Consider the following 56,394-nt stretch of genomic DNA (forward strand, 5'->3'; position numbering starts at 1 on the left):
TCAGCAGGAGCGGCGCTTCTAAGGAAACACAAACCCCATGTCAACCGAGCTTTTTCTCTTTTTCACAAGGCCGTTTAAATCCTGCAAATCAGAGACAAAACATTCCCAGACGGACAATTCCGAAGAACAATCCCCGCCAGATACTTAAGACTCAGAAGAAGCGCCGTTGTAGTCCCATTTCAGATTGGCATCAAGCGTTAATTGAATTTTTACAAACTCAAAATGAATCAACCAAGCCGGCCAACTCCGCCTTCGTCGCAACCCTTGAAAAGGACCGTAACAGCGAGGGGCGCTCTCTATTGAGGTCATCGCCGCAGCGCAACCCCAAAAAAGAAGAAACTGAGTCTTTTCCACACCTTGCGCCTATCCGGCCGTTATATAGGCCTTCAGGGTCTGGGCTTCGTGTTCCGTGGCCGCGATCTTGGCCTTGACCAGGTCACCGATCGACACAATGCCGATCAGGCGCTCGCCCTCCATGACCGGCAGGTGGCGAATGCGGCGATCCGTCATATGCCCCAGCAGGGCATCGATCGTCTCGCCCGGCTTGGCCGAGAACACTTCCCGCGTCATTATCTGACTGACCGGCTGGCCGAGCGCCTGCCCGCCCGTTGTCGCGATGGCGCGAATAATGTCGCGCTCCGACACGATCCCCACCACCCGCTCTCCACGCTCGGTGACGACAAAGGCGCCGACCTTACGCGTATATAGAAGTGCGGCGACGGAAGAGAGACTATCATCGGGCGTGACTGTATAGACTTCACGGCCTTTGGCATTGAGCAACTGATTTATCAGCATTGATCACCCTCCCCGGATGACTGGCGCCTTTTGGCGCTCACATAAAAGGGAGATTGAGGGTGCGCCCACCTTGCGGAAAATCAATTGAAATACACGGTAAACGCGTCAAATTCTCGTGAAGAATCGGGGATGGAATGCCTTGAGCCAGTGGCCGATGACCAGGACTCCGAACAGGTAGCCGGCAATATGGGCCTGCCAGGCAATCACAATGCCCCTCCCTCCTGGCAGGAACGGCAACAGCGCCGTCGCCAGATTGATGCCGATCCACACTGCACCGGAGCTGAGCACGCGCGAATTGGTCAGCGGCACGATATCGCCGTCAACACCTCTCACGCCAGCAATGCGGCTGGAGGCACCGATCAGGCCATATATAGCGCCGGAAGCACCGACCACTGGCACATTAGAAGAGAGATTGAGGAGGCAAAAGCCCAGCCCGGCAGCAATCCCGCAGAGAAAGAAGAAGGCGAAGAACGATAATGTCGCGCCCAGCCCCTTACCAAACGCGCGAATGACCGGCGTAGCGAAGATTAGACAGGCCGCGGCATTAAAGAGAACATGAGTCCAGCTGCCGTGCAGGAAGAGGTGCGTAAACAACAGCTCGAAATTACCCTGTCTCAACAACAGGGGCGACAAGGCAAAACTGTCGAGCAGTGCATTTTCCAGAACCGGACCGCCTGAAATCTGCAGAGCGTAACAGCCTATAATCAGCAATGGCAGAACCACTGCCATAAGGGGCGCATTGAAGGCCGGCTCCTTGCGTCGCTCCAAATTCGGGCGCTCGGTCTCATCTGTCATATTTCGGGACTTCTCGGTACTTACACAACGAAAATGGTTCATTTTGGTTATATATGACCGCGTTTTTCTCTTTTTGACAGAGATTATGACAGCCGGCCCAATACCAAACAAAACCCATAAAACTGAATTTAATGCGATAGTTTCTGAAAAAAATACACCTAATTTTTAGGGTTGGCGTTCAAGGTGGCATTCAAATTGCTGGGCATGATTGCCCCAACGGCAACAAAGCCACAGGCCAGGACCATCGAATGACGATACGAAACATCCTTCTGACCAGCGCATTTGGTATTGCCGTCATTGGCGGCACTGCCCATGCCCAGACGATGAGCACTACGTCCTCATCCTACCAGGCGGGTTATGGCCTTACCTACAACCAGCTGCAAGCCGCGGTCGATCCCTCGACACGTGACTCGGACGGCAATCGCGTCATCGAGAACGGCATCATGAATGGCGACAACAGCGTCTACAACTACTCGAAAAGCCTGGGCGCCGGCGATTCCTATTCCGGCGCGGGGTCTTCAACCGGCGCCACCGCCATCGGCAACAGCCTCTCGGTCGTCGTCAACGGCAGCTACAACACGGTTATCGTGAACTCCACCCAGACCAATAACGGCAACATCACAGCCACCGCAAATGGCTCAAGCTCGGACATAACCGGGAGCGTGAATTTAAACTGATGGCACACATGACACATATCAAACCCGGCAAAAAGCTGGTCGCAACCATCGCCAGCCTGGCCGCCCTCAGCGTCGCCCTCACCGGCTGCATGACCACCCCCAGCGTCAACGCCCAAGGCAATTACAAGAACCCGATCGGCAAGGCGCCGGTGACGGCAAACCCGACTGCCTATTCGGACGCCCTGGTCTGCCTCGGCACCTATGCTCGTGCGCACCGTCTGGCCTCGCCGCGCCTCGCCGTCGGCCGCATCTCGGATTACACCGGCCGCGCCTCGCTGGATGGCGGTCGCGAAATCACCCAGGGCGCTTCCCTCATGGCGATGACCGCCCTGGCCAAGGCCGGCGCGCGTCAAGTCGAGCGCTTCGACACTTCAGTCGGCGAACTGGAACTGAAGTACGCCAACAACAAGCTAATCACCGACGACGCCGTCGCTAACCCGACGCGCCCGGCCGATTACCGCAAGATCATGGCCGGCCAGGTCGCCGGCTCCGACTTCTTCATTGTCGGCGGCATTACCGAGCTGAACAACAATATCCGTTCGAACGGCATCGACGCCTATGCTGGCGATACGTCCGATACCGGCCCGAAAGGCCTGCTTTATGGCCGCACCCTGGTTATGAACGTGGCGCTCGATCTGCGCCTCGTCGATACCCGTACGCTGGAAGTGGTCGATGTCATCTCCTACCAGAAGCAGATCGTCGGTAAGGAAGTGAAGGCTGGCGTATTTGATGTGCTGAACGGCAATGTCTTCGACATCTCCGGCGGCCAGGGCGCTCTGGAACCGATGCAATTGGCGGTCCGCGCCATGATCGAACGCGCCACGCTGGAATTCATGGCGAACCTCTACGGTGCCCCCGGCCCCGAGGTCTGCCTCGATCCGCAAAATGACTTCCTTTACAACGACACCCTGGGCACCACGGGCGGCCTGACCCCGGCCTACAACAATCTGGAGACCAACAATGCCGGTACGCGCGCCGATCCGAAGCGTTGGGAAAATGTCGCTGCCGACAAGCCTCGCGACCATACTGCTGCTGCTAACGGCGACAGCCGCTACTAGTCAGGAGATCCCTGACGGGGACATCAATAATGACCAGACCCAGAATGGCGCCATCAGCGCCACTCAGGCGCTGAATGTTGAGCAGAACGACGGCCTGACCAAAGCGATTACCTCCGCCACTGGCAATGCACTGCAGGTCAGCACCGTCGATTACGACGCGACCCTCTATTCGTACCAGTTCAACAAGGGGCGGACGACGGCCGAGACCCATATCACCGGCACCAATACCGGTGACGAGGATACATCGCTCGGCACACCAGTCTATGTCACGACGGATGCCATCGCCAACTACGCCACCGGCGTGACCGAGGGCGCGCATCTGACCGCGAGTACGCAACAGCAATCCACCTCAGACAAGGTGATTGCCACGACCGACATCCAGTCGCCGAACAACGCCATCTATATCAGCGGCGAAGGCGACTCGACGGCCGAGGTCAACCATACAGGCTATCAGGTGACCAATGGCCGCCTGGATTCGACATCCGTGCAGCAATCGAGCACCGAGGCGCACGCCAATACGTCGGTGACCCTACATTATTCGCCCTCGCCCAACGCCTATAACGCCACGGCGACCAATAACTATTACGGCTCCTACAGCGACGACCGCGGTTCCCAGGAACACGATGTCACCCAGACCCAGTCAGCTATGACCCAGGCGCGCGCGGAAGTCTATGCCGGCAATGTCTGGGATACCTCCGCCAATGCCACGGCCGTGGGTAATGACACCAATCTGCAAAACGCCGGCGGTTCGCTGGTCGTCACCAGTAACCAGACCCAGGCCGGTGAGGTCCAGTCGCAGGCGGTGCTCCAGGCCGACGAATATGGCGCGATCTATGCCAACGCTTCCGGCACCGGCAACAGCATGGTCGCCGGTAATAACGATGTGTACCTGCGCATCGACAACACCCAACTGTCTTCTGGTGGGGTCGATGTCACAGCATCCATTGTGGGCAATGAGGGTTGGGACGCTTACGCTACCGCCGATGCCACCGGCAATTCGGCAGTGGGCTATGCCTGTGCGGCCTGTCAGGCCGATATGGGCGTGGACAATACCCAGACCAACAATTCCGACGTCAATGCCACCGCCACGGCTTCGGTTTCCAAGGGCCGTTCAGTCGTCTCGACGGCCCGTGCCACGGGCAACAGCGCGACCTATTACGTCAGCAACTGATCCGACGATCATCTGAATTGAAAGCGCGCCATCTGCCGATGGCGCGCTTTTTTATTACGCCACGGCCACCGATACGGTTCCGGTAAAGCCGCTGGTATAATCGCCACTCAGGCTGACTGTCGCCGCCGCAAGCTGCGCCGAGGTATCGTCACTGAAGACATTATCCGAAGCGAAGGTGATCGCGGCGAGATTGCTGACGCTGGCGCTATAGCCGGTGGCATTGTTATAGACCGTCTCGCAGGTCGTCCGGTCAAAGGCCAGTTGCGTGATTTTCACGGCATTGTTCGAGGTCGTCGCTGTCGACAGACTGGCATAGACCTCGACATGGATATGCGGCATCCGCCCGCTGTAACAGGCCGGGAAAATGGTGGTGAAGGTCACCTGGCCATTGGCGTCGGTTTCCTGTACCCCGCGCAGATAATTCTGTGCCGTAACGCCCGATGAATAAAGCGAATAGAGGCCAGAGCGGTCGCAATGCCAGATGTATACGGCATAGCCTTCCAGCGGCGTGCAACCCAGGCTGTAGTCCTCCACCGTGATTGTCAGGGTCAATGGCACACCGGCCGCCGTACCGGAATAGCTGCCAAAGCTGGTGGTGATATCGCTGCGAACCACGCCACTTTGGGTCAACACATTCACGATCGAACCATTAACCGAATTGGTGCCGTCCGCCGGGTAGGGACCATTGGTTTCCGTCGCTGCCACTGTGCATTCACCGGTCGCCGAAGAAGACGAGGAACTGGAACTGCTTGAGCTGCTTGAACTGGAAGACGCGCTCGATGAAGCCGAGCTGGAAGATGAGGATGAACTGCTGCTTGAACTCGCGCTACCGCCTGACGATCCACCGCCGCCGCAAGCCGCCAGCACGCTGACGGACGCTGCAGACCCGCCCAGCATGAAAAGGGCGCGCCGACGCGAAGGCGTCAACCCTGACTGGATAAGGTCTTCCAGACTGCCCACTTCCTTGTGCGCGGGTTCATTTTGATGGTGCTCTGACATATGTACTCCCCGGACTTAAAGGCATGAGTGTGAGGGAGGAATGCGGCCAAAAGACCGACGGTTTTATTTCAAGAAAGACAAGAAGGTTTCAGATGGAAACCTAACGCCTTGAAATCAGCCAATCCGCGCCGGCAGGTCGATATCGCTGATGATCCGTTCGCCGCCCACGCGCGACAGCTGCACCACCACATCGATCAGGGATGACGCATAAGACAGGGTTTCCTGCCGGCTCAGCTGGGTGCCCGACTGCATCACCATCAGGGCGATCTGTTCCAGCGCTCCCTTCGGTGTATTGGCGTGGACCGTGGTGAAGGAGCCGGGATGGCCGGTATTGATGGCGCGCAGGAAGGTCACCGCCTCCTCGCCGCGGATTTCCCCAACAATGATCCGGTCAGGCCGTAGACGCAAACTGGCCTGCAGCAGGTCGTTGATCGTGACACGCGCCTCGCCCATCTCGCCTTTTACCGCCACCAGACGCAGGCAGTTGGCATGATTATCGGCGATTTCAGGCGTATCCTCGACCAGGATGATACGTTCCTGCGCCGGTATCGTCTTCAGCATGGCGTTGAGAAATGTGGTCTTGCCGGAGGACGTGCCGCCCGAGACCAGGATCGTCTTGCGCGCCGCCACCGCTTCCTTCAGAAAGCGGATCGGTTCCTTGCGGGCATAGGCGAGATCGTCGCGTTTGACCTTGCCGCCGATATCCGGAATGGCGCCGCGATCATAGGCTTCCAGCGACAGATCGACCATGCGGTGGCGACGGATGGCCATGGCCCAGTGCTTCGCGGCCGGGGGGCCAACCAGTTGGACACGTTCGCCGCTCGGCAGGGAGGCGGCCAGCAGGGGATTTTCGCGATTGATGCCTTGGTGCGCCACCCGGGCAATCTGCGCCGCCAGCCGGCTCAGAAGCAGATCGTCGATCTCCGGATTTTCAATCCGCTGCATGTGGGGCTGACCGGAGACCTCAACCCACACCTCGCCCGGCTGATTGACAAGGATTTCGGTGACGTCCTCGCGCTCCAGGAACGGCAGGAACGGCCGCAGATAGGTGCGCAGATATACGCCATCCAGAGCCACCACGCTGTCTTCGGCCACGAGCATCCGCTGTTCCCTACTGGTTGAAATCGAGGTCGCGGGCGGCGAAGACCTGGATCGATGCTCCCTGCGGCACCTTAATGGTCGGCGGGATCTTGATGTCGTTGGAAAGCGCTTCGCCAATCACGCCAGAGGCATCACCCGACGTACCGATAACGATAGTCGAGGAGCTCTTGCCGCTGGCAATGGTGGAAAGCCCGTTGACCACCGACAGCAGGATGGCCGATCCAAAGCGCTTGGCGAAATGGCTGTTCACCTTGCCGGAAGCACCGGCCTGACCGAGATCGTCGGTCGCCGGCGAGGCCAGCTGCACAGATAACCCGTCCGGGCGGATCAGACGGTCCCAGATAATAAAGGCACGGGTTTCACCGCTAGTCAGGCCGGACTTATATTGCCCCACCAGGCGCGACCCGCGCGGGATCAGGATGTTGGTGCCGTCGAAGCTGCGGATATCGCGCGAAACAATGGCGCGCGTATAACCTGGCAGGTCGGAATTGATCGCCGTTTCCAGCACGGCCGGAATCACCGCTCCTTGCGGCACCACGCGCGACGGATCGCCGATCTTCATTGCCTTTTGCGACACATTGGCCGTCTGCGACGCCACGAAAGCATCGTTGCTGTTGACCGGTTTTGCCGCAGCAGCTGCCGCTGCCGTGGCGGCTGCCTGTTGCTGGGCCGCTGTCTGGGACGCAGGTACGCTATTGTCGACGACCATGGCCGGGGCCCGTGTGCCGTTATCGACGGCAGGCGGTGCGGGCTGGGGCACGGGTGCCCCCTGCACCGGCGGCTGGACCAGGAGGGATTGTGGTTCAGGCCCCTGCACCGGATTGACCGACGGGTCGATCGGCGGCAACACCGAAGGCCCCTGACGCATGGACCTTTGCGGCATCTGCATCTGTTGCGACGGGGGGGGCAACTGGCGACTGTGCGGCTTTTCGCCCGAAAGACCGAACCAGGTCAGGGCGCCCAGCCCCAGTATGCCGATCACACCGAGAGCCAGACCAACGCCATTGGAGGCTCTGGCGACCTGCGGCATCGCCTGGATATTGGCGGCGTCGAGTTCCTCGGAATCGATCTTCAATCGGGGGTCATTGCCTGGCGGCAGACGTGTTCCAGCAGCCATTACTTGGCACTCCCGTTCCGGCCGCGCGGCTTGGGCGACTGACTGTCCAGCCCCTGCACGGTGTAGGTGTCATTATAAAGCACGGCCTTTTCATCGCCACGGCGCAAGACAAAACCCGGCGCCACCTGCTCGACGACGAAATAGTCGCCGCGCGAGGCATAGTTGACGATGCTCTCGGTATTGTCGGAATTCAGCGCATAGACAGCGGGTGCCGTAACACCGACAGCCCATTTCATATAGGTCGATATACCGTCATCGAACACGCGGATCGGCACCAGGTCCGAAGCGCCGGTGAAGGTATAGGCGGCATTGCGCTTTTCCGGCACCGGCAGGAAGGCATTGGGATCGGGCGCCGGCGCCGGATTGACCGTCGTGCCGCCGGAACTTGGCGCCGGCGGATAGCGGAAGCGCAGTTCGTAGGTCAGGCGGCCATGGGCGCAATCCGATTCCGACGCCATGCGCAGTTCGAAGCTATAGCTGCGCTTGTCGCTAACCACCGACATGTTGGTATAGCCCTTGGCGGCAATGGCCTTGACGAAGATCAGATTGCCGCGCTTGTTCGGCGTTACCTGCCAGGCGGCGGAATCGCCAACCCCGACATTCTCGACATGCTCATCCGATGCCAGGGTAATCATGGTCTGGAAATTCTGGCAGCCTTCCAGCCTTACCACCGCCGCCGGGTCGTAATCGATCGTACGCAGACGGCTGTCCGGCTCGTAACTCTGGGCGAGAGCGACAGAAGGCAAGGCAGCTATTAGTGTCAGTAGAGCTTTTTTTATCATAGATCAGTCCCTTTGGGCCCGGTCCTCGGGGAGGGCGTCGTCAGGTTCGGCATGACCGACGGATTGCGGAAGCGCTGGCCGAGCCCCTGAACACGGCTGAAGCGGTCGGCGCCGCCCTGCCTGCCCTGAGGATCGTAAAGTCCCAGGGTTTCGGTCCGGCTTGCTGTGCCTCCGGTCACGCCTGCCGCCACATCGGCGCTGCGGCTGATGGCGGTCACCATCGGATCGGTGCGGGCATAGGCATCGCTGGCCGGCACGGTCATGCCGCCACGCAAGGCATTGACGCCGGCCGTCTGCCAGATCGCGGCCTGCGTCCCCTGCCCGGTCATGCTCATCATCGGCAGGTCGCTGGCCGGCTTTTCGCGCAGGGCCGCCTGCCAGTCCCGCACCAGCGAGGCCGCCACCCACATCAGGGTAAAGAGGAAGGCGCAATAGATAACCGAACCGATGAACAGGATCACCATGGGCTGCACTGAATTGACTGCTGCCGTCGGATCGTTACCGATGGCCTCGATCAACGGCACGAACAGCATCAGAGCCGCCGTTCCGCCGAGTACGGTCAAAAGTGGCGACAGGGCGAAGACGAAGGTGGTGCGCAGCCAGCCATTGAACAGGCCGCGCGTCTGCGGAAACAGGGCGAAGATGATAAATACGGGCCCCAGGATCAGCAGCAGATAGAGCACCAACCGGGTCAGGATCAGCACGCCGAGCGTCGAGACAAGCAGGCACAGACCCGACAGCCAGAACAGGGTCACCGGCATGCTGTGCGGCAGGATGAGGGTCTGCTGCGCCGTGGTCGTGACGACATTGCCGGGATTGTTGGCATTGACGCCATAGGCCGGGTCGAGCTTTTTGGCGATCTCGGCGAAGTGGACGAACAGGTTGTCCAGGCTCTGGGCGAAATTCATCACCGCACTGCCGCGCTGGCCCAGCAGCGCCGCCGCCACCTCGTCCGGGCCGCCCATCATCAGACCGTAGAAGACGGCGTGATAGGCCGGCCAGTAGGACACGAAGGTCAGCACCAGCACCATGGTCATGATGCGCGGACTCATCATCATAACGGTCAGTCGCGTGCGGCCCGTCAAAAAGCCAATGGCGAGGAGGCCTACATAGACGATCAGCATGGCCGTCAGGGCATAGCCAAATACCCCGCCCGATCCGAACAGACGGTTATAACCTATCTCGACCGCCGCATTGATATGGCAATCCATGGCATAGAGCGACCCCGATACCGAGGTTTCGCCGACCAGGCTGATGGCGGGGCAATAACCGATCTGCATCACGCCAGCCCTTTACGCTTGGCTGCGGCCTCTTCCGGCCACGGCGTACCGACCAGGGCCTGCCACCAGTTTTCAGGCGCATCGCCATGCTGTGCGCGCAGGTCATCGAGATGGCGCACGCTGGCCTCGCGGCCGGAAAGCACAGTCAGGATATCCGGCATGGAGGAGAGGTCGAGACGCGCCACCACCGAATGGTTGCCGTGCTTGACCAGGAAGGCGCGGGCATGCGGCGGCAGGGCCCGGATCAGGTCGAGCTCATGCTGGGTCAGGCCGAAGCCGTCGCAGTAATCCTCAGCTTGCGCCCGCGGATTGGGCATGAATATCTGCGTGGCCGCCTGCTCGATGATCGCCGAGGAGATACGGCTGTCGAGCGCATCGCTGGCCGACTGCGTACCGAAACCGAGGATGGCATTGCGTTTGCGCAGCGTCTTCATCCAGTTACGGATGGCGGCGGCGAACACCTCGTCATCCAGCGCCTTCCAGCCCTCGTCGATGATGATGAGGGTTGGCGTACCGTCCAGACGCTCCTCGACGCGCTGGAACAGATACATCATGCAGGGGGTGCGCAAGGTCGGGTCATTGAGCAGCAGGGTCATATCGAAACCCAGCGTGCGGGCCTCCATATCCAGCTCGTCTTCGGCATTGTCGAACAGCCAGGCGTATTCACCCTCACCGACCCAGGGATTGAGTCTGGCGGCCAGATCGCCGTGAGTCGGTCGGCGCACCCCGCCCAGCAGTTCGCGGAAGAAGCGCAGGCGGCGATATTGCGGTTCCTGCTCGAAATTGGCGTCGACCGCCTCGGAGATGATCGCCTCTTCTTCTGAATTGAGCGGCTGGTCCGGGCGATGCAGCAGTTGCGCGATCAGCGACCGTAAGAAGGCACGATTGCCCGGGTTATCCGTCAGTTGCAACGGATTGAAGCCGGTCGGCTCGCCGGGCCGCAGGGTGGCGTAGTGCCCGCCGATGGCGCGAATAAAGATTTCCGCCCCTCGGTCCTTGTCAAACAGCACGGTGCGCGGCTTAAACTTCTGTGCCTGCGCCGCCAGGAAGTTAAGCACCACCGTCTTGCCGGAACCCGATGGCCCGATGACGGTGAAATTGCCGAGATCGGCCTTGTGGAAATTAAAATAGTAGGGCGTGCCCGAAGAGGTCTCGAAGACGCTGACCGCCTGCCCCCAGTGGTTGCCTTCCGGCTGACCGATCGGAAAACCGTGCAGCGACGCGAAGGAGGCATAGGCCGCCGTCGAGATCAGCGCCTTGCGGGCGATGTAGGGTTCATTGCCGGGGAACTGCGCCCAGAAGGCCGCTTCCAGATTGATGTCTTCACGCACCGCCACGGCGCCCAGGTCGGCTAGCGCCGCCAGGGCCTGGGCCACCGCCGGATCGAGCGCATTCAAGGATTTGGCCCGCACCAGCAGGCTCATATGATGCTCACCCAAACCCATCCCGCCAGTGGCCAGATCGTCCTTGGCCGCCATCAGCCCCTGGCGCAGCGACATGGCCTCCTCATCGGCGGCGCGCATGCGGCGCAGGGCCAGGTTGATGCGTTCCATCCCGATCTGGCGGTCGACAAAGGCGAAGCTCTCCGTCAGGGTCATTTCGAACGGCAGGCGCAGGATGGCGTCGCACATGCCGGGCGTGGCGTGCGGCGGATAGTCCTTCAGCGACAGTATGGCCGAGAAATCCTTGCCGTCGCCAATAGACGACTGCTCCAGCGCCTCCACGCCAAAGCTGACCCGGCGATAGGGGATATATTGCCCCAGGTCGCTGCCCGGACGCAGCACCGGACGCATCTCGCCATTATAGAGCGCCGACAGCAGCTCCAGCGGTTCCGAACAGCGCCCGTTCGCCGTCTCGTAACCGCCCAGCACGCGCGGCCCATAGGCCTGGAGCGCGGCCTGGAGCGCTTCGGTGGCCGCCTGCAGTTCCTTGTGATCGCGCGCCAGGCCGGCCGCCTGACTGTTTTCGCCCATGCCGCGCCCGAACAGATTAGCGACGCTCTCGGCAAAGCCGACCTTGCCCTTGGGATTGCGCCGGACAATGGTGATGAACAGGTCATTGACGAACAACTGCCGGCTGGAAAGCCGGCTCTGCCACTTGCGCTGGATCAGGTTGCACACCGGATCGTCGAAGCTCGATTGCAGCCCGACACTGACCCGCCGGCGGACGATATGATGATAGAGCACGAAGCGCGAAGATCCGACCGCGCGCAAGGCAGCGGCGCGGATAATCTGGCGGTGATTGACCTCATCAGTATCGGCCGTCTCGAAGGCAAAGCCTTCAAGATAGAGCGACTGCATCAGCGAACCGTCACGCAGCACGATGGTGCGGTCATCGAGCAGGCGATCATAGGGCAGCCGATCACCGACGCGCTGCTCTTTCGCAAACCAGCTGCCGAAACCACTCAATGTCTTGGGACCGTCGGCCATGGGTATCCAGTATCAGGGATGGTAGGAATTGCAGCGCCAGAGGCGATAATTGCGCACGCGCGGGCAGCGCGACACCTGGGTCAGCCATAGATCGAAGATGCGCGGCTCACGCAGGCAGGCCAGATAGCCTATGGCATGAACGATCAGCGCCACGGCAAAGGCCCAGAAAGAGCGGAAAATCAGGAAGGCCTCGGTCGTCAGCACCGCATTGATTATGAAGTAGCTGTAGGTGACGCCGGCAAACATCTGCGGCTGGGTCAGGGCCTTGAATACCGGAGACTTGATAAGGTCCGACATTCTAGTTGGCGACCGCCTGGATGCCGCCGACGATGGTGGCGGCCCCAAACAGGATGAAGCAGCCCACGATCACGGTAGCGCCGAAACGCCAGTTCATCCGGCCGGTCAGCATCATGAAACCAACGGCCGCCACGGCGATGACGGCCACGGTGGTCGCCACCTTGCCCATCAGCGTGCCCTGGATCCAGTCAAGCGCGTTGGAGATCGGCGAGGCCCCTTGCGGCACCATCTGGGCATGCGCCTGAGTGGCAAAGCCCATCAGCGCGGCCGATACGGCCATCAAACTATGCGAAAGATATTTCATTATAACCTACCCTATTCAGCCGCTTTATCGACCCTGGCCGAATTCGCCTGTTGTGCGCCAAAAACACCGCCAGAAACACCGGACAGGTGTCACTGTTGCGCAAGCGCGGACGGGAATCAAGATTTTGTATGATAGATGCATGTGTTTCCGCTCTCCGGAAGGACAACGAAACCCATAATAACGGCGTTAGCATGACCGCGTTCATGCCGCAGCGGATAAGATCACGGCGCGAAAGTGACCGTCACGCCTTTTTTCTTGAAATAGGATTGCATCAGCTTGCGGCCCTGACGGTTGTTTTGCGCCAGGCGCGTCGGCTCCACCACAGCTTCCTTCAGGCCTTCCGCTGCCAGCGCCGCCTTGAGATCCCTGATCGCCGCGTCGAGTTCGAGATTGTCGTTGGCGAGCGATTCGTAGATTTTTTCGAGGGCTTCGGCGGTGGTCACAGGGCAGTCTCCATTGAATGCCTCCGCTTAACAACCTCTCCCGGCAAGATCAAGTGATGTCGATGCCGAGCGCCGTCAGGACATCCTCCCGGATCGTCTGTTCCGTGGTCAGGAAACCAGCCCACGGGTCGTTTTTCAGCTGCGCCACGCGTTCGGTAATCGTGCCGATATTATAGTCTGTCGGCTTCAGTTTCACCGAAAGCTCGTCCCAGAACAGTGGCGTCGCCACCCCGGCCCCTTCTCTGGCCCGCACGGCGTAGGGCGCCACGGCGGTGGCAGTCAGGTCGTTGCGGAGATAGTCGACAAATATCTTGCCCTTGCGCGCCGCCTTAGATGCCACGGCCACGTATCGATCCGGCTGGTCATGCGCCATGGAATGGGCGATGGCGCGCGTGAAGGGCTTGATCGTCGCCCATGTGTGTTTCGGCATCAGGGGAACGACGATATGCAGCCCCTTGCCCCCGGTCGTTTTCAGAAAGGCCTTGAGGCCAAACTCATCCAGTCGCGCCTTCACTTCGAGCACACCTTCAATGACGTTTTCCCACGGCGTTTCAGGATCGGGATCGAGATCGAAGATCATCTGGCTCGGCTTGTCCGGCGCACTGGCCATCGCACCCCACGGATGGATTTCGATGACGCCCCACTGGACCAGGGTGATCAGGCCCGCACGATCCCTGATCATGACATAGTCTTCGTCACGTCCCTTAACCTTCACGCCGGTATCGTAGATATGCGCCATCCCACCCCGGCCGATATGGCGCTGAAAGAAGCAGGTATCCGAAAGCCCTTCCGGACAGCGCAGCATCGAAATCGGCCGATTGATGATATAGGGCAGCATCCGATCGGCGATACGGTCATAATACTCGGCCAGCTGCAGCTTGGTGACGCCCAGCGCCGGAAAGATCACCCGCTCCGGATGCGAGATACGGATGCCCGCCACTTCGGCGTCGCCGGCTTTGGCTTTGGTTTTGGTGGCGGGCGACGGATCAGCTTCCATAATGGCCTTTGTCACATGCAGTTCGCGGTCGCGCCCCACCTCTTGCGCCGGTTTGTCTTCGCGTAGCCCCTGGAAAGACGGATGACGCAGGCGGCCGTCATCGGTCCATTCGGTAAACTCGACCTCGCAAACCAGTTTCGGCGTCACATAATGCACACCGCGCCGCGCATCGGCCGGCAGCTTGTCATCATACGGGCTTTGGGCCGCTTCCAGCCGATCCAGCGCCTTGCGCAATGCCACCGAGGTCTCGCGGTCGAACCCCGTGCCACACTTGCCGGCATAAACGAACTTTTCCTCCTCGTAATAACCCAGCAGAATGGCGCCGATACCGCGCTCCGCATGGGTCGGGTCGGAAAAACCACCGATGACAAACTCCTGACGCTTATGGCACTTGACCTTGAGCCACGCCTTCGCCCGGCCGCTGACATAGGGGGCATCGGCGCGCTTGCAGAGCAGGCCTTCCATTTCCATGCCGCAGATCTTGTTCAGGAAACCCGTATCAGCCTCAAAGAAGTGGTCGCTGAAATTGATACGGCCCTCGAAACTCTTGCCCTTGAGCAGGTCGGCCAACCGCGTCTTGCGGTCCAGCAGAGGCAAGCCGCGCAGGTCTTCGCCATTCAAATGCAACAGGTCGAAGACATAATATTGCAGGTCAGCGCTCTGGCCAGCGGAAAGCGCGTTCTTCAGTTCCGTGAAACTTGACCGCCCCACCGCGTTCAGCGCCACGATCTCCCCGTCGATAATGGCCGACTTTACGCCCAAGCCCTCCAGCCGGTCGGCGAGGGCCTGGAACTTGGGCGTCCAGTCGAGGCCCGTGCGCGTCAGCATCCGCACATGTCCGTCCTCAACATAGGCCAGGGTGCGGTAGCCATCGAACTTGACCTCGTGCAGCCAGTCCTTACCGGTCGGGATGGCATCGGCCAGGGTCGCCAGTTCCGGTTCAATAAATTTCAGTCTGGGCGTCGTTGCCGTCTTTTGCGGCACGGCTTTTACAGCCTTGCCCGATTTCCACACCTTGCCGCCGCCCTCGCCTGCCGCGATCTCGTCCATGGTCCGGCCGCTGACGATGCTGGTGTCGTTATCGATCAGGTACTGGTCATGATCGCCTTCGCGCGAATAGCCGTCCTCATGCTTGATCAGCAGCCAGTTGTGACTGCCCCCATCCTTACGATTCTTGTCCTGCGGACGCGGTTTCATCCGCACCAGCACCCATTCCCCTTGCAGACGTTTGCCATTCAGCCGGAACTTGAAATCGCCTTTCTTCAGTCCTTCGTGCGGATCACCAATCGGCTCCCAGCTCCCCTCGTCCCACAGCATGACCGTGCCGCCGCCATACTGCCCCTTGGGGATCGTGCCTTCGAACGTGCCGTAACTCACCGGGTGATCCTCGACCTCGACCGCCAGGCGTTTGTCGGCCGGATCGAGGCTTGGTCCCTTGGTCACCGCCCAGGATTTCAGCGTGCCGTCCAGTTCCAGCCGGAAATCATAATGCAGCCGGGTCGCCGCGTGTTTCTGGATCAGATAGCGATGCCCGGTCGTTGTCTTGACAATCCCCTCCGGCTCGGCAGTGATCTTGAAATCACGCTTCCGGCGGTATGTTTCGAGATTATCAGCCATCTAGCCTGCCTTTCTGGCCGCGTCTTTCCGGGTGGGTCTCTTGGGCTTGTCTGACTTCGGCGGCGTCGCCTTTCGGGTACGTGACCGCGCCGGCGCCTTGCGAACAGGCGTCTCCTCGCCGCCTTTTTCCCGTAATGACTGGCGCAACGCATCCATCAGGTTGATCACCTTGGCCACCGGCTTTTCCTCCAGAACCTCGCGTGGCTCGCGATGTTCTGCGCGGGCGTCGATCAGTTCCTGCAGGGCCTCACGGTAATGATCGTGGAACTGACTGGGATTGAAACTGCGGGTCTTGCGTTTGATCAGTTCCCGCGCCAGCTCGACCTCTTCACTGTCCGGCTTGCGGTCGCGAATGTCATCGAAATACGGGTCTTCCTCGCGTATCTCATCCTCATAACGCAGGGTCTCCAGGATCATGCCGCTGCCAAACGGCCGTATCCGGCACAGTCGCTCACGCCCGCCGATCGCCAGTTGCCCCACCGCCACCTTTTTCGACGACCGCAAGGCATCGCGGATCACCGAAAAGGTGGCGTCATTGCCCTTGCCATCCGGCGCGATGAAATAGGGCGTCTCGATATAGACATCATCGATATCGTCCACGCCGACAAATTCGGCGATATCGAGCACCTGGCTGGAGGGGATTTTCAGGGCCTTGATCTCATCCGGCTCGATCAGAACATATTCGCCCTTCTCCACCTCATAGCCCTTGACCAGATCGTCGCGCTCAACCGGCTTGTCCCCCGCCATCAGGGCATGATGCACCCGCTCGCCGGTCGGACGGTAGATTTCATGGAAGGCGATGGTCTTCTGCCGGTTGACCGCCAGATACATGTTTACCGGCAGGGAGACGAGCGACAGACGGATCGTGCCGCTCCAGTAGGGACGCAAGGCCATGGGAACGCTCCTCTTTTCCCCACTACCCTACGCGCCGGCAGGTAAGGATCGCAGGAGGAAAGCCAAAAGCCCCCGTAAAGAAATGATCAGGCGCGTAAGGTCCGGTTGAAAAGTTCCAGTGTACGGGTCCAGGCCAGCTTGGCGGCCTCCGGATTGAAGCGCGGCGTGGTATCGTTGTTGAAGCCATGCTCAGCGCCTTCATAGACAAAGGCATGATAGCGGATAAAGGCCGCCTTGAGCGCTGCCTCGTACTCCGGCCACAGGGCATTGACCCGCTGGTCATTGCCGCCGAAATGCAGCAGTAGTTCCGCCTTGATATTCGGCACATCCTTAAGCGGCGGTGGCGCGCCATAAAAGGGCACGGCGGCCTTCAGTTCCGATATCTTGGTCGCCAGAAGATTGGCGATACCCCCGCCATAGCAGAAGCCGACCACGCCGAGCACGCCATTGCCGCCTTCAATCTTCAGGGCATAACCGGCCGCCGCCACGAAATCAGCCTGCGTCTTCGTCTGGTCAAGTTTTCCGAAAAGCTCGCGCGCCTTATCCTCGTCTCCGGGATATCCGCCCAGGGTCGTCAGGGCATCGGGCGCGATCGCAATGAAATTATCCAGGGCCAGTCGGCGGGCGATGTCCTCGATATGCGGATTGAGACCACGGTTTTCATGAACCACAAGCACCACCGGCAGCGGGCCCTTGACCTCGGCCGGCCGCGCCACATAGGCCTTGATCGTGCCGTAACCCTGCGGTGACGGAATATCGACCCAGGCGGTTTTGATATGCGCATCGTCCGGACTGACCTGCTGACCGCGGGCGAAATCCGGCGCCAAAGCCGTCAGGGTCGCCAGGGCGCCGGCGGCCCCCGCCGTATAGCGGGCGGCGCGACTGAGAAAGACCCGTCGATCGATCAGACCGTGCACATATTTATCGAACAGTTTCAGGACTTCCGGTTTGAAGGCCGTCGAAGGGGGCATATCCGGCGCGTGCGTCATAATGTCTTCCTGTTGAAGCGTCCCCGGCGCGCCTTGTCTATCATGCCCGCCAATAAGGGTTAACTGACATTTCCGTCATGGCCACCTCAGGGCATTTACGCCGCGCCTATTAAATTCCGCGCATCTTCTCATCGCATTCGCGTCGTTCCTCCCGCAGGTTTGAGCCATGAAAACCGCCGCCCTGCTCGATCTTGATCCCTGCCATGCCGAGGCCCAGGCCCGCGCACAAGGCCTGCGCTATGTCAGCGATGCCCGCCCCGGCTTTACCCGTAAGCGCTATGGCAAGCATTTCCATTTCTTCGACACCAAAGGCGAGCGTATCCGTGACGCGGCCGTCATCGCCCGCATCCGCAAGCTGGCCATTCCACCGGCCTATACGCATGTCTGGATCTGCCCCCATGCCAACGGTCATATCCAGGCCACCGGCTTAGATGCGAAGGGCCGCAAGCAGTACCGCTATCATGTCGAATGGCGAACTCTGCGCGACGCCTCCAAATTCAGCCATATACTGGCCTTCGGCGACTTCCTGCCGAAGCTGCGCGCCGTCACCACCGAGCATATGTCACAGCGCGGCCTGACCCGCGACAAGGTACTGGCCACCGTCGTCACCCTGCTGGAAAAGACCCTGATCCGCGTCGGCAATGACGAATACGCCAAAACCAATCAATCCTACGGCCTGACCACCCTGCGCCACCGCCATGTCGATGTATCGGGCCACACTATCCGCTTCCGATTCAAGGGCAAGTCCGGCAAGGAATGGAATCTCAAGCTGACCGACCGGCGCATCGCCCGTGTGGTGCGTGCCTGCGCCGATATCGATGGCCAGGAACTGTTCAAATATATCGATGACAATGGCGAAGTGCGCGATGTCACCTCCGGCGACGTCAACGCCTACCTGAAATCCATCACCGGCGAAGCCTTCACCGCCAAGGATTTCCGCACCTGGACCGGAACGGTTCTGGCCGCGCTCGCCCTGCACGACTATGCCGAATTCGATACGGAAGTACAGGCCAAGAAGAATGTGGTGGCGGCTATCGAACGCGTGTCGAAAAAGCTCGGCAATACCCCCACCGTCTGCCGCAAGTCCTATATTCATCCGCAAATCATCGACGCCTACATGGACGGCAGTCTGATCAATCAGATCAACGGCGAAATCGACACGGCGCTCCAGGCGCAGTATGAACAACTGACGCCGGAGGAGATTCTGGTTCTGGCCTTCCTCAAGCAGCGTCTCGCTTAAATCCGGAGAAAGCCATGAGTGATATTTCCGTCGCCGTTATCGTCGGCAGCCTGCGCAAGGACTCGATCAACCGCAAGCTGGCAAATGAGGTCGTGAAACTGAACGCCCCCGGTCTGACCTTTCGCTTTGTCGAGATCGGCGACCTGCCGCTGTATAATTTCGATTTCGAGGAAAGCCCGCCACCGGCCGTCATCGCCTTTCGGGAACAGATTGCCGCGGCGCAAGCCTATCTCTTCATCTCGCCGGAATATAACCGCTCCGTGCCCGGCGTGCTGAAAAACGCCATCGATGTCGGCTCACGCCCGATGGGGCATAATAGCTGGGGCAAGAAACCGGGCGGCCTGTTCGGCGCCTCGCCCGGCGCCATTGGCACGGCGGTGATGCAGGCCCACGCCCGCGATGTGCTGGCCGCTGTCGGCGTTACCGCCTTCTCAGGCCCGGAAGTCTATCTGACGATCAAGGACGGCTTCTATACTGAAAATGGCGAACTCAACGACGGCACGAAAAAGTTCCTGCAGGGCTGGATGGACGGTTACGTCGCCTTCGTGAAGAAGCTACTCGCGTAAACGAAAAACGCCTCCCTTTCGGGAGGCGTTTCTTAAACCTCAGTGCTGACCGGCACATGGGCCCAGAACTCGATCTCGACCGTGGCGTCATAGGCCAGATTGGTGACCCCGAAGGCCGTCCGCACCGGCAACTGCGCCGGATGGAAATAGGGCTTGTAGAGGCGGTTGAAATCCCCCCACTTGGTGATGTCGGTCAGCATGACCGTTGCCTTGAAGATATGCTCCAGGCCCAGACCATAGCGCTTCAGGATCTCCGCCGTATTGGCCATGATCGACTTGACCTCGTTCTCGAAGCCCTCGGCCAGCTTGCCGTTTTCATCGAGCCCGATCATCGCCGACAGGTAAAGCACCTGCCCGACCTGAACGGCCTCCGAAAAAGGCGAACGCGGATGCGGATGGAGATAATAGGTGATGCCATCGGCCGGGATGGGGTTGATGGCGGGGCGGTCGGCTACGTTGCTCATAACGGGGTTTTAGCGGTCTTTGCGTGACGGGGAAAGCGGGTTTTGTGCAATTTTTCGTGCGTGATCAGATCGTATCGCCGATCTTTTTCGCTTGCCCGGCCGCCCAGATATAGAGGGCTACGATGATCACAAGCCCGATACCCAGTGCCAGCAGCATACCCAGCCCCGCAGGCGTCGGTGTCGGGATGGCGATAATGTCCGGGTTCTTGGTCCCGGCAATCAGGCCGGCATAGACCACGTTGAACAGGCTCTCCCCGACAATAAAGCCGGAAGCGATCAGCACGCCCAGACGATCGGCAATATCCTTCGTCTTCATTTTCGCGATCAGCTTGACGAAGATCCAGCCGGCAACCGCTCCGACCACGACCGGCGCCGTCACCGAGGCCGGCAGGTAGATGGCCAGACCGACACCCAACGGCGGCAGGCTGAACTTGCCGGCAGACGACAGGCGAAGCCCCTCATCGATGGCGATCAGCAGAATGCCGACCACGCAGCCGATGCCGAGATAGCCCAGCGGCAGATGACCGCCGATGGCGCCCTTGGCCAGAGTGGAGATCAGCACGGCCTGCGGCGCATTGAGCGTGCCGCCCTTGACGTCGATGGCATGGAAGTTCGGATCGCCGGGGAAACCCCAGACATTATTCAGCAGGTTGAGGGTCAGCGGCACGACCACGGCGCCGGCCAGCACGCCGATGATCAGGCCGACCTGCTGCTTCCACGGCGTGGCATCGACCAGTTGACCGGTCTTGAGGTCCTGCAGATTGTCGTTCCCGATCACCGCCACGGCCAGCACGACCGTGGTGACCATCAGGGTAAAGGCGATCAGCGCCGTCTCGACATTCGGGCCGGTGAACTTGTAACCGATCATGCCGACGATGACGGCGGCGCCCAGTACGGTCAGGATGGCGATGCCGGAAACCGGGGAGTTGGACGAGCCGATCAGCCCCGCCATATAGCCGCAGACGGCCGCCGCCAGCAGACCGGCGACAATGATATAGAGCACGCCGGCAATGACCAGCGGCAAGGCCAGGTCGGTCAGGGGACCGCCCGCCAGGAACCCGGACAGCAGCCAGCCCGCAGGCACCATCGAGATCAGGATAACCAGGCCGACGATCCAGACCGGCAGGTCGTGTTCCGAACGCGGCAGGTCATAGGTTCCTGCCTTGCGGGCACGGCCGGCTTCCAGGGCCGACATCAGACCGCCCCACACCGGCAGGATCAGCTTGCCAATGGTCCAGATGGCGGCCATGCCGATGGCGCCAGCTCCGATAAAGCGAATCTGGCTGGAGCGGATGCCTTCGGCATAGTCTTCCACCGAAAGGGCCGGATCGGGATGGGCTGCCACCAGATGCAGCGGCCAGAAGGAATCGATCTGGAAGGTTGAGAGAATCGGCACACCGACGCCCCAGGCGAGAAACAGGCCGAAGAACATGGCGATACCGACCGTAATCCCCATCAGGTGCCCGGCACCGACCAGGGCCAGCGAGGACGAACCGGCCATGCCGGAAACGCCGGTGGACGAATTGACCTTGAAATAGGCCGAGATTTCACCGGCAAGGAACTTCGAAGCCGCACCCGCGGCATAGAGCGCCGAGGTCACTGAACCGAGAATCACCGCCCACAGGCCGGCCGCGCCTTCCGCCGCTCCCTCCCGCGACGAGGTGCCGACGCGCAGTACTTCCGCCGCCGCCACGCCTTCCGGATAGGGCAGGCTCGATTGCGATACCAGCGCCCGGCGCAGGGGCATGGTGTACATGACCCCCAGCACGCCGCCGATGGCGCAGGCGCCAAAGGTGATGAAGAAGGGTACGTCTTTCCACCAGCCGATGATGATCAGGCCCGGCAACACGAAAATCACCGAAGCCAGGGTGCCCGCCGCCGAGGCAATCGTCTGAACGATATTGTTTTCCTGAATCGTGGCGCTCTTGGCAAAACGCAGCAGAGCCATGGAGATCACCGCCGCCGGGATCGAAGTGGCGAAGGTCAGGCCGACCTTGAGGCCGAGATAGACCTGCGCGGCGGTAAAGATCAGGGTTATCAGCACACCGAGGATAATGCCGCGAACGGTAATTTCCTTGGGGTGTGCGGTGACGGTGGTATTCATGGAAGGCTCCGGTCCCGGCTATTTTCGCCGATTGTGCCCAAAAGCGCCACGAACACAAGCTTTAGATACAAATTCAACGAACTGGCGAGGGAGCCGTTCCACACCAAATGCAAGAAAGCGGCAAAGGCCAGCCCTGACGATCCGCCTATATCCATGCTTTCAGCGCGCACTGAAATCTTACGCACCCATGGTTAATGTCGGGCGAGACCCAGGTGAGGCGGACCTTAGCGGTCATTGGCACGAGATCAGACATGTTGGACACAACCCATCCCGGCACCTATTCGGTTTACTGGAACCTGCCGCCCCTCCGCAAACCCTCATACATTAACGCCCTGACGATTAGTCTGGGTCTGTTTGCCGCCACCCTGACCGGCGCCGGCGTGGCCGTAGCCAGCCAGTTTTCGCACCTGCCGTCACCGGAAGACATCGCCGTCATTCCGCCGGGCGCGGAAGGCATGAATATCTATCCGGTCACCGAGACCGCCGATGTCTGGCTGGCGCCGCACAGCGAAGCCGCGAATTAAGAAATATTGGCCGTAGGGCTATACGCCGCGTCCGGATCTTCATCCGAAAGCAGGCTGTCGCAGGTCGAGTGATATTCGTTCAGATCGCCCTTGCCGCTGCTGATCGCCGTGGCCAGCGCCAAGTCGACGCGCGCAATGTCCTCGTCGGCCGTGTCCTCGTCGGTCTGACTGGCCTCGATATATATGGATTTCGCCAGGTCGCGCGCATCGGCGGCATCGTCCGCCACCGGACCAGAGGGCTGCTTGGCCAGCACCAGGTCATAGGTCGCCACGCAGACCAGAGCCATATTGGCAATCTGTTGATCCGACGGACTGTCCGCATCCGGCGCCTGATCCAAGTCCGGGGCAGCCTCCTGCGCCATCACCGGCATGGAGAGAAAAGAAGCGGCCGCAACCAGGGCCAGACCAAGGGTCAATCTACGCATGTTACTCTGCCACTCCCAGCGGCAATGAAAATACAGTCTTCAAGTGTAAGATGAACCGCGGGTTTCGGCAAGTTACCCCCTGCCCTTTATTTCCCCGCAGGCACGAAGGCGGCATCGCAATTGGCACGCAGTTCGCTCAACGGGGGCGTCGGCACCTTCGCCAGTCGTTCCGCCAGGCGATCGCGCATGTCCGTAATATTGCGGTTCGTCTCTTCCGCGCTCAGCTCCGTCGACTGCCGGTAATAATCAACCGTGCTGGCGCCCCGGACCATGGCATCACTCTGCTGAAAGCCTGTCGCGGTTTCGCTCGTCAGCAAATAAACGGCAGCGCAGCCCTTGGCGAAGTCTTCCAGCTCCGCCTTTGAAGATGGCGGTGGCTCCGCCGGCGCAGACACCTGGGCCGGCGCGCCGTCGGACACAAGCATCATCGCAACTACCAAAGGCCCGAACATGAAAAAGCCTCCCGCTATCCGGCGGGAGGCTAAAATCGCCGGCCGCTGTTAACCAGCCTACCAGCCTTGTTCGTTTTCCGCTACCACCACTTGGCGGGGCGAGTGGTGAAGGCAGCTGCCTTTTCCAGCACCGCGCCGACATTCAGCACCGTGCCTTCGTCCAGCGTCTTGCCGATAACCTGCAGGCCAAGCGGCAGGCCCTGGCTGTCGATACCGGCGGGCACGCTCATGCCCGGCAGGCCGGCCAGGTTAGTAGTGACCGTAAAGACGTCGTTGAGATACATCTGCACCGGATCGGCGGCCTTGGCCTGGTCGCCCAACTCGAAGGCGGCAGACGGCGTGGCCGGCGTCAGGATGACATCGCAAGCTTCAAATGCCTTGGTGAAGTCCTCGGCGATGCGGCGGCGAACCTTCAGCGCCTTGACATAGTAGGCATCATAGAAGCCGGCTGACAGCACATAGGTGCCGATCATGATACGGCGCTTGACCTCCTTGCCGAAGCCCTCCGAGCGCGACAGCTCGTAGACATCGGTAAGTGACTGCGCGGCGCCCGTGCGGTGACCGAAGCGCATGCCGTCATAGCGCGCGAGGTTCGACGAGGCTTCCGCCGGGGCGATGATATAGTAGCACGGCAAAGCGTATTTGGTGTGCGGCAGGGAGATGCGAACGATCTCGGCACCGGCATCCTTCAGCCAGGCAATGCCTTGTTCCCAGAGGGCATCGATCTCGGCGGGGATGCCGTCGAGACGATATTCATCGGGGATGCCAATGCGCAGTCCCTTGACCGACTTGCCAATAAAGGACGAGAAATCCGGCACCGGCAGGTCGAGTGAGGTCGAATCCTTGACATCGTGTGAGCACATGGCCTGCAGCATGATCGCGGCGTCTTCCACCGTCTTGGTGATCGGGCCGGCCTGATCGAGCGACGAGGCGAAGGCCACCATGCCGTAGCGCGAGCAGCGGCCATAGGTAGGCTTGATGCCCACAGTACCCGTAAAGGCGGCGGGCTGGCGGATCGAGCCGCCGGTATCCGAAGCCGTGGCGGCGAGACAGAGATCAGCGGCAACGGCCGAGGCCGAACCGCCTGAAGACCCGCCCGGGGTCAGTTCGGCATTGGAGCCGCGCGACTTCCACGGATTGACGACATTGCCCCACTTAGAGGTCTCGTTCGACGAACCCATGGCGAATTCGTCCATGTTCAGCTTGCCGAGCATGACCGCGCCCTGATCCCACAGGTTCTGGGTTACGGTCGATTCGTAGGTCGGCACGAAGTTTTCCAGGATGCCTGAACAGGCCGTGGTGCGGACACCGGCCGTGCAGTAGAGATCCTTGATGCCGAGCGGCGCGCCTTCCAGCGCTCCGCCCTCGCCTTTCGCCAGCTTGGCATCGGAGGCGGCGGCCTGCGTGCGCGCCTTGTCGAAGGTCGTCTCGACATAGGCGTTAAGCGCCGGGTTCGCCGTTTCGATGGCGCCGATAAAGGCCTCCGTCAGTTCGGTCGAGGAAAAGGTCTTCGCCTTCAGACCGTCAATCGCAGCCTTCAGCGTCAGTTTCGTCAGGTCACTCATTACTCAACCACCTTCGGCACGATGAAGAAGCCGTCGACGGTCTTCGGGGCATTGGCGACAATCTGCGAAACCTTGTCACCATCGGTAACAACGTCGTCACGCATCGGCTGCGGCATCTCGATGGCGGTGGTCATCGGCTCGACACCCGTGACATCGACCTCGTTCAACTGCTCGATCCAGCCGAGAATGCCGTTCAGCTCGCCAGCGAGCGATTGCAGGCGCTCATCACCTTCCCGCAGGCGGGACAGCGACGCCACTTTCTTCACGGTTGCCACATCAATGGCCATGACCAGACTCCTTAATTCTTCAAGGCAGTCCGGTTAAAGGCTGAGGACAGGTTTGGCAAGAGGGCGTCGCTCAAATCAACTGCGCGATCGGACCGGAACCGGACCTTACTGATCCAGCCCCGACACGACCAGGGCCGCCTGCGGGCGTGCGGTGTCACCATTATGAGCAACCAGCTCGACGCGGCGATGACCACTGATGCGATTGAGCAAGGGCTTGTCAACCTGCTCGACGGCGCCATCCAGGGCCGCGACCTGGCAGGCCCGGTCAGCGATCTGGATCAGCGGATCGTCATAATCGCTGGTACAGACAGCGTGGGCAGCGGCGGACAGTTTGGCGTAGAAAAACCGAACCTGCGTCACGTCTTCAAAATTCACGCCCCTGGCCGAAACCACACGCTGGTCAGCTTCGCGGATTTGCGCACTGGCTGTGCCCGCCGCCAGAGCCGCGACGGAAAGCAAGGCAGCACAAAGCATTGATCTACTCATGATCTTTCTTCCTTCTTCTAACTAGGCAGGCAAACAACTTGAAACGGCGGAATACGCCCATTTTAAGTAAATGAAAATTCAATTATTATGAATTTTTTTCAATGTACTAAAATAGTACCTGTAATTTTATCAGCACAATGATCAATTACGCTTAATAATCACGATCAATTCAATAAAATATCTTTTGAATCGATATATTGAGAAACAATTACAAGGGAAACAGTCGCGATTAGTGACTGCGCCTTTCCTTTCCCGCCACCACCACCTGAGGCGCACCCGGCCTGTACAGCGCCTGAATCTGCGGCTGGTTGATCTGCGCCAACACGCCCTTCATGGCCTCGTCTTCGCAAGCCTGGTCATCCGCACGTCGCCACAAGGGCCCCTCTCCGCCATCCGTCTGGCAGACATACTGGACCGCCTTGTAGAGCCGGGCATAAACCGCTTTTGCTTCAGCCGGATCGCGCAGCTGGCGCGTCGGAAAGGTGACATCGACTTTTTGCGTGCCCTGATCCTGGGCGAAGGCGGCCGGTGCAGCCGCCAGCCCTGAAACCAGCACCAACCCCAAAATCATGCGTGACATGGGCCTGCCCTTCCGACTTAGTTGTTGCGTGTGCCGGCAGTACGCTCGGCATAGGCGGCGGCACGATCCGCTTCCCCATGCAGCGCGCTCAGTTGCGGCGCACCGACCGTGCGAACCGCGTCGGCAAGGGCTGCGTGTTCACAGGCGTCATCAGCCTTAAACGTCATCTGGTCCGAAACATCGCTGGTGCAGACCGCCTTGGCGGCCACCTTCAGCCGCGCATAGAAGCTGCGCGCCTCACGAGCATTGTTGAAATCGACATGCCTGGCCGACACGGTGACCTGCTCCGGCTGGCGCTCCTGAGCGTTGGCGACGCCGGCGGTCAGCGCGACAAAAGAGAGGGCGGCGGCGATAAAGATTGAACGGTTCATGATGTTTTCCTTTTTGCGTTAAGCAGATGTTTGATGAATACTCAGAAGAACTGAAAGCACATCTACTCTTCCAAAAATGAAATTGAAACATGAATATTATTAAATCGGATCAATGTATTACATGAAATTCATTAATTACATAAAGGTAATTTATTACATGAAGTTAATATTCAAATATTATGCGATATTCCCCCAAAGAAACCATATCAACCGTAACCACCCCTCCCTCATTGACTCCGGCAGGCATACAGGCCAAAGCAGAAGGCATGGCTGTTATCGATATTACCGAACTGACGGGTGCGCTCGCGCCGCGCCGCGCCCTGCTGGGCCTGGATCTGGGCGAAAAGACCATTGGCGTCGCCGTATCCGATATTTCCCTGACCATCGCCTCGCCGCTGGAACTGATCAAAAAGTCGAAATTCACGCTTGAGGCAGAGCGGCTGTTCAAGCTGATGGAACTCCGAGAGGCCGATGGCCTGGTGATCGGCCTGCCCGTCAATATGGACGGCACAGAAGGCCCGCGCTGCCAATCCTGCCGCGCCTTTGCCCGCAATCTCCTGCGTTTGCGCGACCTGCCGATTGCCTTCTGGGACGAACGCTGGTCTTCGAGCGTCATGAACCGCTTCCTGATCGAGGAGGCCGACCTGACCCGCGCCAAACGCGCCGAGGTCATCGACCGCTCGGCCGCCGCCTACATCTTGCAGGGCGCGCTCGATCGTATGAAAGACGCGGCGCAATGACCTGGACGACGATCCTGAACGGCATCGTCCCTGTCTTTCTGCTGATCGCCCTGGGTTACGGCCTGAAGAAATCCGGCTTCCTGCCGCTGAATGTCTGGCCGCCGATCGAAAAGTTCGCGGTCTATGTCCTCTATCCCGGTTTCCTGGTGCCGGCCATCTGGCACGCCCAACTCTCCGGCTTTTCCACTGGCCCCATAACCATCGGCGTCGTCGGCTCGGTCGTGATTGGCGCCGCTTTCGGCTTTGCGCTCAAGCCCTTCCTGAAGCTGTCCGGCCCGACCTTCACCAGCGTCTTCCAGGGCCTGATCCGCTTCAACTCCTTTGTTTTCGTACCGGTAGCCGCCTCGATCTTCGGACCCGACGCCAACAGCCTGTCCGCCGTGGCGATCAGCGCGCTAATCCCCGCCAGCAACATGATCAGCATACTGGTACTGGCGCGCTGGGGCGAACCGGAAGGCGGCACGCCTGACCGCACGCTGCTATGGTTTGTCAAAACCCTGCTGACCAATCCGATCTTCGCCTCCTGCCTGATCGGACTCTGCCTCAACTTCCTGCAGGTGCCCGATATCACCTTCGCCGAAAAAGCGCTGAGCATGCTGGGCGAAGCCGCCATCCCGACGGGCCTGATCCTGGCCGGCGCGGGGCTTAGTTTTGGTTATGTCTGGCGCCGGCCGGCTCTGGTGGGGCTGGTGTCACTGTTCAAGATACTGGTCATGCCGGTTCTGGCCTGGTCGATCTGCTATGCGCTGGGCGGTGACCGCATGGCTCAAGGCATTGCCCTGGCCTGCGGCGCAGCCCCGTGCGCGGCCGCGGCCTATGTCCAGGCCCGGCATATGGGCGGCGATGCGACGCTCATGGCAGGTATTGTGGCCCTGACGACCACCCTGAGTGCCGTGACCATGCCATTGTTACTGTGGTTGTTTCATCTGGTTTGACTGACTTCCTCCTCCCCCGTACGCTTCGCTACAGGGGAGGAGGAGAAATCAACCTGCCCCCTCCTGAAGCCATTGATCCATTTGCTTGCCGCCGATCAGGTCCGCGATATAGCCAAACGACTCGTCTTGCGCTGCATTGATAAAGGCCGTCATGGCCACCGAATGCAGCCAACTTCCCAATGACACCCGCCGCACGCCCAGCTCCGCCAGCTCACAAACCGACAGCGGTTTCTTTCCGATCCCGCCCAGCACATTGACCGGCCGGTCGACACTGCGGCAGATCTCACCGATCTCCTCGGCCGTGGAAACACCCGGCGCATAGAGCACATCGGCACCAGCGTCCTGATAGGCCTGCAAGCGTGCGATGGTATCGGCCAGGTCAGCCCGGCCATGCAGATAGTTCTCGCAGCGCGCCACCAACATGAACGGGTGCGGCAACGCCCTCGCCGCTTCCGCCGCCGCACGGATACGATCGGCGGCCTCAGCCACGTCATAAATCACCCGTTCGTCACCCGTGGCATCCTCAATGGAACCGCCGACCAGACCGGCCTCGGCGCCCAGCCGAATCGTCTCGGCACAGACCTCCGGCGCATGGCCGAAACCATTTTCCAGATCGGCCGCCAGCGGCAGGTCGGTCGCCGTCACCAGATCGCGCACATGGGCCAGCACATGGTCGCGCCCCGCCTGGTAATCACTGACGCCCAGCGAGCGGGCATAACCGGCACTGGTCGTGGTCAGGGCCCGAAACCCAAGCCCCGCCAGCAGCCGCGCCGTGCCGCGATCCCACGGATTCGGGATGACGAAACAGCCGCGCTCATGCAGGCTTGCGAATTCCGCCGCTTTTTCCGCCTGAGTTTTCATAAATATGTCGTCCTTATCACTTGTGCTTTCGGGCATTCTCCGCCAAAACGCGGCAAAGCCCATTCCTGCGGAAGAATGACAAACGTGCCGGCAAGTTCTGTCAGCATGGCCGGTTCTCGCAGGCATATAAAGACGCCACGATGACAGATGTAAATGACCTGATCCGGACACGGCTTCACGCCTTCCCCAAAAGCCATTTCCTCGGCGCCCAGGATCTCGATCCGCCCGATATCGCCAACCTGCTCGATCTGGCGGATGTGTTTGTCGATCTCAACCGGCAATCGACCAAGAAGCTGGATATCCTGCGCGGCCGCACCCTGGTCAATATGTTCTTCGAGAACTCGACCCGCACGCAATCCTCGTTCGAACTGGCCGGCAAGCGCCTCGGCGCCGATGTCGTCAATATGAGCATGAAGACCTCGTCGGTCGCCAAGGGCGAGACCCTGATCGATACGGCGGTGACGCTCAACGCCATGAAACCCGACCTGCTGGTGGTGCGTCATTCGGCTTCTGGCGCTGCGGCACTCCTGTCGCAAAAGGTCGGCTGCTCGGTAGTCAATGCCGGCGACGGCCAGCACCAGCACCCGACCCAGGCCCTGCTCGACATGCTGTCGATCCGCCGCGCCTTCGGTCATGTCGATGGCCTGACCATTGCGATCTGCGGCGACGTTACCCATTCGCGCGTGGCGCGTTCCAATGTCATCCTGCTCAATACCATGGGCGCCAATGTCCGCCTGGTCGGGCCACCGACGCTTATTCCGGGCGATGCCGACCAATGGGGCACCGAGGTCTATCACGACATGCGCGAAGGCATTGCCGGCGCCGATGTGGTGATGATGCTGCGCCTCCAGCTGGAGCGCATGGACGGCGCCTTTATCCCGTCCGCCCGAGAATATTACCGCTTCTTCGGCCTCGACCGCGAAAAGCTGGCCGTGGCCTCGAAGAACGTCCGGGTCATGCACCCCGGCCCGATGAACCGCGGTATCGAGATCGACTCGGAAATCGCCGACGACCTCTCTGTCAGTCTCATTCAGGATCAGGTCGAAATGGGTGTGGCCGCCCGTATGGCTGTGCTGGCCTCGCTCGCCGCCCGTCTGGAGAACGACCGATGAAACCTGCGGTGATTGCAACCGTTTTAGGGATCGGTCTAAGCGTTGCTTCCCCATTATTTGCGGCTGAAGACACCAAGATTTATGTCTTGTCGACCCAACTTGACCCAGACGCAGCAACCTTAAATGCAACAACAGATTTTCAACAGGGCAAATGTCAGCTTTATGCCGTCGCTAGTTTTGCATGGTACTTCCCTGAAACGGGCAATCAGCCATTCATGACCAAATCCGGGTATACGCTCATTTACATTTCGGACACTTCAGATTTTGCCGCAGCCGATGACACTGCCAACTCAAGGGGGCGAGCTTACGCTTCTGCCTATAATCGCGTAGCCTTTAAGAATTGCGGAGCAAAACAATGACCAAAGAATCTTCTGCAATCGCTTTCGTCAACGCCCGCATCATCGATCCGGCCACTGAATATGACGGCCCCGGCTCGGTTATCGTCGCCGATGGCGTCATTACCGATGTCACCCTGGGCCACGCGACCCCTGCCCTGCCCGCCGGCATCCGCATCATCGACTGCGACGAAAACGCCCTCCTGCCCGGCCTGATCGACATGCGCGTCAAGACCGGCGAACCCGGCCACGAGCCCGCCGAAACGCTGAAATCCGCCAGCCTGGCCGCTGCCGCCGGGGGCGTGACCTCCTTCGTCGTCCAGCCCGATACCGACCCGTGCATCGACGAACCGGCCATGGCCGACTTCATCCTGCGCCGCGCCCGCGATATCGAACTGGTCCACGTCTACCCCGCCGGCGCCGCCACCAAGAAGCTGGAAGGCAAGCAGATGGCGGAGATCGGCCTGATGGCCGAGGCCGGCGCGCTCTATTTCACCAATGCCGACGAGCCGATCGTAAATTCCAAGATCTTCAGTCGCGTGCTGAACTATGCCAACGGTTTCAACGCCCTGATCGCCCATCGCCCGAAAGAGCCCTGGCTGTCCGAAGGCGCCGTGGCCACCTCCGGCGAAATGGCGGCGCGCATGGGCCTCTCCGGCGTCTCGCCGCTGGCCGAACGCATCATGATCGAGCGCGACCTCGCCCTGGCCGAAATGACCGGCGCCCGCTTCCTGGTCGATCAGGTCTCGACCCGCGAAGGCCTGCAATCGCTCGAACGCGCCAAGGCCAAGGGGCTGGAGGTTTTTGCCTCGGCTTCGATCAACCACCTGATGTTCAACGAGATCGACATCGGCGACTACCGCACCTTCTTCCGCCTCGATCCGCCCCTGCGCGCCGAGCGCGACCGCCTGGCCCTGATCGACGCCGTCTCAACCGGCCTGATCGACGTCATCGTCTCCAACCACACGCCGGAACCGGCCGAACACAAGCGCCTGCCATTTTCGGAAGCGACGCCCGGCGCGCTCGGCCTGCAAACCCTGCTGGCGGCGCTGATCGGCCTGCACCACGAGAACGATATCCCGCTGATCGACCTGCTGCGCACCGTGACGCAGAACCCGGCGCAACTGCTGGGTCTGGCCGCCGGCCGCATCGCCAGGGGCGCGCCCGCCGACCTGATCCTGGTCGATATCGACGCCCCGTTCGCGTTGCGCGAAAAGGACATCCTGTCGAAATCGAAGAACTCGCCCTTTGAAAACCGCACCTTACAGGGCAAGGTGCTGAAAACCCTGGTGGACGGCCGGATCGTCTACGAAAACACCTAGGAAACGCGCATGCCTGCCCTGCCTGACGTCGCCATCTATGCGCTTGCCCTGATCGGCGGTTATCTGCTCGGTTCGATCCCGTTCGGCTATATCTCAGCCAAGGCCGCCGGCATCGATATCCGCACCGTGGGTTCCGGTAATATCGGCGCCACCAATGTGCTGCGCACCGGCCGCAAGGATCTGGCCGCCATCACCTTTATCGGCGACACCGGCAAGGGCGCGCTGGCCGTCGGGCTGGCCTTTGTCCTGCTGCTGAAGACTGATATCCAAACCCGCCAGACCGCCATGGCGCTGGCTGGCGCGGCCGCTTTTCTGGGCCATCTCTTCCCGGTATGGCTGAAATTCAAGGGCGGCAAGGGCGTGGCCACCTTTTTCGGCACCCTGTTTGCCGCCTGCTGGCCGATGGGCCTGATCACCGCTATTCTGTGGCTGCTGACCGCCTTTATCTTCCGCATCTCCTCGCTCGGCGCCCTCGTGGCCGCGGCTCTGGTCGTGCCGGTCGCCTTCCTGCTGCATGTGGCGCCCTATCCGTTCCTTGGCATGGCGCTGTTCATGGCGGTGCTGATCTATATCCGCCACCATGAAAATATCCGCCGCCTGCTGAAGGGCGAGGAACCCAAGATCGGCAAGAAGAAGTAATTCTCCTTCCTGCGCCGCGGGAAGGCGCCTCAAGTCACCATCGCATTCAGCCAGTAGGTGATGAAGATGATCGCCGCAACGCACAGCACCATGGCGGCAATGAACACACCATCGGCGAAACGTTCCAGTGTATAGATGCGCTGGCGGCGGCGTGTCCGCAGGGCCCAGTAGGCGCTCAGGGCCGAGATCAGGAACATCACCGCATCGACCGTGACGATGTCATCGGCCAGAGTCTCCACCTTGTGGATGGACTTGACGATATGCAGCAGGCCGACCGCCGTCAGGCACACCCCGACCATACCCGACGACACGGTAAAAATGTGGATGCAGATATCCTCTTCCAGAGGCGGACGGTCATCTTCAGACATGCCGGCAAATGAGCATTATTCCCCGCGGCCGGCAAGAGATCAGGCAGGACATTTAGCGGCCATGAACCCGGTAATGATCTTCGCCGCGCTGTCGTTTTCACCGATCCGTGCCTCCAGGGGCGAGATATCGATACCGGCGGGTGACATCTTGTCACGCGCCTGGGCGATGCGGGCGTCTTCGCGGGTAATCACATCAAGCGTCAGCCGCCCCTGGGCGCATATTTTTGCCGTGTCGTTCGCCGTGATGGCCGCCTGCGTGTCCACATCAAGCGCGCTCCGCTCCGCCTCCAGCTTCGCCATGTCGGCGGTGTAGGCATCCAGCTCGGCGCCCAGAGCCGCCGCCTGGGCCTCGGTCATCTTGTCCTGCGCTGAAGCGACACCGCTCATCAAACCCAATCCGATCAGAATACCGACACAAACCCTGCGCAACACAACCCCCGCATACGCCTGAAAGGCCCTGAAACTGGGTCAGGCCGGCGGCGAAGGCAAGCGCTCAAATATGAAGATTTTGCGATGGCCCATCGCCTGCAGTCTCGTCTTGAGCGGCCCGCACTTTCCTGTTAGCGTGACACGACCTGAGGGGGTAAATACAACCGTGGGATTTGATCGCATCGCCGCCGCTGAGGATGAAGCCGAACGCATCGCCCGGCTGCGGCTGGCGCGTACCCAGCGCATCGGCCCGGTGCATTTCGATCAGCTGATGGCGCGCTTCGGTTCGGCCCTCCGCGCGCTGGAAGAACTGCCACGGATCGTCCGGCGCACGGGCGGGGCGCTGACACCCTGCCCGCTTGACAAGCTCGACACCGAACTGGCCCGTGGCCGGGCCGCCGGCGCGCGGCTGGTCGTGCGAGGCGATGCGGATTATCCCGACCTGCTGCAACAGATCGATGCTGCCCCGCCGGTCCTGTGGACCCTGGGATCGCTGCAGCCGCGCCGGAAAGCCATCGCCATCGTCGGCGCGCGCAATGCCTCCGCCGCCGGCCAGAAGCTCGCCCAGATACTGACCCACGATCTTGGCGCGGCCGGCTTTCATATTGTCTCCGGCCTGGCGCGCGGCGTCGATACCCGCGCCCATGAGATGTCATTGAAAAGCGGCACGATCGCCGTGCTCGGCGGCGGCGTGGACGATATCTATCCGCCGGAAAATCGCGGTCTTTATGAGCAAATCCGCGAACACGGCCTGCTGCTGTCGGAAAGCCCGGTCGGCCATCGCGCCACCGCATCTGACTTCCCCCGCCGCAACCGCCTCATTTCCGGCCTTTCGCTCGCCACTATCGTGGTCGAGGCCGAACTGCGTTCCGGTTCGCTGATCACTGCCCGCCTGGCCGCCGAACAGAACCGCGAGGTGTTCGCCGTGCCGGGCTCTCCGCTCGATCCGCGTTGTCGCGGCACCAATGACTTGCTGCGCCAGGGCGCCAATCTGTGCGAAAGCGCCGAGGACATCATCCGGGTGCTTGAAGGCCAGATGGGTTGTCATGCGCCCGAATCTCTTCCTGCGCCTGTCACTTTTAGCAAACCGCAGGATGAAGACGATCTCGCCTCGGTCAGCCGCCGCCTGCTCGATCTGGTCAGCGAAACGCCCATGCACCGCGACGACCTGCTGCGCCTGAGCAATGCCCCTGCCTGGATGGGTCTGGCGGCGCTTAGCGAGCTGGAAATCACTGGCCGGCTGATGGCTGAGGACGGCGGATATTACAGAAGCTGCGGATCAGTACCTGTTTAGGGATTGCCCGCCGATGCCGGTTTCTCACAGATGCCATGGGCCTTCAGAATCGCCTGCCGCAGATCGGGTCCCAGCTGACCGCATCCCGCCCGATCCGCCATCTCGGCCAGCTCCTGAGCGATATCGGTAATGTAGTTGAGAACGTCTCCCTGATGCGCCATCAGGTTGTAGCCACTCTTTCTTGAGGGGGAGGACATGTGCCAGGGCTCCAGATAAACCTACTTAATAAACGCATACCATTAATTGTAATTTATAATCCATCAATTTAAGATTGCATTTCTGAATTATTTTTATAGCGTTGACAGAAAACATTTCGCTCAGCATGTATGCCGCCTGTTGTTTCCCGCCGATCCGGCGCATTTAAGTCATCACACCTGATCCTGCTCTTGATTCGGCGGCACAACGCATGATCTAAGGGCAGACTTCGTTTCCGGTCCGCGCCGTGGCACGCGGACACGATTTACGCCTGACAAGAGATTTCATGACCGTTGTTATCGTAGAAAGCCCGGCCAAGGCCAAGACCATCAACAAGTATCTCGGCAAGGGTTTCACCGTTCTGGCCAGTTTTGGCCATATCCGCGACCTGCCCTCGAAAGACGGATCCGTGAAACCGGACGACGACTTCGCCATGACCTGGGAAGTCGATCCGAAGTCGGCCAAGCGCATGAGCGACATCGCCGAGGCGGTCAAGACCTCGGACCGCGTTATCCTGGCCACCGACCCGGATCGCGAGGGCGAGGCCATCTCGTGGCACGTGCTGGAAGTCCTGAACAAGAAAAAGGGCCTGATGAAGGACAAGCAGGTCCAGCGGGTCACCTTCAACGCCATTACCCAGTCCGCGGTCCAGACCGCCATGGCCGCGCCGCGCGATATCGACATGGAACTGGTCGATGCCTATCTCGCCCGCCGTGCGCTCGATTATCTCGTCGGCTTCACCCTGTCGCCTGTGTTGTGGCGCAAGCTGCCGGGCGCCCGCTCGGCCGGGCGTGTGCAGTCCGTGGCGCTGAAGATCGTCGTCGACCGCGAAATCGAGATCGAGAAATTCAAGACCGAGGAATACTGGACGGTAGATGCCGAGGTTTCGGCCAATTCGCCGCCGTTCCAGGCCCGCCTGTTCACCCTGAACGGCAAGCGCCTGGGCAAGTTCGATCTACCGAATGAAACGGACGCCCATGCGGCGCGTGATCTGGTAAAGCGTTCGTCCTTCACCGTCACCGAGGTCGAGCAGAAGCCCGGCAAGAAGTCGCCGCCACCACCCTTTACCACCTCAACCCTGCAGCAGGAAGCCGCCCGCAAGCTCGGCTTCTCGGCCACCCGCACCATGCAGACGGCGCAGAGGCTCTATGAAGGCGTCGATATCGGCGGCGAGACGGTCGGTCTCATCACCTATATGCGGACTGATGGCGTCTATGTCGAACCGGCGGCCATCAACGACATGCGCAAGCTGATCGGCGAGCGTTTCGGTGCGGCATACGTGCCGGAAGCGCCGCGTCACTACAAGGCCAAGGCCAAGAACGCTCAGGAAGCGCACGAAGCCATTCGTCCGACCTCCGTCTTCCGCCGTCCGGAAACCCTGCGCCTCGAAGGCGACCAGGCGCGCCTCTACGAACTCATCTGGAAGCGCACCATGGCTTCGCAGATGGAGCAGGCCCGCGTCGAAAACACCACGATCAACCTGTTCACCGCCGACAAGCAGACCTCCTTGCGCGCCACAGGCCAGGTCGTGACCTTCGATGGCTTCATGGCCGTCTATGAAGAAGGCCGCGACGATACCGACGATGAGGACGGCGGCCGCCTGCCGGCCGTGTCATCGGGTACCCTCGCCGACATCCACTCCTCCAAGGCCGACCAGCATTTTACCGAGCCGCCCCCGCGCTATTCGGAAGCCACCCTGGTCAAGAAACTGGAAGAACTCGGCATCGGCCGCCCTTCCACCTATGCCTCCATCCTGGGCGTGCTGCGCGACCGCGCCTATGTCCGCATGGACAAGAACCGCTTCATCCCGGAAGACAAGGGCCGCCTGGTCACCGCCTTCCTCGATCAGTTCTTCCACCGCTATGTGCAATACGATTTCACGGCCGATCTGGAAGAAAAGCTCGACCTCGTCTCGGCCGGCGAGCTGGACTACAAGAAGCTGCTGGCCGATTTCTGGAAGGATTTCCACGCCGCCGCCGAGGGCATGACCGAGCTGCGTACCACGCAGGTGCTCGACGCCCTGAACGAATCGCTGGGGCCGCTGATCTTCCCCGACAAGGGCGATGGCACCAACCCGCGCGCCTGCCCGGTGTGCGGCAATGGCCAGCTCAGCCTCAAGACCTCGCGTTTCGGCGCCTTTATCGGCTGCTCCAACTATCCCGAATGCAAGTTCACGCGCCCGGTCGGCTCGCCTGACGCCGAAGGCGCGGAAAACGGCGCCTCGGGCGACCGCGAACTCGGCGTCGATCCGGAAACCGGCAAGACCGTGGCCCTCAAGATGGGCCGGTTCGGACCCTATGTGCAGCTGGGCGAGGCCGAATCGAAGGAAGATAAGCCACCGCGTTCCAGCCTGCCCAAGGCCTGGCCGGCGGCCTCCATCGATCTCGAACGGGCGCTGAAGCTGCTCAGCCTGCCACGCACGGTCGGCATCCACCCGGAAGACAAGACGCCGATCAAGGCGGGCCTGGGCCGCTTCGGACCGTTCGTTGAAACCGGCGGCACCTATGCCAATCTGTCGAACTTCGACGAGATTTTCGAGGTCGGCCTCAATCGCGCCGTCGACCTGATCGCCGAAAAACGCGCCGGCGGTGGCGGCAAGGGACGTGGTGCCGCCGCAGCCCCGCTGAAAGAGCTCGGCACATTCGGCGAAGGCGGCGACAAGATTTCGGTCATGGCCGGGCGCTATGGCCCGTACATCAAGTGCGGCAAGGTCAATGCCACCCTGCCCAAGGAGATGACGCCGGAGACCGTGACCCTGGAGCAGGCCATCGAGCTGATTAATGCCAAGGGCGGCCCCTCCACCAAGGCCAAGAAGGCCCCGGCGAAGAAGGCGGCTACAACTAAAAAGCCAGCCGCCAAAAAAGCACCGGCAAAGAAAACCGCCGCTAAAAAGACGACCAAGACGGCCCAAGATGCATAAAGAAAAGCCCCGCCTTACCAGCGGGGTTTTTCTTATTAAAGTACTTTGCGGAAAGTCAGATTATAGCGATGGCCGCCGATCGCGTGATGCCCGGCCTTCAGGGTCAACACGCCGTGGAAGGCCTTGCGTGCCGGGCCGCCCCAGACCACGACATCGCCATGATGCAGGCCGATCTTCTCCACCGGGTCCGACCGTTTCAGGCCACCGAACTGAAAGGTCGCCGGCAGGCCCAGCGACACCGACACGATCGGCGCTGAATAATCGCCTTCATTGATATCCTGGTGCAGCCCCATCTTCGCGCCCGGCTCATAGCGATTGATCAGGCAGCCATCGGGCAGGAACTCAAAGCCCGCCACCCTGGCCGCCCGCTCCGCCAGGTCCACAAAGACCGGCGGCAGGTCCGGCCAGTCCCGGCCACTCAGCGGATCGACCGGGCTATAGCGATAGCCGCGCGTATCCGCCACCCAGCCGGTCCCGGCATTGGTCATGGCCACCGACATCCGGCCGCCCCCCGGCACGCTCATATGGCGAAACGGCGCCACAGCCGCTATGGCGTCGATTGCCGCCACCAGGGCCACGTCATCCGCCCGCGCGAAACCGCGCAGGATCGCCACGCCGTCTCGCGCGAAGCTTTCACCAAAGAGATCAGGCTGCGTCATGAAAAATGATGCCAAGCGTGTGCCGCCGCCCTGAGCGCACGCGCGAGACGCCGTGACGCATAGTGACGCGGTAGCTGCCGCGCGTGCCGCTTACCGGGCGCTGCGAAACGGCAAAGATCACCGCGTCGCCCTGCTGCAGCGGCACCACCGACGGCACCGACTGCATACGCGGCCGCTGTTCGGTCAGGACAAACTCGCCGCCGGTAAAATCCTCCTCCGGCCGCGACAGCAGCACCGCCACCTGCAACGGAAAAACATGCTCGCCGTAAAGGTCTTGATGGAGGCAGTTGTAATCGTCCATGCCATATTGCAGCAGGAGCGGAGTTGGGCGTGTCTGCCCGGCGGCATGGCAACGGACCAGGAACTCGGCATGATCCGCCGGAAAACGCGTCTCCAGCCCCATGCGTTCATGCCAGCGGTTGGCCACCGGCACCAGTTGCGGATAGAGCCGCGTCCGCAGCTCTGCTACCGGATCCGGCAGGGGATAGGCGAAATACTTGTACTCGCCACGCCCGAAGCCATGCCGCGCCATATGCACCTGGCTGCGGAACAGCGGCTGGTCATAGAGCGCCGCCAAGGCCCGGCAGGTGTCCGGCGCGATCAACTCCGGCAGGACGGCGAAACCGCGCGCGTCGAGATCGCGGCCAATGTCCTGCCATTCGTCGAACACCGTATCGGCGAAGAGGTCCGCCTCATACATGACCGCCCTCCTGCAACAGCAGGGCGCGCTTGCGTTCCACGCCCCAGCGGTAACCGGACAGCGCTCCATCCGTCCGCACCACGCGGTGGCAGGGAATGGCCACAGCCAGGGCATTGGCGGCGCAGGCGCCCGCCACGGCACGCACGGCGGCGGGCGAGCCGATCGCCTCGGCCACCTCGGCATAGGACCGCGTTTCACCCGTCGGAATAGCGCGCAGGGCCTGCCATACCCGCTGCTGGAAGACCGTACCGCGAATATCCAGCGGCAGGTCGAGCGCCTGTCCGCGATCGATCAGGCCGATCACCCGCGCCACCGTCTGCTCAAAGGCCTCATCGGCGCCGATCAGGTTGGCCTTTGGAAAACGATCCTGCAGGTCATGGGCCAGGGCCTCAGCGTCATCGCCCAGCGTGATGGCGCAGAGGCCCCTGTCCGACTGCGCCACCAGCACCGCCCCCAGCGAACACTGGCCGATGGCAAATCGGATATCACCGGCGCCTCCCGTCTGAAACGCTTTCGGCGTCATGCCCAGTATAGCATCCGAACGCTCATAGAAGCGGCTGGAGGAGCCATAGCCGGCGTCATAGAGCGCCGCCGTCACCGCCTCGCCGGTGGCCAGCCCCTCGCGCACCCGTTTCGTCCGGTGCGCCTCAGCATAGGCCTTCGGCGTCAGGCCGGTGACGGACTTGAACAGGCGATGGAAATGGTGCGGCGAAAGGCCTGCCCGCGCCGCCATCTCATCCAGGCCGAGCGCCTCGTCCGCGTCTTCGATAAAGCGACAGACATCGGCGATCAGCGCCGCCTGCTGAGCCTGCTGGCTGTCGCCGCGCGGCCGGCAGCGCTTGCACGGGCGAAAACCCGCCGCTTCGGCCTCGGCGCAGGTGGCGTAAAAGTCGACATTTTCCGGTTTCGGCAGGCGCGAGGCGCAGGTGGGCCGGCAATAGACGCCGGTCGTCCTGACGCTGTAGAAAAAGTCACCGGCGACACGGTGCGTGAGGGTGTCCCAGCGCGGATCGAGCGTCACCGATGTGGCGGTATCTGGCATGAGGTCGAGCATAGCATTTTCCTTTCCGAAAGGCGTGTGAATTCCGCTTTACACGCAAAGCCGCCGCCAAAAACTCCGCCTCTTGCTGTGTAATTCGCGCAATCATCCGAAATCCGAATCGTCCCATTGCTTTCCACATCGATTTTTTGCTTAAATTTAACGCACCAGACATAGAGATCGCCTTATTCGCGATCCGCGTGCGTTTCCATCCGAGGGGCCTGTCATTTCTGCCGTCACTACCCGTTTTGCCCAGTCGCTGCGTCCGATCCTGATCGGCCTCGGCCTGTTGGCGGCAAATGTCCAGGCCCAGGAAACGTCACAAGACGCAACTCAGCAAACGGCGAAAGACACGACCCCGGTCGAGGTGCCACCGGTAAAACCGGCGCAGGAAGAGGCTCCGCCCCTGCCCGATAACCCGCAGGACGCGCCTATCATCAGCGATGATGACTTCAACGCCGCCCTACCACCGATAGAGGAAACGAACGCCCCGCCGGCCGAGGCCACTCCGGACACGGCCGCTTCATCGGTGACCGCACCTGAACCGGCCACCGAAGCCGGCGCTGCAACCGCATCCGATGCCCTGCCCGAGGTCACCGCCACCGACGATCCGGAACTGGATGCCGCCCTGCCCGCGCTCGAAGGCTATGATGTCCAGCCCACTCAGACCGCCGCGGCCGAACCCGAGCAGCCGGAAATCCGTTACGCCACCGTGGTCGATGGCCTGCGCGATATCCATCTGAACGATGAGTTCAAACCGCTGTCCGCCCTGATGAACGGCAAGGGCAAGGCGGCCAATGTCGCTCAGGTCCGTGCCCGCGCCACCGAGGACGAGGCTCTGATCCTGCGGTTGCTGAAGTCCCAGGGCTATTACGATGGCACGGTGACGACCAGCCTGACCCAGCCGAGCGAAACCAATGGCCAGGTCCAGGCCCATATCGTCGTCGTGCCCGGCCCGGCTTATCACTTCGGCCTGATCACCGCCGATTCCCAGCCCACCCTGCCGCCAGACCTGATCCGCAACGCCCTGAAAATTCAGCCCGGCGAGCAGATCGTGGCCACCAATGTGCTGGCGGCGGAGGCCAATGTCAGTGTGGTCCTGCAGCAGACGGGCTATCCGTTCGTCAAGGTCGGTGACCGCGATATCCTGCTCGACAGCACCAAGCTGACCGGCGACTACACCCTGAAGGTCGATACCGGTCACCGCTCGCGGTTCGGCGGCTTCAAGTCCGATGGCAAGGAAGCCTTCAGCGCCGGTCACGTCGCGGTCCTGACCCGTTTCGACAAGGGCGATGTCTATGACAACCGCAAGGTCGATGACCTGCGCGAGGCCCTGGTGTCGACCGGCCTGTTCCGCTCGGTGTCGGTCGAGCCGGTCGAAACAAATACCTTTGCCGATGACGGTTCGGAATATGTCGACCTGCTCGTTCACCAGCTGCGCGGCCCCTATCAGACCATTTCCGGCGAATTCGGCTACAATACCGGCGAAGGCGTCACCGCCACGACCTCCTGGCAGAACCGCAACCTGTTCCCGCCTGAAGGCGCCCTGATCATCACGGCGAACCTCGGCACCCAGGAACAGGGCCTGACCACCACCTTCCGGCGGTCAAACGCCAAAAAGCGCGACCGCACCTTCCAGCTCGCCGCCGGCGCCACCCACAATATCTATGACAGCTACGAGGCCTATACGACCAGCGTGTCCGGCTCCATCGCGCGGTCATCGTCCACCCTGTGGCAGAAAGTCTGGACCTGGTCCTACGGCTTCGAAATCGCCGCCTCGAAGGAAGCCACCGACGGCGTGACCGATTTCGACGATGACGCCGACAACTACTATATCGCCGCCCTGCCGACAAAGCTGGCCTATGATCGTTCGGACAGCCTGCTCAACCCGGCTACCGGCTTTCGTGCCAGCGCCGAGGTAACACCGCTGATCTCGATGTCCGGCGGCGGCTCCAGCATTCGCACCGTCATCGACGCCAGCTACTATTATCCGGTTACCGGCAATTCCGTCCTGGCCGCCCGCACGCGCATCGGCGCCATCTATGGCGGCGAACTGGATAAGATACCGCCCTCCCGCCGCCTCTATGCCGGCGGCGGCGGCTCGGTACGCGGCTACAGTTACCAGCAGCTCGGCCCGAAGGATTCGAGCGGCGACGCCACCGGGGGCTTAAGCCTCTTCGAAGCCTCGGTCGAATATCGCTATCGCTTCGGCAATATCGGTATCGTGCCCTTTATCGATATCGGCCAGTCCTATGCCTCAACCACCCCGTCCTTCTCAGACTTGCGCGTCGGCGCCGGCATCGGGGCGCGACTCTACACCAATTTCGGACCGATCCGCATCGATGTCGCCACCCCCATCAACCGTGACAAGACCAACAGCGAGCCGCAGATCACGCTCTATGTCGGCATAGGCCAGGCCTTCTAGTATGGCGCGCAGACCCAAAAATCCCAAGCCACCTGTCGCGCCGAAAACGCCGGAAGCCACACCGGAAGCCCTGCCACAGCCCGCGCCCGCACATGAAGACGATCTGTCCCTGAAGGACCGCGTGGAAACAGCCACCGAGGAGGTGGTCGAGACCGTCAAGGCGCGCACCGGCTTTGACCTGCGCCGCATCAACTGGCTGCGGGTGTCGCGCAATATCACCCTGTTCGTCGTCGGCCTCGCCGTATTGCTGGTGGCGGCGCTTGCCGCGCTCAATACCGCGCCGGGGCGCCGTCTGCTGGTCGAATTCGCCACCGGCATCAAGCTCAATTCCGGCCTGCAGATCGAAATCCGTGAAATCGACGGCTCGCTCTATGGCGACATGACCCTGCATGACGTCAGAATCAAGGACCTGAAGGGCGTCTTCATCCAGAGCCCGCTGCTGCATCTCGACTGGCGGCCCTTCGGCTATCTCAACCGCCACATCGACATCCGCGACTTCTCCAGCCCGCGCATCGAGGTCCTGCGCCAGCCGGTACTCAACCCCGATAACAGCCCCAAGAGCAACGGCCCGCTGCTGCCAGACCTCTATATCGACCTCAACCGCCTGAAGGTCGATGCCCTGGTGCTCGATGCGCCCGTCATGGGAGAAGCCCATACCCTCGCCTTCGATGGCCAGGCGCATTTGCGTCATAAGCGTCTGAAGGTCGAAGCCACCGCGGTCAGCGAAAAGGACGACCGTGCCAAGATCCTGATCGATGCCGCGCCCGACCGGAACCAGCTCGATATCAGCGCCGATCTCAACGCGCCGGCCAATGGCGTGGCCGCCAAGCTAATCGGCTTCGACAAGGCCTTTACCGCCAGGATCGGGGGCGCCGGCACCTGGAAGCAGTGGAACGGCCGCGCTATCGCCGATTTCGGCTCCGACAATCTGCTGAACCTGAATATCACCGCCCAAAGCGGCACCTTCCATATCGCCGGTGCCACCCATCCGGACCTGATCCTGGGCGGCGACACGGCCATTCTCTTCAAGCCGGCCGTGACGATCGACCTGACCTCGAAAATGAAGGACCGCGTCTTCGACAATGTGCTGGCTCTCTATACCGACGCCTTGCGCATAGATGCCAAGGGTACGCTTGATCTCGGCAAGAACCGTTTCCACCAGTTGGAACTGCACGCCCGCCTGCTGAAACCCGATGTGCTCGGGAAAGATTTCACCGCCTCGGACCTGCGCGCCGATCTGATTGTCGATGGCGATTTTGAAAAGCCACGCATCGATTATGATCTGGCAGCCAAACGCTTTGACTTATCTACCGGAAAGGATGGGGCCGGTATCAAGCTCGATGGCTTCACGGCGAAAGGCAAGAGCCGCGTCACCGATGGCGGCGTCATCGTGCCCATCAACGCGCAGCTGACCTCCCTGACCGGCATTGCCGCCCAGGTCGATCCCCTGCTGACGCACCTGAAGCTCGATGGTGAGGTGCGCCTCGATGACGGCAAGCTGACCAGCAATACGATCCGCGTCAGTTCCGATCGCCTCAAGGCCACCGGCAGCCTCAGCGGCAATCTGAAAGACAATCTGATCGCCGCCAAGGTGAAGGCCAGCCTGAACAATTACGACATCGATGGCGTTGGCACGGTCAATGTCTCGACGGTCGCCGATCTCAAGCTGAACAAGGGTAAATTCAGCGTGGCCGGCACGGCCGATGCCCAGACCACCAAGCTCAGCGACAGCCTGAAGGGCTTCCTCGGTGGCAATGCCAAACTCAGCGGCGCCTATGCCTATACCGAGCAGGGCGTGGTGGCCTTGCGTAGTCTCAGCGGCAAGTCGCCCGATTTCACCCTGACCAGCGCAGAGGGTTCGCTGGCACCCAATGGCGCGATCTCGCTGAACGCCAAGGCCAGTTCAGCCCAGTATGGCGCACTCGATGCCACGGCGTCCGGAACGCTCGATCATCCCAACGCCATCCTCCATGCCGCCAATCCCGACCTCGGCGTCAAGATGGTCGATGTCACGGCCAGGCTTTCCAGCACGCCGGAAGGCTTTGCCCTGCTGGCCGATGGCGGCAGCGCCTACGGCCCCTTCTCGGCCGATGCCCTGGTAATGACCTCTGGCTCGCCGCTGCGTATCGATATCCACAAGGCGACCTTCGCCGGAATCGACGCCGCGGGCCTGCTGACCCAGGATACCGCCGGCCCCTTCACCGGTTCGCTGGCGATCAGCGGTTCCGGCCTTAAGGGCACGGCCCTGCTTTCTGTGCAGGGCGGCGATCAGGCGGTGGCGGTCAATGCCACCGGCAACAGCGTTACCCTTCCCGGCGATCTGAAGCTCTATGTCGGCCGCACCCTCCTGACCGCCAATATCGTGCTGCACGACCAGATGTCGCTGAACGCCGATGTCCAGATGGCCGATATGCGCTACCAGGATTTCGTGCTGGCCACCGGCCGCGCCAGGATTCAGATGACTGGCGAACACGGCACCATCCAGGCCGTCGCCACCGGCAAGAAGGACGTGCCGTTCAATCTCGCCGTCAATGGCACCATCGCGCCCGATACCTATAGCTTCGCGGCGCAAGGCGCGGCGAATGCCATTGCTTTCCGGCTCAACCACCCGGCCGTCATCCGCAAGAGCGGCGCCGACTGGGTGCTCCAGCCGGTCAAGGTGGTGATGGATCAGGGCAATATCGATCTTTCCGGCCGTTTCGGTGAAAACACCAGGGTGCAGGTCCGCCTCAACACGCTCGATCTCAGCCTGGCCAACATGGTGCAAAAGGATCTGGGCCTGACCGGCACGGCCGATGGCGCCATCGATTTCACCCAAACAGGCAACGGTTTCCCGACCGCCCGCGCCAACCTGAAGATCAGCCATTTCTCGCGCGCCAGCGCCGCCGTGGTCTCGACCCCGGTCGATATCGCGCTCGATGCCCAGCTCAATCCTGACCGCAGCCCCACCAACAACTATGTCCATGCCATCATAAGGCAGGGCATGGGCGTGATCGGCCGCGCCCAGATCGCGCTGTCGCCGGCCAGTGGCGGTGACTGGATCGCCGATATCAATAGCGGCGGCGTCAGCGGCGGCGTGCGCTATAATGGCCCCGCCGGCGTGCCCTTCTCGCTGGCGGGTCTGCCGCGCCAGCAGCTGTCGGGCGCCGTGGCCCTGGCGGCGGATATCTCAGGCCAGCTCAATGCCCCGCGCCTCAACGGTGTGGTCAAGGCCACCAGCCTGACCTATGACAATGAAAGCATCGGCACGCGCATCACCGCCATCGCGCTCGATGGCCGCTTCACCAATGACCGCCTGGAACTGACCAGCTTTACCGGCCGCGCCGGCGAAGGCACGGTCAAGGGCAATGGCTGGGTCAGTCTGGCCGCCGCCCAGAAGTTCCCCATGCAGATCCATGTCGAGATGACCAATGCCCGGCTGGCGCGCAGCGATGCGATCAATTCCACCATCTCCGGTACGATCGATGTCACCAACAGCGAGGCCGACGGCGGCCTGGTCAAAGGCGACCTGCGCCTGCCGCAGCTCAAATATACCATTGCCAAGCAGGCCGCAGCCGAGGTCACCGTGCTCGATGGCGTCCGCCGCAAGGGCGACGATGACACCACGCAATCCGCCGTGGCCCTACCCGCCTTCTGGAAGCTCGATATCAGTGCCCGCGCCGACAACCAGATATTCGTTTCGGGTATGGGCCTGGAATCGGAATGGTCGGCGCGCCTGCGCGTCACCGGCACGACGAAAGACCCCCGTCTGGTCGGCGAAATGAAGGTGGTGCGCGGCACCTACACCTTCGCCGGTCGCTCCTTCGATATCGACAGCGGCACTATCACCTTCGACGGCGGACCGGTGACCGATCCCGAAATCTCCCTGACCGCCAGCGCCGATGTGCAGGACATCACCGGTACCATCAAGGTCAGCGGTTCGGCCGAACGGCCCGATATTGCCTTCAGTTCGTCCCCCTCCCTGCCGCAGGATGAAATCCTGTCGCGGCTGCTGTTCGGCGAGAGCGTGGCCAATATCTCCCCGACCGAGGCCTTGCAGCTGGCCTCGGCGGTCAATGGCCTGAATGGTGGCACCGACTATCTCAATCCGCTAGGGGCCCTGCGCTCGGCCACCGGCATCGACCGCCTGCGCATGGTCAGCGCCGATACCTCCACCGGCCGCGGCACCTCCGTGGCGGCGGGCAAGTACATAACCAATAATGTCTATGTCGAGTTCGTCACCGACGCCAAGGGCTTTACCGCCACCCAGCTTGAGGTCGCCCTGTCGCGGTCGTTGAGCATCCTCTCCACCACCGGCAATGCCGGCACCGGAGCCAGCGTCCGTTTCTCAAAGGACTACTGATGTTGCGGATACTGGGACGTGTTTCGTCATTGAATGTCCGCAAGGTGCTGTGGACCTGCGATGAACTGGGGCTGGCTTACGAACGCGAGGATTACGGTATCGGCTTTGCTCCGGTCGATACGCCGTCTTTCCTGACCCTCAACCCCAACGCCCAGGTGCCAGTTCTGATCGAGGACGATTTCGTGCTCTGGGAGTCCAATGCCATTTGCCGCTATCTTGCGACAGGCAGCCCGCTGCTCCCGGAAAACCGGCAGTCCCGCGCGTTCGTCGAACAATGGATGGACTGGCAGGCCACCGAGTTGAACCCGGCCTGGCGTTATGCCTTCCTTGGCCTGCACTGGCGTTATCCCGATTATCAGGATTCCGAACGGATCGAAGCCAGCATCAGAGCTTGGAATGACAAGATGGCCTTGCTGGACGTGCAACTGGCCAGGACCGATGCCTGGGTGACCGGCGATACATTCACTCTGGCGGATATCGTTCTGGGAATTTCAGCAAACCGCTGGCTGCGCACGCCGATACCAAGGCCCGACCTGCCCGCCGTGAGTGATTGGCACAGCCGCCTGTGCCAAAGGAAGGCCTTCTTGACCTATGGACCGAACGGGACCGTCTAAAAAGGCTATTTTCCCTAGGTTTGTGCCAAATCCGCCAGAAAGGCATCTATGGCGCTCAGGGCCTCCGGCTCGTCCAGCATCGGCGCATGACCGCGATTGGCCACGGTCACGGCGCGCATACCGGGATGCGTTTCCATCATCCGGCCGAAGGTCTCTTCCGACAGCAGGTCCGACAGCCCGCCGCGCACCCCCAACACCGGAATGACCTTCAGGGTCTCCCAGATGCCCCACATATCGGGCGGCGCCACGACCGGTCCATCGGGATCGAAGGCGCCGGAAATGCCCGGATCGTAGGATGACAGCGGGATGCCTGCCGCATCGACATGGTAGGTACGCCTCGCGAAAGCCAGCCAGTCCGCGTCGCTATAGTCCGGAAAGGCCACGTCATTGGTCTGTTTCGCCCGCGCCGCCGCATCAGCCCAGGAGCGAATCGGCGGCGACTTGCCGACATAGGACTTGATGCGCTCCAGGCCCTTTACATCGATCTCCGGCCCGACATCGTTGATCACCATGCCGATCACCGCCTGCGGCGCGATCATGCCCATGATCATCGCCATGATCCCGCCCATGGAGGTGCCGATCAGGGCCGCCCGCGCAATGCCCAGATCCCCCATCAGCTTGAACATGTCCTGCACATAGAGCGCCGGCGTATAGTTGGCGGGCTCCGTATCCCAGCCCGACTTGCCGCGCCCGCGCTGATCGACGGCGATCACCCGGTAACGCTCGGCCAGGTGCGGGGCGATGACCTCGAAATCCGCGGAATTACGCGACAGGCCGTGCATGCAGATGACCGGCATACCGCTCCCGCCATAATCCCGGGCATAGAGCTTTACCCGCAGGTCGTGGCTGTCATAATAGAAATCGGAATAGCTGGCCAAGGGACGCTCCTGTCGATCGGCCGCAAGCTAGACCATTTTACCGGACGCGCAACCGTCGATATCGGACGTGCATTCCGCCCAAACCCGCAACAGCGGCCGAAATGCCCATCAGAAAGCGACGTATGGTCCTGTCGTGCCGCCGGCATTGCGGCCGGAAATCGCCGTATAGACCTTGCGGCCATAGAAGAACGGCAGGCCGAAATCGAAGCTGTTGCTGTAGGGCTGGAGGTTGTCGAACCCGTTCGGATCGCCGCCAAGGCCCGGCAGGACATAGTAGGGGTTATTCACCAGGTCCTCGGTATTATCGATGGTGAAGGAGACCGTCTTGCTGGCGCCGTTGTCGCCGGACAGGCTGGCCGTCAGGTCCAGAGATGAGGTCGGACAGTAGAAACCTTCCAGATCGTCGGTGCAGCCCGCGATGGCGCTGTCGCTGAAACCATAGAAGTTGGTGCCGCTGTCGATAAAGCTCTGGCTCAGGGCAGTGCCCTTGTAGGTCGCCGTGATCAGGCCGTCGCTGGTGGTCAGTATGGTCTGGCTGCCGAGCTGGTTATTGGTCTGGGTGCCAATACCGAAATAAAGCGTACCCGTCAGGCTGGTGACGCCGGGATGCGCCACGGCTGGCAGGTCGATCACCGTGCCGTTGTTGTTGACCGACATGCGCGCTACCGGATTAGGCACCTGGGCTGACGTGGTCAGCGCCGTGGCCGTGCAGTTGGCCGAAACGCAGGTGTAATAATAGCCATTACTGGTTGTGCCCACACAATAGCTGCCGCAATCCACCGTGCCCATACCTATACCGATAATGCCGTTGGCGCCGAAATCAGCCACAGTGTCGTGACTCGTGCCGCCGCCCGAGGAGCAATCGCTCGGCACATTGGCATAGTCACCGTCATCGCCGATAACCATAAAGGGCATGTCGCTGACCGTTTCTCCGCCAATGGTGAAATCCGCCGTGCGCACCGAACCGAAGACATAGCCATCGACATACTGGTAGCATTCGCCGACGCCCTTGCTACCGGTCGTGGTATGCGGCAGGGCCGAGCGCATGGCCGAACTCAGCACCTCGTTCTCGATGCGCAGCCCCACCGAGCCGGTGTCCATGATGACGTGATCGATGGTCTGGCAGGTGGTGGTGCCCGGTGCGCAGATCTTCACGGTCACGAAGCCGATATTGACATTACCCTGCGCCGCGGCCGGGCCGGAATCGACTGAGATCGTCGTGTAGTTGCTGAGCGTCACGCTGCTGCTGGACGACGAAGACGACGATGAGGATGAAGAACCACCGGAGCTGCCGCTACTGCTGCTGGAGGAACCCCCACCGCCTCCCCCGCCACCACAGGCTGCCAGGAAGAGAAACAGCCCGATCAGAAAAAGGGAGCGTCTCATTGAGCGCCTCCTTGCAGGACCTGAACCGGGAAGCCGCCGGGCGCTGTTTGCGGCAGGTAGGCGAAGCCCCAGAAAGCGCCACTGTGTCCACCGGTGCGGACAACGAAATCGCTGTGCGTCACAGCCATCGCCCGGCGCATACGGATACGGGCGGTCGACTTGTTTTCCGTCTGGAACCGGCTGAAATAGCTGTCACCGAAAAGCTGCTTGAGGTTCGGGCGCTGCGGGCCCTGCCAGCTGACGGCAAAGACGGTGCCGTCCGAGCTCATGAATTCGCGCGCCACCGTGCCGCTGTCGAGCGTCAGTTCGTGCACCGTGTAGTTGACACGGTCGACCTGTGCGGCGGAACGGGCCTTCAGGCGCGTTCGGTCGGTATCCACGGTTGCTGCTTTGCCGCCCAAGGTGGCATGGGCCGGCGTTGTAAACGCCAGCAGGGCCAGACATAACGTGCCAGTGATCAGGGACCGCATCATGAAACTCCGCTTGCGTTGCCGGAGATTATTCCTCAAGCGGTTAATGCAATATGACAATCTCGTCGCAATGGATCACAGTTGTGATATTTAGCCCTGATCGAAGCTGGCCACCAGCCGATAGGCACCGCCATCGAAAACCTGTTTCACCGTGGTGATGCGCTCTTTTTCGCGCCAGGTCCGCCGTTCGATCACCAGGCAAGCCGCGCCCTCATCGAGCCTCAGATGGGTGGCGATCTGGCCTTGCGCCGGCGCGGCGCTGATCTGGTTTTCCACATGGGTCCAGGGCACGACGCCGAGCAGCCAGTGACCGGGCGACTGGCGGGTGAAATCAATCGTCTCCGCCTGCGGCACGGCATCGAGATTGATGAGCCGGCGTTCATAGGCCAACGGCTTGGCCGAGGCGAAATGCAGGCCCTCCAGCTTCAGCACCCGGCCAGCCGGCCCCGCCAGTTCCTGCTCGTCCTCGGTACCGGCCTTGCGCACCGTGCAGGCCAGCAGTTCAAAACGATAGGCTTCGCCGCGCGTCGTGATTTCATGCTGGATGTCGGGAATATCGAGCACGGTCGAATCCAGCCGCGGCAAACGCACGAACGTCCCCGCCCGTTTACGGCGTTCGATCAGCCCAGCCTCGTCCAGCGGCGTGAGGGCCTTGTTGACCGTCATGCGCGAGACGCCATATTGCGCCATCAGCTCGTGCTCGAATGGGATGCGGTCGCCCGGCTTCAACGCGCCGGAACGGATCTGCTGTTCGATGTCGTCGCGAATCTTCTGGTGAAGGGGCTTCATGCGGTCAGCTTTTGCATCAGCCGGCGATAATCAGCAAGCAGGGTGTCGCGTTTGACATGACGGCCGCCAGAAACCTGCTTGCGGCCATGGCGCCAGACGCAGTCGACCGGAGAACGCGCCGAGGCGAAGACAAAGCTGTCGAGCTCGCAATCCAGGCTGACAATATCGGCCGGTTGTCCGACAGCGATGCCGCTTTCGACACCCAGCGCCTGCGCCCCATCGAGCGCGCGAACATACAGATTATCAAGCACATTGCGTTCGCGATGGACCAGACGCTGGCCATATTCGAGCAGACGCAGTTCCTCGGCGGCGCTGATCAACACATTGGAATCCGAACCGATGCCGAAACGGCCGCCCTGTTTCAGATAGTCGCGTGCCGGGAATACGCCATCGCCCAGATTGGCCTCGGTGATCGGACACAGGCCCGCAATGGCGCCGGATCTTGCGAGCCGTGCGGTCTCGTCCGCCATCATATGGGTGGCGTGAACGAGGCACCACTGGTCGTTGATAGGTGCATGATCGAACAACCATTCGACCGGACGCCGGCCCGTATGCGCCAGACAGTCCTCGACCTCCTTTACCTGCTCGGCGATATGGATATGGATCGGCGCGCCCTGCGCCATCGGGACCAGGGCCGTCAGTTCTTCCGGCGTGACGGCGCGTAAACTATGCGGCGCGATGCCAACAAGGGCGTCGTCCAGCCGGGCAGCCTGTTCCCGGCTGGCCTCAAGCAGTCTTTGGAAACCATCGAGATCATGGATAAAGCGCGCCTGACCGGGCGTGGGCGCCAGACCGCCAAAGCCGGCATGGGCATAGAAGACCGGCAGCAGCGTCAGGCCGATTCCCGTGGCCTCGGCCGCCGCCACGATCCGCCCGGCCATTTCCGCCGGATCGGCAAAGGTGCGGCCATCGACACCATGATGCAGGTAATGGAACTCGCCGACACGGGTAAACCCCGCCTCCAGCATCTCCATATAGGCCAGGGCGGCGATGGTTTGCAGCTCATCCGGCCCGATGCGCGCCTGGAATTTGTACATCTGCTCGCGCCATGACCAGAAACTATCCTGCTCTGAAGTGCGCCGCTCCGTCAGGCCGGCGATAACGCGCTGGAAGGCATGGCTGTGCAGATTGGGCATGCCGGGAATGCCGATGGCGTGGCGCTCGACGCTCGCATCTTTCGGAGACGGCACATCGGTTTCGATGGCGGTCACGCGGCCATCGGCAAGGGTCAACAACACGCCCGATTGCCAGCCGGATTTCAGCAGCGCTTTTTCAAACCAGAGAGTCGACATGAACCTCACGCCCATTATGTCTATACATTATCGTTTATGCATAGACAAAATCCACTCATCTGTACACCCAGGCATTACAATAGGGTTCGACAAATTGCCCGCCTGTAGCCAGACCTCTTCCGAGGCGGGATGACAGCGTTATGCAGAGATGCTATAAATGGTTAACGGGCATGACGGGGGAAAATGGGCTGTGGGACGATATATTCGTATTCTGGGGGGTGCAGGCCTTATCAGCGTGGCCCTTGGGCTGGCGCCGGTCACCGCACCGGCCCAGAGCAGCGCCGCGGTTAAGGGTGCGGCCGCCAGCCAGACCACCCCGCCGCAAAGAGCGAAAGCCCTGATCGACTGGGTGGCCGCCGCTGCCCGTCACCGGCGCAGCCAGACGGCCCAAACCGTCCAGGCCCTGCTTGCCCGCCTGCCGAAACCGGAACTCAACAAGCCGCGCCTGCCGATCCTGCTGCCGCGCGATGGCGGGCCCATCAGTACGCTCAAGGCGCGGATGGTCGCCTTCGGTGACGCCTATTCGCTGAACCTGCCCCAGGCCAACGGCACCCAGGTGACCATCTCTGGCACCTCGTCCTTCGAAACCGTCAAGGCCGGCGTGCTCAGCCGCGCCAAGCTGTTTCGCACGATTGAAAACATGAGCGAGCCCGTCTCGATCCAGCAGACCGAGGACGGCTGGACCGCGACCTTCACGCGTTTCAATGTCAGCTATACGGTCGATGTGAACTGCGACAGCCCTGATAGCGCCGACTGCAAGACCGACGCTTTTCTGCGCAAGGCGGTAGCCGCCGTTCAGGAGGTCTATCTGGGCGAAGCCGCCCTGGCGGAGGCTCGCGCTGCGGGGGCCAGACCATGAGCGCGCGCCGTTTCCTTGCATATATCATCCTTCTGACCCTGGCCGGCTGCAATGAGCCTGCCAATACGGTGACCTCCGGCAGCGACGCCTCGGCCTCCGCTTCCACCACCTCTGAAACGTCCGCCTCGGAGTCAGCTTCGGAAGCCGTATCCGAAGCGGCCTCGAGCAGCGCCGACACCTATCCAGACTTTCCGCACGAACCGGCCACTGAACTGATCGCCGGCTCGGGATCGAGCTATACGGATCTGAAAAACTGGGCCGAGGGCATATGCTTTCCCTTGCAGGGCAAGGGGTACGCCAATTCTCAGGTCTATCGTCCTGGTGGATCGCAAAAGACCGACAATCCGAACCAGTGCGACGCTTCCAACTATGCCTATCCCTGGCAGGACAATTTCTGCGAAACGCGCAGCGGCACCAATCCGATGTGTAAGAACGGCGCGACCGGCCACCAGGGCCAGGATATTCGGCCGGAAACCTGCAAAGCCAACCAGCATTGGGCCGTGGCCGCCGAGGACGGCGTCATCACCTATATCGGCAGTTATACGGTGACCGTCACCGGCAATTCATCGCCGCACCGCATCTACCGTTACCTGCACATGCAGTCGAGCACGCTCAAGGTGGCCTATGGCGACCATGTGGTACGCGGGCAGAAGCTCGGCCTGGTCTCCAACAATATGGGCGGCACGGCCACGACCATCCATCTGCATTTCGAGATAAGGGTGGCCCAGGCCGAGACGGCTTCGAACGGCACTATGCTGACGGCCAATACCTTTGTGCCACCCTATACGGCCCTGGTCGATGCCTATCGTCGCAAGCTTGGCGGGGATTGCCCTACGGTGGAATAAGCCGGCGACGACGACGAAATCGCTATTGATTGTGCGTGCAAAAAGGGCTTAGACCTCCGCGGTCTGAAAACAGAGTGCCTGCCGTGATTACCCATTTGCCTGCCTTGCAACGCGTACCCCAGCCCTGGAAGAATGGCGGCGGTGTCACGCGCGAGGTCGCCATCTTCCCAGAAGGTGCCGGCATGGAGGATTTCCACTGGCGGATCAGCATGGCCGAGGTGACCGAACCCGGCCCCTTCTCGCGCTTCGACGGCATCGACCGCCATCTCACCGTGCTGAGCGGCCGGATGCGGCTGGACATGCCCGATGACCGCCATGTGCTCGATGCCGGCGACAGTTCTGCCTTCGCCGGCGATGTACCGGTCGACGCCACGCCGCTGCTGCCGGTGATCGATCTCAATGTCATGACCCGCCGCGGTCAGGCGCAGGCCGAGGTCCGGCATATTGGCGGCGGCGTGATCCTGCCGTCTGATCTGGTGTTCCTGGTCGCCACGAAACCGATGATCGTAACGGCGAACGGCCAGCGTTACGCCCTTCAACCTTACGACGCCTTGAAATTCGAAGAGCTGGAAGGCGAACCGATATCGTCAGGCGATGGTTATCTGATCGTGTTTAGATAAGATACCAATTGCGAATGTTCTCACTTTGTTCTAATTTGTTAACAGGCACAAAAGGTGTTTGTTATGCAAATGATGCTGTTCGATACGGCCGCCCAGGATATAGATCGCCTGCGTGACCGGCTGATCACCCGGTTCGGCCGGTTTGAAGAACCGCCTACCCGCTCCCCCATCCAGCAACTGATCCGCTCGCTCATCAGCGGACGAACGCGAGATGAGGTCTCCCTGCCAGCCTATGATCGCCTGGCGGCAGCCTGGCCTGACCCCGATGATATGATGGCGCAGACGGTAGCGGATATCCAGGCGGTGATCGCCGATGTCACGTTTCCGGATGACAAGGCGGCGCATTTGCTTGAAACACTGAAATATATCCAGGCGCGGCATCCGGATTTCAATCTGGATTTTCTGGCGCAGGGCACCGTCGACGAGGCGCTGGCATGGTTACAGAAACTGCCCGGCGTCGGCACAAAGGTGGCCGCTTCGGCGCTGAATTACAGCACGCTTTGCATGCAGTCATTTATCGCCGATACGCATGTGATCCGTGTCATGAAACGCTATGGCTTTATCGGCAAGGACAAAAGCGCCTGCGATTTTGTCATGTCCGCGGCCTGCGACTATACCGCTGCCGAGCTGACGGAACTGCACGTGCTGATCAAAACCCTCGGTCAGCAAATTTGCGGCGCTTTGGAATGGAACTGCCAGGCCTGCCCCGTGTGTCAAGACTGTCTGAAGCGCTTACATTAGTTCGATGGCCACGGCCGTCGCCTCACCGCCACCGATACAAACAGCGGCCATACCGCGCTTCAAACCGCGCTGTTTCAAAGCATTGATCAGGGTGACCAGTATCCGTGCACCCGAAGCGCCGATGGGATGGCCCAGCGCGCAGGCGCCGCCATTGACGTTCAGTTTATGGTGAGGAATACCGAGATCGTGCATGGCGACCAGCGCCACTACCGCAAAGGCCTCATTGACCTCGAACAGATCAACCTCGTCGATAGTCCAGCCGATCCTGCCCAGCAGCTTACGGATCGCCCCCACCGGCGCGCGGCTGAACCATTTCGGTTCCTCGGCGTGGCTGGCATGGCCGACAATGCGGGCCAACAGCGTCAAGCCTTTGGCTTCCACCACAGAGGCACTGGCCAGCAATAAGGCCGCTGCGCCATCGGAGATAGAACTGGCATTGGCCGCCGTCACCGTGCCATCCTTGGCAAAGGCCGGTTTCAAGGTCGGGATTTTTTCCGGTCGCGCCTTGGCCCGCTGCTCGTCAGCCGTGATCAATCCGCCCCTTGTCTCGACAGGTGCAATCTCGGCACTGAAATCAGCCTTTAAGGCGCGATCCAGTGATGCGAGCGCATAGTCGTCCTGCATCTGTCGGGTGAACCGATAATGCGTAGCGGCTTCTTCTGCGAAGCTGCCCATCAGACGCCCCTTGTCATAGGCATCCTCAAGACCATCGAGGAACATATGGTCCTTGACCTCGCCATGCCCCATCCGCATCCCGGAGCGCGCCTTCGGCAGCA

At 61.2% G+C, this 56,394-nt stretch carries 58 protein-coding genes (1 of these 58 only partly in view); 22 read left to right on the top strand and 36 right to left on the bottom strand.

Going from position 1 to position 56,394, the window contains the following annotated elements:
• Positions 1-363: 363 nt before the first annotated feature.
• Complete coding sequence (locus QM647_RS15910) at positions 364-795, bottom strand: CBS domain-containing protein (RefSeq protein WP_414996531.1); 432 nt, start codon at positions 793-795, stop codon at positions 364-366.
• Positions 796-900: 105 nt separating this feature from the next.
• Complete coding sequence (locus tag QM647_RS15915) at positions 901-1,590, bottom strand: rhomboid family intramembrane serine protease (RefSeq protein WP_414996532.1); 690 nt, start codon at positions 1,588-1,590, stop codon at positions 901-903.
• Between the two features lie 248 nt (positions 1,591-1,838).
• Here QM647_RS15915 and hfaA point away from each other — a divergent pair, with 248 nt between their 5' ends.
• The 3 genes from hfaA to hfaD are packed head-to-tail and all read left to right on the top strand — an operon-like array spanning position 1,839 to position 4,496.
• Positions 1,839-2,267, top strand: a complete 429-nt coding sequence (hfaA, locus tag QM647_RS15920) for a holdfast anchoring protein HfaA (protein ID WP_414996533.1) — start codon at positions 1,839-1,841, stop codon at positions 2,265-2,267.
• An 8-nt stretch (positions 2,268-2,275) separates the two neighbouring features.
• On the top strand, positions 2,276-3,325 hold the full coding sequence (gene hfaB / locus QM647_RS15925) for a holdfast anchoring protein HfaB (RefSeq protein WP_414996534.1): 1,050 nt from the start codon (positions 2,276-2,278) through the stop codon (positions 3,323-3,325).
• Positions 3,264-4,496, top strand: coding sequence for a holdfast anchor protein HfaD (gene hfaD / locus QM647_RS15930; RefSeq protein ID WP_414996535.1), 1,233 nt, complete (start codon positions 3,264-3,266; stop codon positions 4,494-4,496). Before hfaB ends, hfaD begins: the two co-directional genes overlap by 62 nt.
• A 54-nt stretch (positions 4,497-4,550) precedes the next feature.
• Here the strand turns inward: hfaD and QM647_RS15935 are convergent, their stop codons facing one another.
• Positions 4,551-5,201 carry an intradiol ring-cleavage dioxygenase gene (locus QM647_RS15935; protein ID WP_414996536.1) on the bottom strand — a complete coding sequence of 217 codons (651 nt, stop codon included), beginning with the start codon at positions 5,199-5,201 and terminating at the stop codon, positions 4,551-4,553.
• Between QM647_RS15935 and QM647_RS15940 the strand changes: the two genes are divergently transcribed.
• A complete protein-coding gene (locus tag QM647_RS15940; protein WP_414996537.1) occupies positions 5,182-5,481 on the top strand; it encodes a hypothetical protein in 300 nt (99 codons plus the stop codon). The genes QM647_RS15935 and QM647_RS15940 overlap by 20 nt on opposite strands.
• A 128-nt stretch (positions 5,482-5,609) precedes the next feature.
• On the opposite strand, the gene virB11 is transcribed toward QM647_RS15940, so the two are convergent.
• From virB11 to QM647_RS15995, 11 genes are all read right to left on the bottom strand, one after another.
• Positions 5,610-6,596 (bottom strand): P-type DNA transfer ATPase VirB11, encoded by a 987-nt coding sequence (virB11, locus tag QM647_RS15945; RefSeq protein WP_414996538.1) that lies wholly within the window; start codon positions 6,594-6,596, stop codon positions 5,610-5,612.
• A gap of 10 nt (positions 6,597-6,606) precedes the next feature.
• The gene (gene virB10, locus QM647_RS15950; RefSeq protein WP_414996539.1) at positions 6,607-7,713 is read right to left on the bottom strand and encodes a type IV secretion system protein VirB10; all 1,107 of its coding nucleotides are present in this window, start codon (positions 7,711-7,713) and stop codon (positions 6,607-6,609) included.
• Positions 7,713-8,459: a TrbG/VirB9 family P-type conjugative transfer protein gene (locus QM647_RS15955; protein ID WP_414996540.1), complete on the bottom strand. Its 747-nt coding sequence runs from the start codon at positions 8,457-8,459 to the stop codon at positions 7,713-7,715. Before QM647_RS15955 ends, virB10 begins: the two co-directional genes overlap by 1 nt.
• Positions 8,460-8,491: 32 nt before the next feature.
• Complete coding sequence (locus QM647_RS15960; RefSeq protein WP_414996654.1) at positions 8,492-9,775, bottom strand: type IV secretion system protein; 1,284 nt, start codon at positions 9,773-9,775, stop codon at positions 8,492-8,494.
• Positions 9,775-12,204 (bottom strand): VirB4 family type IV secretion/conjugal transfer ATPase, encoded by a 2,430-nt coding sequence (locus QM647_RS15965; RefSeq protein WP_414996541.1) that lies wholly within the window; start codon positions 12,202-12,204, stop codon positions 9,775-9,777. Before QM647_RS15965 ends, QM647_RS15960 begins: the two co-directional genes overlap by 1 nt.
• A 12-nt stretch (positions 12,205-12,216) precedes the next feature.
• Positions 12,217-12,501, bottom strand: a complete 285-nt coding sequence (locus QM647_RS15970) for a type IV secretion system protein VirB3 (RefSeq protein WP_414996542.1) — start codon at positions 12,499-12,501, stop codon at positions 12,217-12,219.
• 1 nt (position 12,502) lies between these two features.
• The gene (locus QM647_RS15975; RefSeq protein WP_414996543.1) at positions 12,503-12,805 is read right to left on the bottom strand and encodes a TrbC/VirB2 family protein; all 303 of its coding nucleotides are present in this window, start codon (positions 12,803-12,805) and stop codon (positions 12,503-12,505) included.
• A gap of 221 nt (positions 12,806-13,026) precedes the next feature.
• The gene (locus tag QM647_RS15980; protein ID WP_414996544.1) at positions 13,027-13,248 is read right to left on the bottom strand and encodes a hypothetical protein; all 222 of its coding nucleotides are present in this window, start codon (positions 13,246-13,248) and stop codon (positions 13,027-13,029) included.
• 49 nt (positions 13,249-13,297) lie between these two features.
• On the bottom strand, positions 13,298-15,862 hold the full coding sequence (ligD, locus tag QM647_RS15985) for a DNA ligase D (protein WP_414996545.1): 2,565 nt from the start codon (positions 15,860-15,862) through the stop codon (positions 13,298-13,300).
• Complete coding sequence (locus QM647_RS15990) at positions 15,863-16,756, bottom strand: Ku protein (protein WP_414996546.1); 894 nt, start codon at positions 16,754-16,756, stop codon at positions 15,863-15,865.
• Positions 16,757-16,842: 86 nt separating this feature from the next.
• Positions 16,843-17,745 (bottom strand): dienelactone hydrolase family protein, encoded by a 903-nt coding sequence (locus QM647_RS15995; RefSeq protein ID WP_414996547.1) that lies wholly within the window; start codon positions 17,743-17,745, stop codon positions 16,843-16,845.
• A gap of 166 nt (positions 17,746-17,911) precedes the next feature.
• Between QM647_RS15995 and QM647_RS16000 the strand changes: the two genes are divergently transcribed.
• Both QM647_RS16000 and QM647_RS16005 read left to right on the top strand, forming a co-directional pair.
• Positions 17,912-18,985, top strand: a complete 1,074-nt coding sequence (locus QM647_RS16000; protein WP_414996548.1) for a DNA topoisomerase IB — start codon at positions 17,912-17,914, stop codon at positions 18,983-18,985.
• Between the two features lie 14 nt (positions 18,986-18,999).
• On the top strand, positions 19,000-19,551 hold the full coding sequence (locus QM647_RS16005; RefSeq protein ID WP_414996549.1) for an NADPH-dependent FMN reductase: 552 nt from the start codon (positions 19,000-19,002) through the stop codon (positions 19,549-19,551).
• Positions 19,552-19,583: 32 nt separating this feature from the next.
• Here the strand turns inward: QM647_RS16005 and QM647_RS16010 are convergent, their stop codons facing one another.
• Both QM647_RS16010 and QM647_RS16015 read right to left on the bottom strand, forming a co-directional pair.
• Positions 19,584-20,015 carry a RidA family protein gene (locus QM647_RS16010; RefSeq protein WP_414996550.1) on the bottom strand — a complete coding sequence of 144 codons (432 nt, stop codon included), beginning with the start codon at positions 20,013-20,015 and terminating at the stop codon, positions 19,584-19,586.
• Positions 20,016-20,079: 64 nt separating this feature from the next.
• Positions 20,080-22,119: an OPT family oligopeptide transporter gene (locus QM647_RS16015; RefSeq protein WP_414996551.1), complete on the bottom strand. Its 2,040-nt coding sequence runs from the start codon at positions 22,117-22,119 to the stop codon at positions 20,080-20,082.
• Between the two features lie 251 nt (positions 22,120-22,370).
• Between QM647_RS16015 and QM647_RS16020 the strand changes: the two genes are divergently transcribed.
• Positions 22,371-22,643, top strand: a complete 273-nt coding sequence (locus QM647_RS16020) for a hypothetical protein (protein WP_414996552.1) — start codon at positions 22,371-22,373, stop codon at positions 22,641-22,643.
• Here the strand turns inward: QM647_RS16020 and QM647_RS16025 are convergent.
• The 7 genes from QM647_RS16025 to QM647_RS16055 all read right to left on the bottom strand — a co-directional run bounded on the left by QM647_RS16025 (position 22,640) and on the right by QM647_RS16055 (position 26,809).
• Positions 22,640-23,068 carry a hypothetical protein gene (locus QM647_RS16025; RefSeq protein WP_414996553.1) on the bottom strand — a complete coding sequence of 143 codons (429 nt, stop codon included), beginning with the start codon at positions 23,066-23,068 and terminating at the stop codon, positions 22,640-22,642. The two genes, QM647_RS16020 and QM647_RS16025, sit on opposite strands and share 4 nt — an antisense overlap.
• Positions 23,069-23,154: 86 nt before the next feature.
• Complete coding sequence (locus QM647_RS16030; RefSeq protein WP_414996554.1) at positions 23,155-23,496, bottom strand: hypothetical protein; 342 nt, start codon at positions 23,494-23,496, stop codon at positions 23,155-23,157.
• A gap of 104 nt (positions 23,497-23,600) precedes the next feature.
• Positions 23,601-25,085: an Asp-tRNA(Asn)/Glu-tRNA(Gln) amidotransferase subunit GatA gene (gene gatA / locus QM647_RS16035; RefSeq protein ID WP_414996555.1), complete on the bottom strand. Its 1,485-nt coding sequence runs from the start codon at positions 25,083-25,085 to the stop codon at positions 23,601-23,603.
• A complete protein-coding gene (gene gatC / locus QM647_RS16040) occupies positions 25,085-25,372 on the bottom strand; it encodes an Asp-tRNA(Asn)/Glu-tRNA(Gln) amidotransferase subunit GatC (RefSeq protein ID WP_414996556.1) in 288 nt (95 codons plus the stop codon). The genes gatA and gatC overlap by 1 nt, the downstream gene beginning before the upstream one ends.
• A gap of 105 nt (positions 25,373-25,477) precedes the next feature.
• A complete protein-coding gene (locus QM647_RS16045; RefSeq protein ID WP_414996557.1) occupies positions 25,478-25,858 on the bottom strand; it encodes a UrcA family protein in 381 nt (126 codons plus the stop codon).
• Between the two features lie 229 nt (positions 25,859-26,087).
• Complete coding sequence (locus QM647_RS16050) at positions 26,088-26,438, bottom strand: UrcA family protein (RefSeq protein ID WP_414996558.1); 351 nt, start codon at positions 26,436-26,438, stop codon at positions 26,088-26,090.
• 17 nt (positions 26,439-26,455) lie between these two features.
• Complete coding sequence (locus QM647_RS16055; protein ID WP_414996559.1) at positions 26,456-26,809, bottom strand: UrcA family protein; 354 nt, start codon at positions 26,807-26,809, stop codon at positions 26,456-26,458.
• 266 nt (positions 26,810-27,075) lie between these two features.
• On the opposite strand from QM647_RS16055, the gene ruvX reads away from it, so the two are divergent.
• The gene (gene ruvX / locus QM647_RS16060) at positions 27,076-27,549 is read left to right on the top strand and encodes a Holliday junction resolvase RuvX (protein WP_414996560.1); all 474 of its coding nucleotides are present in this window, start codon (positions 27,076-27,078) and stop codon (positions 27,547-27,549) included.
• Complete coding sequence (locus QM647_RS16065) at positions 27,546-28,484, top strand: AEC family transporter (protein ID WP_414996561.1); 939 nt, start codon at positions 27,546-27,548, stop codon at positions 28,482-28,484. Before ruvX ends, QM647_RS16065 begins: the two co-directional genes overlap by 4 nt.
• A gap of 48 nt (positions 28,485-28,532) precedes the next feature.
• Here QM647_RS16065 and QM647_RS16070 read toward each other — a convergent pair whose 3' ends face one another.
• Complete coding sequence (locus QM647_RS16070; RefSeq protein WP_414996562.1) at positions 28,533-29,345, bottom strand: isocitrate lyase/PEP mutase family protein; 813 nt, start codon at positions 29,343-29,345, stop codon at positions 28,533-28,535.
• A 140-nt stretch (positions 29,346-29,485) separates the two neighbouring features.
• Here QM647_RS16070 and QM647_RS16075 point away from each other — a divergent pair, with 140 nt between their 5' ends.
• From QM647_RS16075 to plsY, 4 genes are read left to right on the top strand one after another with little or no spacing between them, the layout of a single operon-like run.
• A complete protein-coding gene (locus tag QM647_RS16075; protein ID WP_414996563.1) occupies positions 29,486-30,457 on the top strand; it encodes an aspartate carbamoyltransferase catalytic subunit in 972 nt (323 codons plus the stop codon).
• Positions 30,454-30,816 carry a hypothetical protein gene (locus QM647_RS16080; RefSeq protein WP_414996564.1) on the top strand — a complete coding sequence of 121 codons (363 nt, stop codon included), beginning with the start codon at positions 30,454-30,456 and terminating at the stop codon, positions 30,814-30,816. The genes QM647_RS16075 and QM647_RS16080 overlap by 4 nt, the downstream gene beginning before the upstream one ends.
• A complete protein-coding gene (gene pyrC, locus QM647_RS16085) occupies positions 30,813-32,114 on the top strand; it encodes a dihydroorotase (protein ID WP_414996565.1) in 1,302 nt (433 codons plus the stop codon). The genes QM647_RS16080 and pyrC overlap by 4 nt, the downstream gene beginning before the upstream one ends.
• Positions 32,115-32,123: 9 nt before the next feature.
• Entirely contained in the window at positions 32,124-32,753 is a 630-nt protein-coding gene (gene plsY / locus QM647_RS16090) for a glycerol-3-phosphate 1-O-acyltransferase PlsY (protein WP_414996566.1), read from the top strand.
• A gap of 29 nt (positions 32,754-32,782) precedes the next feature.
• Here the strand turns inward: plsY and QM647_RS16095 are convergent, their stop codons facing one another.
• Both QM647_RS16095 and QM647_RS16100 read right to left on the bottom strand, forming a co-directional pair.
• Positions 32,783-33,121 (bottom strand): hypothetical protein, encoded by a 339-nt coding sequence (locus QM647_RS16095; protein ID WP_414996567.1) that lies wholly within the window; start codon positions 33,119-33,121, stop codon positions 32,783-32,785.
• 39 nt (positions 33,122-33,160) lie between these two features.
• The gene (locus tag QM647_RS16100; protein WP_414996568.1) at positions 33,161-33,508 is read right to left on the bottom strand and encodes a hypothetical protein; all 348 of its coding nucleotides are present in this window, start codon (positions 33,506-33,508) and stop codon (positions 33,161-33,163) included.
• A 208-nt stretch (positions 33,509-33,716) separates the two neighbouring features.
• On the opposite strand from QM647_RS16100, the gene dprA reads away from it, so the two are divergent.
• Positions 33,717-34,844: a DNA-processing protein DprA gene (gene dprA / locus QM647_RS16105; RefSeq protein ID WP_414996569.1), complete on the top strand. Its 1,128-nt coding sequence runs from the start codon at positions 33,717-33,719 to the stop codon at positions 34,842-34,844.
• Here dprA and QM647_RS16110 read toward each other — a convergent pair.
• Complete coding sequence (locus QM647_RS16110) at positions 34,841-35,041, bottom strand: hypothetical protein (RefSeq protein ID WP_414996570.1); 201 nt, start codon at positions 35,039-35,041, stop codon at positions 34,841-34,843. The two genes, dprA and QM647_RS16110, sit on opposite strands and share 4 nt — an antisense overlap.
• Positions 35,042-35,325: 284 nt before the next feature.
• On the opposite strand from QM647_RS16110, the gene topA reads away from it, so the two are divergent.
• Positions 35,326-37,959 carry a type I DNA topoisomerase gene (gene topA, locus QM647_RS16115; RefSeq protein ID WP_414996571.1) on the top strand — a complete coding sequence of 878 codons (2,634 nt, stop codon included), beginning with the start codon at positions 35,326-35,328 and terminating at the stop codon, positions 37,957-37,959.
• A gap of 35 nt (positions 37,960-37,994) precedes the next feature.
• Here topA and alkB read toward each other — a convergent pair whose 3' ends face one another.
• The 3 genes from alkB to ada are packed head-to-tail and all read right to left on the bottom strand — an operon-like array spanning position 37,995 to position 40,372.
• Positions 37,995-38,618, bottom strand: coding sequence for a DNA oxidative demethylase AlkB (gene alkB / locus QM647_RS16120; protein WP_414996572.1), 624 nt, complete (start codon positions 38,616-38,618; stop codon positions 37,995-37,997).
• Positions 38,605-39,318, bottom strand: coding sequence for a 2OG-Fe(II) oxygenase (locus QM647_RS16125; protein WP_414996573.1), 714 nt, complete (start codon positions 39,316-39,318; stop codon positions 38,605-38,607). The genes alkB and QM647_RS16125 overlap by 14 nt, the downstream gene beginning before the upstream one ends.
• Complete coding sequence (ada, locus tag QM647_RS16130) at positions 39,311-40,372, bottom strand: bifunctional DNA-binding transcriptional regulator/O6-methylguanine-DNA methyltransferase Ada (RefSeq protein WP_414996574.1); 1,062 nt, start codon at positions 40,370-40,372, stop codon at positions 39,311-39,313. The genes QM647_RS16125 and ada overlap by 8 nt, the downstream gene beginning before the upstream one ends.
• Positions 40,373-40,646: 274 nt before the next feature.
• Here ada and QM647_RS16135 point away from each other — a divergent pair, with 274 nt between their 5' ends.
• From QM647_RS16135 to QM647_RS16145, 3 genes are read left to right on the top strand one after another with little or no spacing between them, the layout of a single operon-like run.
• Positions 40,647-42,782 (top strand): BamA/TamA family outer membrane protein, encoded by a 2,136-nt coding sequence (locus tag QM647_RS16135; RefSeq protein WP_414996575.1) that lies wholly within the window; start codon positions 40,647-40,649, stop codon positions 42,780-42,782.
• 1 nt (position 42,783) lies between these two features.
• Positions 42,784-47,124 carry a translocation/assembly module TamB domain-containing protein gene (locus QM647_RS16140; protein ID WP_414996576.1) on the top strand — a complete coding sequence of 1,447 codons (4,341 nt, stop codon included), beginning with the start codon at positions 42,784-42,786 and terminating at the stop codon, positions 47,122-47,124.
• The gene (locus tag QM647_RS16145) at positions 47,124-47,738 is read left to right on the top strand and encodes a glutathione S-transferase family protein (RefSeq protein ID WP_414996577.1); all 615 of its coding nucleotides are present in this window, start codon (positions 47,124-47,126) and stop codon (positions 47,736-47,738) included. The genes QM647_RS16140 and QM647_RS16145 overlap by 1 nt, the downstream gene beginning before the upstream one ends.
• 14 nt (positions 47,739-47,752) lie before the next feature.
• Here QM647_RS16145 and QM647_RS16150 read toward each other — a convergent pair whose 3' ends face one another.
• The 5 genes from QM647_RS16150 to QM647_RS16170 form a co-directional block, all read right to left on the bottom strand.
• Positions 47,753-48,616 (bottom strand): alpha/beta fold hydrolase, encoded by an 864-nt coding sequence (locus QM647_RS16150; RefSeq protein WP_414996578.1) that lies wholly within the window; start codon positions 48,614-48,616, stop codon positions 47,753-47,755.
• A gap of 108 nt (positions 48,617-48,724) precedes the next feature.
• Positions 48,725-50,002, bottom strand: coding sequence for a DUF3443 domain-containing protein (locus QM647_RS16155; RefSeq protein WP_414996579.1), 1,278 nt, complete (start codon positions 50,000-50,002; stop codon positions 48,725-48,727).
• Positions 49,999-50,475 (bottom strand): DUF2844 domain-containing protein, encoded by a 477-nt coding sequence (locus QM647_RS16160; protein WP_414996580.1) that lies wholly within the window; start codon positions 50,473-50,475, stop codon positions 49,999-50,001. The genes QM647_RS16155 and QM647_RS16160 overlap by 4 nt, the downstream gene beginning before the upstream one ends.
• Positions 50,476-50,562: 87 nt before the next feature.
• Positions 50,563-51,261 carry a histidine utilization repressor gene (gene hutC, locus QM647_RS16165; protein WP_414996581.1) on the bottom strand — a complete coding sequence of 233 codons (699 nt, stop codon included), beginning with the start codon at positions 51,259-51,261 and terminating at the stop codon, positions 50,563-50,565.
• Complete coding sequence (locus QM647_RS16170) at positions 51,258-52,553, bottom strand: formimidoylglutamate deiminase (protein WP_414996582.1); 1,296 nt, start codon at positions 52,551-52,553, stop codon at positions 51,258-51,260. The genes hutC and QM647_RS16170 overlap by 4 nt, the downstream gene beginning before the upstream one ends.
• A gap of 235 nt (positions 52,554-52,788) precedes the next feature.
• Between QM647_RS16170 and QM647_RS16175 the strand changes: the two genes are divergently transcribed.
• The 4 genes from QM647_RS16175 to QM647_RS16190 all read left to right on the top strand — a co-directional run bounded on the left by QM647_RS16175 (position 52,789) and on the right by QM647_RS16190 (position 55,618).
• A complete protein-coding gene (locus tag QM647_RS16175; protein WP_414996583.1) occupies positions 52,789-53,412 on the top strand; it encodes a hypothetical protein in 624 nt (207 codons plus the stop codon).
• Entirely contained in the window at positions 53,409-54,257 is an 849-nt protein-coding gene (locus QM647_RS16180; protein WP_414996584.1) for a M23 family metallopeptidase, read from the top strand. Before QM647_RS16175 ends, QM647_RS16180 begins: the two co-directional genes overlap by 4 nt.
• An 83-nt stretch (positions 54,258-54,340) precedes the next feature.
• Entirely contained in the window at positions 54,341-54,877 is a 537-nt protein-coding gene (locus QM647_RS16185; protein ID WP_414996585.1) for a HutD family protein, read from the top strand.
• A gap of 63 nt (positions 54,878-54,940) precedes the next feature.
• Positions 54,941-55,618: an endonuclease III domain-containing protein gene (locus QM647_RS16190; RefSeq protein ID WP_414996586.1), complete on the top strand. Its 678-nt coding sequence runs from the start codon at positions 54,941-54,943 to the stop codon at positions 55,616-55,618.
• Here the strand turns inward: QM647_RS16190 and QM647_RS16195 are convergent.
• Positions 55,610-56,394, bottom strand: partial view of an acetyl-CoA C-acyltransferase gene (locus tag QM647_RS16195; protein ID WP_414996587.1) — the 3' portion only. It continues 358 nt past the right edge of the window; 785 of the gene's 1,143 nt are visible here — the last part of the coding sequence; the start codon falls outside the window, past its right edge — the gene reads right to left on this strand; the stop codon is at positions 55,610-55,612. The genes QM647_RS16190 and QM647_RS16195 overlap by 9 nt on opposite strands.

Source organism: Asticcacaulis sp., assembly GCF_047605585.1.
Lineage (GTDB): Bacteria > Pseudomonadota > Alphaproteobacteria > Caulobacterales > Caulobacteraceae > Asticcacaulis.

Bases quoted from the DNA above. Each gene is read 5' to 3' on its own strand.
- QM647_RS15910 (WP_414996531.1), bottom strand. From the start codon at position 795: ATGCTGATAAATCAGTTGCTCAATGCCAAAGGCCGTGAAGTCTATACA.
- QM647_RS15915 (WP_414996532.1), bottom strand. From the start codon at position 1,590: ATGACAGATGAGACCGAGCGCCCGAATTTGGAGCGACGCAAGGAGCCG.
- hfaA (WP_414996533.1), top strand. From the start codon at position 1,839: ATGACGATACGAAACATCCTTCTGACCAGCGCATTTGGTATTGCCGTC.
- hfaB (WP_414996534.1), top strand. From the start codon at position 2,276: ATGACACATATCAAACCCGGCAAAAAGCTGGTCGCAACCATCGCCAGC.
- hfaD (WP_414996535.1), top strand. From the start codon at position 3,264: ATGTCGCTGCCGACAAGCCTCGCGACCATACTGCTGCTGCTAACGGCG.
- virB11 (WP_414996538.1), bottom strand. From the start codon at position 6,596: ATGCTCGTGGCCGAAGACAGCGTGGTGGCTCTGGATGGCGTATATCTG.
- virB10 (WP_414996539.1), bottom strand. From the start codon at position 7,713: ATGGCTGCTGGAACACGTCTGCCGCCAGGCAATGACCCCCGATTGAAG.
- QM647_RS15960 (WP_414996654.1), bottom strand. From the start codon at position 9,775: ATGCAGATCGGTTATTGCCCCGCCATCAGCCTGGTCGGCGAAACCTCG.
- QM647_RS15965 (WP_414996541.1), bottom strand. From the start codon at position 12,204: ATGGCCGACGGTCCCAAGACATTGAGTGGTTTCGGCAGCTGGTTTGCG.
- QM647_RS15970 (WP_414996542.1), bottom strand. From the start codon at position 12,501: ATGTCGGACCTTATCAAGTCTCCGGTATTCAAGGCCCTGACCCAGCCG.
- QM647_RS15975 (WP_414996543.1), bottom strand. From the start codon at position 12,805: ATGAAATATCTTTCGCATAGTTTGATGGCCGTATCGGCCGCGCTGATG.
- ligD (WP_414996545.1), bottom strand. From the start codon at position 15,862: ATGGCTGATAATCTCGAAACATACCGCCGGAAGCGTGATTTCAAGATC.
- QM647_RS15990 (WP_414996546.1), bottom strand. From the start codon at position 16,756: ATGGCCTTGCGTCCCTACTGGAGCGGCACGATCCGTCTGTCGCTCGTC.
- QM647_RS15995 (WP_414996547.1), bottom strand. From the start codon at position 17,745: ATGACGCACGCGCCGGATATGCCCCCTTCGACGGCCTTCAAACCGGAA.
- QM647_RS16000 (WP_414996548.1), top strand. From the start codon at position 17,912: ATGAAAACCGCCGCCCTGCTCGATCTTGATCCCTGCCATGCCGAGGCC.
- QM647_RS16005 (WP_414996549.1), top strand. From the start codon at position 19,000: ATGAGTGATATTTCCGTCGCCGTTATCGTCGGCAGCCTGCGCAAGGAC.
- QM647_RS16010 (WP_414996550.1), bottom strand. From the start codon at position 20,015: ATGAGCAACGTAGCCGACCGCCCCGCCATCAACCCCATCCCGGCCGAT.
- QM647_RS16015 (WP_414996551.1), bottom strand. From the start codon at position 22,119: ATGAATACCACCGTCACCGCACACCCCAAGGAAATTACCGTTCGCGGC.
- QM647_RS16020 (WP_414996552.1), top strand. From the start codon at position 22,371: ATGTTGGACACAACCCATCCCGGCACCTATTCGGTTTACTGGAACCTG.
- QM647_RS16025 (WP_414996553.1), bottom strand. From the start codon at position 23,068: ATGCGTAGATTGACCCTTGGTCTGGCCCTGGTTGCGGCCGCTTCTTTT.
- QM647_RS16030 (WP_414996554.1), bottom strand. From the start codon at position 23,496: ATGATGCTTGTGTCCGACGGCGCGCCGGCCCAGGTGTCTGCGCCGGCG.
- gatA (WP_414996555.1), bottom strand. From the start codon at position 25,085: ATGAGTGACCTGACGAAACTGACGCTGAAGGCTGCGATTGACGGTCTG.
- gatC (WP_414996556.1), bottom strand. From the start codon at position 25,372: ATGGCCATTGATGTGGCAACCGTGAAGAAAGTGGCGTCGCTGTCCCGC.
- QM647_RS16045 (WP_414996557.1), bottom strand. From the start codon at position 25,858: ATGAGTAGATCAATGCTTTGTGCTGCCTTGCTTTCCGTCGCGGCTCTG.
- QM647_RS16050 (WP_414996558.1), bottom strand. From the start codon at position 26,438: ATGTCACGCATGATTTTGGGGTTGGTGCTGGTTTCAGGGCTGGCGGCT.
- QM647_RS16055 (WP_414996559.1), bottom strand. From the start codon at position 26,809: ATGAACCGTTCAATCTTTATCGCCGCCGCCCTCTCTTTTGTCGCGCTG.
- ruvX (WP_414996560.1), top strand. From the start codon at position 27,076: ATGGCTGTTATCGATATTACCGAACTGACGGGTGCGCTCGCGCCGCGC.
- QM647_RS16065 (WP_414996561.1), top strand. From the start codon at position 27,546: ATGACCTGGACGACGATCCTGAACGGCATCGTCCCTGTCTTTCTGCTG.
- QM647_RS16070 (WP_414996562.1), bottom strand. From the start codon at position 29,345: ATGAAAACTCAGGCGGAAAAAGCGGCGGAATTCGCAAGCCTGCATGAG.
- QM647_RS16075 (WP_414996563.1), top strand. From the start codon at position 29,486: ATGACAGATGTAAATGACCTGATCCGGACACGGCTTCACGCCTTCCCC.
- QM647_RS16080 (WP_414996564.1), top strand. From the start codon at position 30,454: ATGAAACCTGCGGTGATTGCAACCGTTTTAGGGATCGGTCTAAGCGTT.
- pyrC (WP_414996565.1), top strand. From the start codon at position 30,813: ATGACCAAAGAATCTTCTGCAATCGCTTTCGTCAACGCCCGCATCATC.
- plsY (WP_414996566.1), top strand. From the start codon at position 32,124: ATGCCTGCCCTGCCTGACGTCGCCATCTATGCGCTTGCCCTGATCGGC.
- QM647_RS16095 (WP_414996567.1), bottom strand. From the start codon at position 33,121: ATGTCTGAAGATGACCGTCCGCCTCTGGAAGAGGATATCTGCATCCAC.
- QM647_RS16100 (WP_414996568.1), bottom strand. From the start codon at position 33,508: ATGAGCGGTGTCGCTTCAGCGCAGGACAAGATGACCGAGGCCCAGGCG.
- QM647_RS16110 (WP_414996570.1), bottom strand. From the start codon at position 35,041: ATGTCCTCCCCCTCAAGAAAGAGTGGCTACAACCTGATGGCGCATCAG.
- topA (WP_414996571.1), top strand. From the start codon at position 35,326: ATGACCGTTGTTATCGTAGAAAGCCCGGCCAAGGCCAAGACCATCAAC.
- alkB (WP_414996572.1), bottom strand. From the start codon at position 38,618: ATGACGCAGCCTGATCTCTTTGGTGAAAGCTTCGCGCGAGACGGCGTG.
- QM647_RS16125 (WP_414996573.1), bottom strand. From the start codon at position 39,318: ATGTATGAGGCGGACCTCTTCGCCGATACGGTGTTCGACGAATGGCAG.
- ada (WP_414996574.1), bottom strand. From the start codon at position 40,372: ATGCTCGACCTCATGCCAGATACCGCCACATCGGTGACGCTCGATCCG.
- QM647_RS16140 (WP_414996576.1), top strand. From the start codon at position 42,784: ATGGCGCGCAGACCCAAAAATCCCAAGCCACCTGTCGCGCCGAAAACG.
- QM647_RS16145 (WP_414996577.1), top strand. From the start codon at position 47,124: ATGTTGCGGATACTGGGACGTGTTTCGTCATTGAATGTCCGCAAGGTG.
- QM647_RS16155 (WP_414996579.1), bottom strand. From the start codon at position 50,002: ATGAGACGCTCCCTTTTTCTGATCGGGCTGTTTCTCTTCCTGGCAGCC.
- QM647_RS16160 (WP_414996580.1), bottom strand. From the start codon at position 50,475: ATGATGCGGTCCCTGATCACTGGCACGTTATGTCTGGCCCTGCTGGCG.
- hutC (WP_414996581.1), bottom strand. From the start codon at position 51,261: ATGAAGCCCCTTCACCAGAAGATTCGCGACGACATCGAACAGCAGATC.
- QM647_RS16170 (WP_414996582.1), bottom strand. From the start codon at position 52,553: ATGTCGACTCTCTGGTTTGAAAAAGCGCTGCTGAAATCCGGCTGGCAA.
- QM647_RS16180 (WP_414996584.1), top strand. From the start codon at position 53,409: ATGAGCGCGCGCCGTTTCCTTGCATATATCATCCTTCTGACCCTGGCC.
- QM647_RS16190 (WP_414996586.1), top strand. From the start codon at position 54,941: ATGCAAATGATGCTGTTCGATACGGCCGCCCAGGATATAGATCGCCTG.